Source organism: Mucilaginibacter sp. UYNi724 (genome assembly GCF_054057495.1).
On sequence record NZ_JBSRZI010000006.1, the window covers coordinates 1 to 55,048 of the forward strand.

Here is a 55,048-nt window from a genome sequence, read left to right on the forward strand (position 1 = left end):
CTATACTTTAAATGCGAGGCTTCACCTTTTACTTTAACTACCTTGTAACTCATTTTGTTGACCATTTATTAGTCAACTTTTTTCAGGACGAGACAAAATATAAAAGGCCCCGATTTATCGGGGCCTTTTGAATAATTAAATGATATATAGCTTAGTGCAATACCAAAGTCTGCTTTCTATCCGGGCCTACAGATAACCATTTGATAGGTACTTCTAATTCGGCTTCTAAAAAGTCGATGTATGATTGTAATTTCTCCGGGATCTCGTTCAGTTCGGTTATGCCGGTAATGTCTTCTTTCCAACCGTCAATTTCTTTCAACACAGGCACGGCATCAACCGAGCAAATATCGTACGGCATGTAATCGATCTGTTCGCCTAAATAATTGTAGTGGGTACAAGCGTATATCTTTTCGAAACCGCTTAGCACATCAGCCTTGGTCATCACCATTTGGGTAACGCCATTCAGCATAATGGCATATTTAAGGGCGGGCAGGTCTATCCAACCGCAACGGCGCGGCCTGCCTGTAGTAGCACCAAACTCGTGGCCTATGCGGCGCAGTTCTTCGCCCGTCTCGTCATTCAATTCGGTAGGGAAGGGGCCGCCACCAACACGGGTACAATAAGCTTTAAAAATACCTATCACATCACCAATTTGGCGCGGCGCTATACCTAAACCGGTACAAGCACCGGCCGCGGTAGTATTCGATGAAGTAACAAACGGGTAAGAACCGAAATCAATATCCAGCATAGCGCCTTGTGCGCCCTCAGCTAATACTTTTTTACCTTCTTTAATGTAGTTGTTCACCAAATGCTCACTATCAACCAGCGGGAATAGCTTAATCAGTTCAACGGCCTCAAAAAACGCTGCTTCGCGCTCGCTAAAGTCGGCAACCTCGCCATACATTGCCTGTAGCATCGAGGTATGTTTGTCAACCAGTTTTTGGTATTTTTCTTTAAAATCGGGCAGGGTGATATCGCCAATGCGCAAACCGTTACGGCCTGTTTTATCCATGTAAGTTGGGCCGATACCTTTTAGGGTAGAACCAATTTTACCGTCGCCCATTTTCTTTTCAGACGCGGCATCAAGCAACTGGTGGGTAGGTAGAATAAGGTGCGCCTTTTTGGCTATCATCAAATTCTTTTTGGCCAACAGGTCGTGGCCTGCATCTTTCAGCTTATCAAGTTCCTTTTTCAGGGTTATAGGGTCAATAACAACGCCGTTACCAATCAGGTTCATGGTGTTGTCAAAGAAAATACCCGAAGGGATGGTGTTCAGTACAAATTTTTTGCCTTCAAACTCTAAGGTGTGGCCGGCATTGGGGCCGCCCTGGAAACGCGCTATCAGGTCGTACCCTGCGCTTAGTACATCAACAATTTTACCTTTACCTTCGTCGCCCCACTGGAGGCCTAATAATACGTCAACAGCCATTAAATGATATCTTTATCTTGAAAATAAGTTTTGAATGAATATGTTTTTATTGCGCTTTCCTGTCGCAAAAGCCTGCGCGCAGTTTGGTGCAGTTACCGTAAAGGTTTAGCGAGTGGTGTTTAATTTCGAACTTTAAAATATCACCCATCATGCTCTGGATCTGCTGGATCCTCGGGTCGCAAAACTCAACTACCTTACCGCAATCTATGCAGATGATGTGATCGTGTTGTTTGTAGCCGTATGATTTTTCGAACTGGGCCATGTTTTTGCCAAACTGGTGTTTGGTTACCAGGTCGCACGATACCAGTAATTCGAGGGTATTATAAACCGTAGCGCGGCTTACTCGGTATTTCTTGTTCTTCATGTGGATGTATAACGATTCCACATCAAAATGGTCTGTCCTTGAATAGATCTCTTCAAGTATGGCGAAGCGTTCCGGGGTTTTCCGGAGGCTTTTATTTTCGAGATAGGCCTCAAAAATCTTTTTCACCAACGCAATGGTTTCCTGTACAGGCATAATGTTAAATTAACAGGGCAAAGGTATTAATAAAATATAATATAGAGCCAAGAAACAAGAGTCGAGAAATAAGAAATTGAATAATACCTTCTACTTACAGAAGATATTTTAAAGAACTTTATTTAAGTTAGGTTAAGGGTATTTATTCTCATAACAATAGCGTCAGGAATCAAGAAGTCAAGAGCCAAGAAATGTCCACGATCTTTGAAAATACTTTTTGTCCTGGCTCTTGGTTCTAATTTCTTGTCTCTCTGTTAAGATGCTTTTTCCACTACCGAATCAAACCTTATCACCGATGTAATACCCTTTACCTGGTTCAGTTTTTTGATCAGGTTATCCAGGTGTTCGGTATCGTTCACATAAACCATTATCGCGCCTTCAAAAATACCGTTATCGCTATCCACCGTAATAGAACGGATGTTTACTTTAAAGTCGGTTGATATAACAGTAGTAAGCTTGTTTATCAAACCAACATCATCAATACCCCTTATGCGCAGGCCGGTTAAAAATGCCAGTTCCAATTGTTTGGTCCACTTGGCTTTTACAATGCGGTAACCATAATTGGCCATCAGTTTGGCAGCATTAGGGCAGTTGGTGCGGTGGATCTTGATGCCATCGCTAACGGTAACAAAGCCAAACACATCATCGCCCGGGATGGGGTTACAACAATTGGCAAGTTTGTAATCTATTTTTTGCAGATCTTCACCAAACAGCAACACGTCGCTATCCTTAGTTTTTATATTGCGGACGATGCTCTGTAGTTGTTCGTGCTCAATTTTATCCTGCGGTTTGTTCTCAATTACCTTTTCTGATGCCTGGTACTCCTTCAGGTCCTTCATATCAATCTGGCCTTTGGCCACGTTGTAGAAAAGGTCCTGCGTGGACGGCAGCTTAAAGTAGTAGCTAAGTTTATGGATGTTCTCGGAGTTATAAGTGATCTTAAGCGATTTCATCTTCCGCTCCAAAATCTCCTTGCCATCATCGGCAACCTTACGTTTCTCTTCTTTAAGGGCCGATTTAATTTTGGCTTTTGCCTTAGCCGTAACCACAAAGCTAAGCCAGTCTTCTTTAGGTACCTGCTTGCCCGAGGTGATGATCTCTACCTGGTCGCCGTTTTGCAGTTTGTAGCTAAGGGGTACCAGTTTATGGTTCACCTTGGCGCCAATACAGCCCGCGCCCACATCTGTGTGGATCTCGAAGGCAAAATCAAGCGCGGTGGCGTTAAGCGGCAATTGGATCAGCGCGCCTTTAGGCGTAAAAATGAAGATCTCGTCGCTAAACAGGTTCATCTTAAAATCATCCAAAAAGTCGAGCGCGTTCGAGTCAGGGTTCTTTAGCATATCCCTAACTTTTTGTACCCAAAGGTCCAGGCCGCTATCGGTAGACGATTCCTTATATTTCCAATGCGCCGCGAAACCCTTCTCGGCAATCTCGTTCATCCGTTTGGTACGGATCTGTACCTCCACCCATTGCCCGCGGGGGCCCATTACGGTGGTATGCAGCGATTCGTAACCGTTTGCCTTTGGCGATGAGATCCAGTCGCGCAGCCTGTCGGGGTTTGGCCTGTACAGGTCGGTAACTATCGAGTATGCCTTCCAGCAATCAGCTTTTTCATTCTCGGGCGTGCTGTCTAATACGATGCGGATGGCGAACAAGTCATACACCTCCTCGAACGGGATGGCTTTTTTCTTCATCTTGTTCCAGATGGAGTGGATAGATTTTGGGCGGCCAAAAAGCTCGCCATGCACATCCTGGCTTTCCAGCACTTTATTTACAGGGTCAATAAAGTCGCGGATAAATTTCTCTCGCTCGGTTTTTTTCTCGTTTAGTTTATTTTTGATGAACTGGTAAGTTTCGCGCTCCATGTATTTCATGGAGAGGTCTTCCAGTTCGGATTTTATGGCGTATAATCCCAGGCGGTGGGCAAGGGGCGCGTACAGGTACACCGTTTCTGACGATAGCTTAAGCTGCTTATCGCGCGGCATAAACTCCATGGTACGCATGTTGTGCAACCTATCGGCCAGTTTAATCAGTATTACCCTCACATCATCAGCAAGGGTAAGCAGCATTTTACGGAAATTTTCGGCCTGTAACGAGCTGTTAGTATCAAACACGCCCGATATTTTGGTTAGGCCGTCAATAATCTTGGCGACTTTTTTACCAAACTCCAGCTCAATATCTTCCAGGGTAACATCGGTATCTTCCACAACATCGTGCAGCAGGGCACAAACGATAGATGTGGTACCCAAACCTATCTCTTCGGCAGCTATTTGGGCTACTGCGATGGGGTGGTATATATAAGGCTCGCCGCTTTTGCGGCGCATATCTTTATGGCTCTCCAAAGCCATCTCAAAGGCCTTGCGTATCATACGTTTATCTCCCTTTTGCAGGGTAGATTTACTTGCGCGCAGCAATGCCCGGTATCTCTTCAGGATCTCTTTTTTCTCAGCTTCCAGGTCAATCACTAAATCTTTCATGTATCGGTATGGGGTATTAGTACAATAAACCCGCAAACATTAAATTTTATTGCAGGTTTATATAAAATAACAAAATAAAATGCGTTAATTTTGTATCAAGTAAAAATATGAAATTTATTATTTCTCTTTTGTTGTTTTGTTGCGTGTTTGGGAGCTTAAAAGCCCAGGACGACAAACCTGCTAAACCGGTAGTACTTGGCAAAAATGATACCATTAAGGTGTATATGACCAAGCTGGATGGTGAGCTGGTACCCTGGATCGTAGAACCGGAGGTACGCATTGTAGATACACGCATTTTTGCCAGCGAACAGGACAGGCTTGATTACCTGCGTTTACGCTATAATGTTAAAAAAGTAATGCCTTATGCGCGCTATGCCGGCCAGCGTTACCGCCAGTTACAGCGCGACCTTGCCCTTACCGGCGATAAAAAGAAGCAAAAGGAATTGATGAAAGCCTGCGAGAACGAGATTAAAACCTTGTTTAATCACGATATCAAGAATCTGACAATTAGTCAGGGTGAGGTATTGATAAAATTGGTGAGCCGCGAAACAGGCAACACCAGCTTTGCTTTAGCTAAAGAACTTAAGGGTGGTTTTAACGCCTTCGTTTTCCAATCGGTAGCCCGTTTATTTGGGCATAACCTCAAAGAAACGTACGACCCTGCCGAACAGCGCGACATTGAACAGATACTGCGCGACGCCGGATACGTTTCGAGCTACAACTAAATGGATAACGACAGTATTTACCCGTTCACAGTTGAGAAACTGAATGGCGAGCATATAGGCCTTGCCGACTACCAGGATAAAGTTTTACTGATCGTGAATATCGCGTCGCAATGCGGTTTTACCCCACAACTGCAAGACCTGAGCGACCTTAAAAAAGAATTTGCAGATCAGGATTTTGAAATATTGGCTTTCCCATCAGATGATTTTGGCGGACAAGAACCACTTGAAGGTGACGCAATAGCCACCTTTTGCAGCAACTACGGCAATAATTTTCCCATTTTTGAAAAAAGCCGTGTGCGCGGCGAGTTTGCTATCCCGCTGTATAAATATCTGGCAGGCAGCTCAAAGCCGCGCTGGAATTTCCACAAGTACCTGGTTGACAGGAACGGCAAGGTTGTTGATTTCTTTTACCCGTTCACCAAACCTACATCATCTAAAATAAAGAAAAAGATACAGCGACTTTTGGCTGCTGTACCTAAATAATGTGCTGTTTATGAAATTAGATATTTTAGTTTTACCCGTACACCCGGACGATGCCGAACTGGGCTGTGCAGGCACCATATTAAAACATATAAAACTTGGCCACAAAGTTGGCGTTGTAGACCTTACCCGAGGCGAACTGGGTACCCGTGGCTCGGCCGAGATCCGCGATATGGAAGCCGCTAAGGCCGCCGAAATATTAGGTTTGACCATAAGAGAAAACCTGGCGATCCCTGATGGGTTTTTTACTAACACGCGAGAGTACCAGTTAAAGGTGATAGCGGCTATCCGTAAGTTTCAACCGGAGATCGTGATCACCAACGCCTATCAAGACCGCCACCCCGATCATGGGCGTGCTAATGAACTGGTAGAGGCATCCGCGTTTTTATCGGGCCTACGCCGGATAGAAACTTTTGAAGACGGGCAGTTACAGGAACCATGGCGCCCAACACAGGTGCTCCATTTTATACAGGACAGGTACATTAAACCGGATATTATTGTAGATGTTACCGAGTTTTGGGATACCAAAATAGAGAGTATTTATGCTTACGGTTCACAGTTCCACAACCCCGATTACAACGAGGACGAACCACAAACCTACATCTCGTCGCCGGATTTCATAGAGCAAATAAACGGCCGTGGCCGCGAGTTTGGAAAAAGCATCAACACCAAATACGGCGAAGGCTTTACATCAAGGAAGATACTTGGTGTAGATAATTTGTTTGATTTGAGGTAGGTGTTTTAAGCCTTTGTTGGTGTTGTCACCAACAAATATCGGATAACGCAAAAGGCCACTCTATTTGAGTGGCCTTTTGCGTTAGAGTGGCTTTACTTAAACGCCTACGTATTCGAAACGGTTGTTTTCGTTGCTGCGTTCGCGTTTAAGTTTGTTGTCTTTGGCAAGCTTTAGTAAGATGCCCGACAATTCGGAAGTTTTAAATTCCGAATCGAATTTTTCTTTGCAATATTCTGCAATAGATGATATAGAGTGCGGTGTTTTAAAATAATCGCTGCTTAGCAATTGGTTTAGCACCTTGGTAGCACCCGGTTTTTTACGGCCGTGTTCCTCGTTCACTTCATTTTCTCTTAATGGCCTGCGTCCTCTTTTATTGAAAATTTCAGATCCTTCCGTATCACCCCGCTCTGTTTCCATAATCTCGTCTAAAAGCCTGTCAACCACTCTCACTTGTACAGCTTCAGACTGGAAAGAATTAACAACCTCAGCGATCTCTGTAAGTTGTTTTTTTAATTTTTCAATTTGTCTGTTCATCCTATTTATTGTACTATATGTATTTCAATAATGCGTTATTTTACGTTACGTGTATGTGCCTCAATGTATAACAACCTAAAGCACAATTATTAATTAATATTATAATAACGCCGTTTGGCAATTATAGTATTTGATAAATAAAAAAAGCCCCTGTTTGTGTCAAAACAAGGGCCTGTAGCAATATTATTACAGTTTAGTTATAGGCGCGGCAATATCTTTTCAAGCATTTGCATGCCCTCGTCAATATGGGTGTTATCCATGATAAGCGCCGGCCTGAAGCGGATGCTGCGGTCGCCACAACCCAGGTACATAATATTATTCTCTAAACCAATATTAATAAAGGTGTTCCGGGTATTAGCATCCGGGAAATCGAATGCGGTTAGCAGGCCTTTGCCACGTACATTGGTTACGATATTATTTTTGGCCGCGATATTTTTAAGGCTGGTTTGCAGGTACTCGCCAGTTTTGGCGGCTTGCTCGCAAAGGTCATCTTCTTCGATGATCTCCATGATCTTGGACGAGCGCACCATATCCACCAAACTACCACCCCAGGTAGAGTTTATGCGCGATGAAACGTTGAATACATTGTTCTCCACCTCATCCACCTTTTTGCCGGCCAGTATGCCGCAAACCTGCATTTTTTTACCGAAGGCCAAAATATCCGGCCGTGCTTTTTCGCCAAAGTGCTGGTGCAGCCAAAACTTACCGCTTAGGCCAACGCCCGTTTGCACTTCGTCATATATTAGCATCGCGTCGTTCTCATCAACCAATACGCGCAGTTGTTCTAAAAACTCCTGTCGAACGTGTTTATCACCACCTTCGGATAATACAGGCTCTATAATAATAGCGCAGATATCATCCGGGTTATCAGCAAAGGCTTTTTTTATCTGGGCGATGGATTTTGCTTCGCGATTAAGCAGGTCCTGTTTGTTTGCATCTGTTAACGGGAAGTGGATCTCCGGTAACGAAACCCTCGGCCAATCGAATTTGGCAAACCACTTGGTTTTAACAGGCTGGGTATTTGTTAAGCTTAAGGTATAGCCCGAGCGGCCGTGAAAAGCATTTTCGAAATGGATCACTTTAAAACCTTTTTCGGTTGTGTGGCCTTTGGCGAAGTTCTTTTGAACTTTCCAATCCATGGCAACTTTTAGCGCGTTCTCGATGGCTAATGAACCGCCTGCAATAAAAAAGGCGTGGGGCAAATAATCGGGGATGCCAACTCGACTAAAGGTATCTACAAACTGGGCGTATTGCTCGGTATAAATATCGGAGTTGGAGGGGTTGGTTAATGCAGCCAACATCAGGCTTTTCTTGAAGCCTTCGTCGTTTAGCATTTTTGGGTGGTTGTAACCCAGCGGTACCGAAGCAAAACAAGTAAAAAAGTCTAACAACGTGCGGTTGTTTTTAGCATCGTAAATATGAACGCCCTGGCTTTTTTCCATATCAAAGGTAAGGTCGAAACCATCGGCCAAAATATGCTTGCTAAGGGTAGCCTGAACGTTTTGTGGTGTTACTTGCAATTGGTACATAAAAGTAGAATTATTGGTTAAACAAATCTAACAAAAAGCCCTAAATAACAATAATTTAAAGGTTTTTATACCAATTGCCAAAAAAGTAACTTTAAATGAACTAAACCTATTTTTTGGACTAAAGCGGTTATTGGTATGCCAATAATTGATGTGCAGATGTGCAAATTTCAGATGTGCAGATGCTGGAAATTGGCGCATCTACACCATTATAGCTTGGAAAATTAATCATCTGCACATTTGCATATTTACGCATTTGTACACTACATAAATTTATCCTTCATCCCCAGCAACCCCCAAATGCCACCACTATGGATGGCAAGGATCTTGCTGCCGGGAGCGAAGTGGTCTTTAGCGGCGAGGTCGTAAATGGCGTAGAGCATTTTGCCGGTGTAGATTGGTTCTATGAGGATGCCCGTTTCTGCAACGAATTGTTTGATGAATTGGATCAGGTCTGGCGTGGTTTTGCCGTAGCCGCCGAAATGGTAATCGAGGTGCAATGTGTAATTGGCAGCAGAGGTGAGGAATCGGTTGATCTCATCGCGCATAAACCCGCCATTTTTTAGTACGGGGATAGCGTTGAATTGGGTGGATAGTCTAGCAGCGGTTAAGCCGTTGATGATGCCCGCCGCTGTGGTCCCGGTTCCGCAGGCGCAAAAGATGTGGTCGTAAGTTTGAGGAAGTTCCTGCACCAGTTCGCTTACACCTTTGGCGCCTTCGGCAGATGCGCCGCCTTCGTCAATAAAAAAGGCTTGTTCATCATCGCCAAAAAGCTTATGAAAGAGGGCCTGTTTATCGCGGTAGCTTTCCCTATCAGTAAAAAGCAATTGCATGCCGTGCAGTTTGCAAAGAAAAAGAGTGTCGTTCTCCACTTCCTCGCCCCGTACAATACCGGTAGCTTTAAAACCAAATTTAGCCGCCGCCGCCGCTGTTGCCAGTAAGTGATTGGAGTATGCCCCGCCGAAAGTTACGAGGTGCGTTTTGTTTTGCGTCTGCGCTTTTTGCAATACATACTTTAGCTTACGCCATTTATTGCCCGAAATAATGGGGTGAATGAGGTCGTCGCGCTTGATAAAAACCTTTAGCCCTTTTTCTGCGAATAGCTTGTTTTCTATCTGCTGTACGGGGCTGTATATGTCAAGGTTGAGATCCACGGGGTAAATTTAGGAAAATAATATGCGGAGCAATCGAATATTTAACTCACCCCGCGGCACTACGTGCGCGACCCTCTCTGCTGCGCAAAGAGGGTATCGAAAAAAGGGATTAAAAATAGTTAATCCCCCTCTTTGCGCAGCAGAGAGGGGGCAGGGGGTGAGTAAATTTCGTAAACTTTGAGTGTTCGTTATTTAACTCACCCCGCGGCACTACGTGCGCGACCCTCTCTGCTGCGCAAAGAGGGTATGGAAAAGGGATTAAAAATAGTTATTCCCCTCTTTGCGCAGCAGAGAGGGGCAGGGGGTGAATAAATTTCGTAAACTTTGAGTGTTCGTTATTTTACTCACCCCGCGGCACTACGTGCGCGACCCTCTCTGCTGCGCAAAGCGGGTGTGGAAAGGGGGATTGGAAATAGTTAATTCCCCTCTTTGCGCAGCAGAGAGGGGCAGGGGGGTGAGTCAGCCTCTTAAATTTTGCTCTATTTTTTGCAGTACACTTTCCATATCTTTTTCGATTTGATCATTTGTAAAACGCAATATTTTTAACCCTAAACCTTCTAACACGATATCCCTGTTCTTGTCATATTCCTTTTTATAAAGGTGCACGGGGCCATCCGCTTCTATAACCAATTTAGCTTCGTCACAATAAAAATCGGGGATATAATATTCATTTTTACCCATTACAGATCTTACGCAAACGGGGTGCTGCCTCAAGAATTTCATTCCCATAAAATTCCTGTTTCTTAAAATTTGCCAAAGCAGACTTTCTGCAGGCGTTTGTTTTTGTCTAAGGTCGCGGCAAAATTCGATTATGGTTGGCATGAGGGGAAAATACGAAATCAATCGCATATTCAACTCACCCCGCGGCACTACGTGCGCGACCCTCTCTGCTGCGCAAAGAGGGTATGGGAAAATGTTGGAGTAGGTTTGTTTTTGCTGCATTGCAAATTCTGTAAAAAATGGGGTGTTTAAACCCTCTTTCCGCGCAGCGAAGGTGGTCCAGCGAAGCAATGACCGGGTGAGTAAAATCTCAAATTTGTTAAAAGAGTTATAAGATGTATTCGTAAACCCTCTTTCCGCGCAGCGAAGGGAGGGTGGTCCAGCGAAGCAATGACCGGGTGAGTAAAATCTCAAATTGCTAAAGATTTATAAGATGCATTCCTAAACCCTCTTTCCGCGCAGCGAAGAGAGGGTGGTCGAGCGAAGCAATGACCGGGTGAGTAAACTAAACGCCATGCAATGAAATATGCCTCTCTAAGCGTAAATGCTTTTTTCTTACTTTTGCCACATGATTGATGAAACGGCCATAATTGATAGCGACGAGCAGGATCTGTTTGAACACCTGCGCGTAGTTGTTGATAAGGGGCAGTCGCTGTTAAGGATTGATAAGTTTTTGATGCACCGGGTGGAGAATGCTTCGCGTAACCGCATCCAAAATGCTATCGATGCAGGCAATGTGCTGGTGAACGATAAGATTATTAAGGCCAGTTACCGGGTAAAACCGCAGGATGTGATCTCGGTAGTTTTACCGCACCCGCCGCGCGATACGGAAGTTTACCCCGAAGATCTGCCGATCGAAATTGTTTACGAGGATAACGACGTACTGATCGTAAATAAGGCCGCCGGTATGGTGGTGCACCCCGGTTTTAATAATTACGAAGGCACCTTGGTTAATGCCCTGGTTTACCACTTTAACCAGCTCCCAACCTTGCCGGGTAACGATGGCCGACCGGGACTGGTGCACAGGATAGATAAAGATACATCGGGCCTGCTGCTTATCAGTAAGAATGAGCGCAGCATGAGTTACCTGGCCAAGCAGTTTTTCGATCACACTATAAACCGCAAATACCTGGCACTTGCCTGGGGCGATATCGCTGAGGATGGCACGGTTACGGGCTACATAGGCCGCAGCGTTAACGACCGCAGGGTAATGTCGATATACGATGACCCGGAGAAGGGGAAATGGTCGGTAACGCATTACAAGGTATTGGAGCGGATGGGTTATGTTACGCTGATAGAATGTAAATTGGAAACAGGCAAAACCCACCAGATCCGTGCGCATATGAAGCACATCGGCCACCCGCTGTTTAGCGATGCCATGTATGGCGGCGATAAAATTTTAAAAGGCACTGTGTTTAGCAAATACCGCCAGTTTGTAGAGAATTGTTTCGAAATAATGCCCAGACAGGCCCTGCACGCGCAATCGCTTGGATTTGTGCACCCGTCGTTAAAAAAAGATATTTACTTTGAAGCCCCGCTACCTGCTGATTTTGAAGGTGTTTTAGATAAGTGGCGAAAGTATGTAAAAGCAGATGCTGTTGGTTAGATATGAGAGTTGAGAACAAATCTTCCTTACAACGGTTCATCCAAAATAAAACGCACGGCGAGTAAAATTTTTTAACTTAATAAATGTTTTAGAATGGGAGAAAAGGTATTGCCTAATTGCAAATTTATAAAGTCTAACATCTAACATCTCATATCTATCCATGCCGCCTGTTTATATCAATTTTAACGGAGAGATCATACCTGCAGATAGCACACTGCTTACCATTGCCAACAGGGCATTCAGGTATGGCGATGGCTTGTTTGAAAGTATGCGCGTGATGAAGGGCAAACTCAAGTTCCCCGAGCTGCATGCCGAGCGCCTGCAAAAGGGGATGAGGGCGTTAAAGATAGATGGCTATTCGCAGGCCGATAGCTGGTTCCTGAATGAGAAGGTAGAAGAACTGGCGCGTCGCAATAAGATTAAACATGGCCGTTTGCGCCTAACCGTTTTTCGCGATGCGGAGGGGTTGTATGCGCCTACTCAAAATAAAATGGCGTATTGTATGGAGATCCAGCCGATAGAAGAGCCCCGCTATTTCCTGAACGAGCGCGGCCTGATCATGGATGTGTACACCGAATTGCCCAAACCGCTCAACTGGTTATCTAATATCAAAACCTGTAACTCGCTCATATATGTAATGGCGGGCATCTACAAACAGCATAACAAACTTGATGATGTGTTTTTGATAAACCAGAACAGGTATTTATGCGAGGCCAACAGCTCTAATATATTTGTGTGGTATCAAAACCATTTGTACACCCCTGCATTAAGCGAAGGTTGTGTGGAAGGTGTGATGCGCAAGGTGGTGATCCAACTCGCAATGGATAATAACATCCCCGTTACCGAGGCCCAGATAAACCCCGAGATACTGAACCAAGCTGATGAAGTTTTTTTAACCAACGCCACCAAAGGCATCCAATGGGTTATGGGCTACGGCGTAAAACGCTACTTTAACCGCATCAGTAAAACGCTGATGGATGAGTTGAATAAGTTGTAACCGCTCGGAGAAGGGTAGCCCCTATGGGGCAAAACGCCTTCTGGGTTTTTTCTACAAAGCGGTTGTTCCTACGGAACATGGATGTAGGGTTTCGTAAGGATGCTATGCTTAATTAAATTGAATTAGCAATACACATCTCTCAATTCCTTACGTTGCATAACCCAAAGAGGCCTTCGCACTACAGGAAAAGGTACTTTGTTTTTGCCCCAGTGGGGCTACCGCTTTGTAGGAAAAACATATTGAAAGACTTTGCTCCGTAGGAGCTACCCTTAACCACAAAACTATTCCGCGTTTTTGAAAATGTAGCGCTCATCAAACTCAATATCAAAGCTGGTTAACAGTTGCCTATATTCATCCAGGAAATTGAACTTTTTATGGTGTTCTCGTTGGTTGGTAATATATTTTACAACCTTATCTATATGTGATTTGCTGTAGCTAAAAGCGCCATATCCTTCCTGCCATTGAAATTTAAATGGGGTTAAACGTTCTTTATTGATCCATTCAGATGAGTCACCCTTAACTAATCGCATCAAATCTGAAATAGATTGCGATGGATCTAAACCAATAAACATATGTAGGTGGTCGGGCATGTTATTTATTGCCAACATTTTATGCCCGTTGTTTTGTACGATTGCAATAATATATAGCCGAAACCGGTCATCCCAATCAGTATTAAGTAAAGCGTTCCGGTTTTTAACCGCAAATACAATATGGATATAAATCTGTGTATAAGTATTCGCCATGCCGATTTTATTACCCTTCCAAAACCCCAACCTTTATCTCCGCCAGGATCCCATCCCACAAAGCAACCCTTGCCTCTAAAGCCTGTATAACAGCGGTTGTTGCCGCGGCCCATTTGCTTTCGTTGTTGCCGCAAAGCTCGGTGGTCATTTGGTAAGCTAACTGAGAGTGGTGGTCGCCGTCGACTTCTATGTGGCGCTCCAGGTAGTACAGCAATATCTCTACTTTACCGGGCAGTTGTCCGTTTAGTTTTTTAACCATTTCTATGAACATGCCGGGGATCAGATCTTCGCGACCGAACGTAAAAACGGCTGCCTGCAAAAAACTTTGATTGGTGGATACCACTTCAAAAGTATGTTTGACAAACTCGCCGGCGGCTTGTGGCATCGCTGCACTTGCTAAAGCGATATTCACATCCTTTTGCGTACTTAACTGCTCAAATAAAGAAACAATGGCCGAACTATCGGCACCTGCCTGTTCCATGGCTTTCAGGTATAATTCAAAATGGCTGGTGCGGGTACCGGTATGGTCAACGTCGCTTTCCTCGCCGGTGACTATCTCGTTAATAAGGTAGCGGGTGTTAGCGTTGCCAACGGGCATCCAGGGCAGGGTGGTGCAGGTAAGATTTTGCTGCAAAGCTTTTAACAGCGACATAAAATCCCAAACGGCAAATATGTGGTGCTGCATAAAAGTATGCAGGCTATCAATGGTATTAATGTTGCGGTATAACTCGTGGCTAATCAGTTGTTCTCGTAGTGGCTCAATCTCTTGTTTTAGTTGGGCAATTCTATCAGTACTATTCATCGTTTACAATTTATTCCCTCTCAAAAATTCTTCAATACTCATCCGTTTTTTTCCTTCCAGCTGCACATCGGTTAGGCTGATGAAGCCATCTGTAGTGGCAAATTTTAGTCGGGTTTTATTATCGGTAACAAAGCCACCAGCAGCAATACCGGGTTCGCCGGGTTCTTGCGTGGCGCCGTAAATTTTTAGCACTTTATCATTTAACAATGTATATGCCGTTGGCGACGGACTCAACCCACGGATCAAGTTATAAACATCTTCTGCCGGTTTATTGAAATCTACGAGACAATCCGTTTTAAAGATCTTTGGCGCGTGTTTTAATTCCATGCCTTCGGCCAGCTCTTCTTGTGGGTGTTCGTGGTAGCGGCCGCTTTCAATTCCTTTCACGGTTTTTACCAGCAGGCCCGCGCCTTTGTTCATGAGGCGGTCGTGCAGGTCGCCGGCGGTTTCTGCGCCGTTTAGGGTCACTTTTTCGGTGAACAGGATGTCGCCGGTATCAATATCGTGCTTTAAAAAAAAGGTGGTAACACCGCTTTCCCTTTCACCATTTATGATAGCCCAGTTGATAGGCGCGGCCCCACGGTATTGTGGTAACAAGGATGCATGCAGGTTAATGGTGCCCTTTGGCGGCATATTCCAAACAACTTCGGGCAGCATACGGAAGGCTACAACCGCCTGCAGATCGGCTTTTAATGCCCTCAGTTCGTCCAAAAACTCCGGGTTCTTCAGTTTTTCGGGCTGCAAAACTTTTAGCCCGTTGGCATCGGCATATTGTTTAACTGCCGATTGATTTACCTTTTGGCCGCGGCCTGCGGGTTTATCTGGTGCGGTTACTACGGCAACAATATCGCTGCCGGCCTTTATCAAAGCATCAAGCGATGCAACAGCAAATTGGGGGGTGCCCATAAATATAATTCTCATTCGCGCGCTCGTTTTTATGTTTTGTAAACAATTGTGTTAGTTGTACAGCAGGTATTTAACCCGCATGGCCTTAAAATTAGTTAAGCCGGGTTCCCAGCTCCGGCGAATCTCGGCCTCGGTTTTACCGGCAATAATTTGCTTACGTAGCTCATCGGTACCGGCCAGGCGTTTAAAATAGGGTATAAAAAAATGCGCCTTATCCGGGTATATTTTATACATGTCAATTACCCAGGCTAAATTAAGTTTTCCGCTGTTGCGGATGGTTTGCATATTGTAATTTTTAAGGTCGAGGCCGTAGCAAACGGTATCCTGCAATGGTGGCTTATCGCTCATGCCAGGGATGCTTACCGGTTTAAAGTTAAAATCATATTTGTCTTTCAGTAACGGGCTGCCAACCACCTGGAACGGGAATAGCGTGCCGCGCCCAAGGCTAAGTTTTGTGCCTTCGAAAAAGCAGATGTGCGGGTACAATAATATCGATTGCGCGGTATTTAAATTGGGTGACGGGTTAACCGGCAGCACATAATCCATATCACGTGTGTAGTTGCCTACCTTCACTATTTTTAGTTTACATTTTACCTTGTTTTTTAACCAGCCCTGGCCGTTTATCATTTGGGCATATTCGGCAATGGTCATCCCGTGCAACACGGGGATAGGGTGCATCCCCACAAAAGAGCGGAAACCGACGGTATCCAGTATAGGGCCATCTACATAAACACCGTTGGGGTTTGGCCTGTCCAGTACCATCAGTTCAATATTGTTTTCGGCGCAGGCCTCCATTACGTAATGCAGGGTAGATATGTAGGTGTAAAACCGGGTGCCAACATCTTGCACGTCAAATATCATCAGGTCGATGCCTTTCAAATCCTCGGGCGTGGGCTTAAAATGTTTGCCGTAAAGGGAAATGGCGGGCAGGCCGGTAACGGCATCAACGGTGTTGCCAATGGTAGCCCCGTCGCTGGCGTTTCCCCTAAAGCCATGCTCGGGCCCGTAAATCTTTTTAATATCAACACCCAGTTTCAGCAGGCTATCTACCAATGGTTTTTTATTGGTGCCGATGATGGAAGTTTGGTTAATCAGCATCCCAATTTTGCGGCCTTTAAGGTATTGCAGGTAAATATCCAGCCTATCGGCAGCGGGCAGGATGGGGGCGGTTATTTTTTTTACGGCAACCGTTTTATTGGTTTTGACTGATGCCTTTGGGGCTTGTGCAAAATCGTCGCATTTTAAAAAAAGCAGGCTTAGCGCAATTATGGGGATGTATAATTTGATGCCGGTCATAAGTTTTGATGTTTAAGCAAATTTAAAAGCAGTATGTTTAAGTGTAAAAACGCATCTTTGCGAAGGTACAAAAAATCATTTCAGCATTGAATTTCGCCGGGTTTATATCAAGTCGTATTACGTTTAAGAGTAAGCGTACTTTCTCCAAGTTAATTGTCCGCATTGCCATTATTGGCATTATGCTGGGCCTTGGCGTAATGATATTGTCGCTGGCCGTTATCCGTGGATTTAAACAAGAGATCCGTGAAAAGGTTAGGGGCTTTGCCGGGGATATTCAAATTGTGCGTACAGATAACAACACCTCGTATGACCGCTCGGCATTTAACGATAGTGCCGCGGTAGTAAAAAGCATCAGGTCGGTAAAGCAGGTAGAAGCCGTATATCCGTATGCTACCAAGCCCGGCATCATCAAAGCCAATAATGAAATTGAAGGCGTAATATTAAAAGGGGTTGATAAAACCTACAATTGGGATTATCTTAAAAAAATGCTGGTCGCGGGCACGGTTATCCAATATTCTGATACTGCCGAGGTGCAAACCCAGATCATGATATCGCAAATTACCGCCAATCGCTTACGCCTAAAAACAGGTGATGATGTGATGATGTATTTTGTGCAGGAGCCACTGCGCAAGCGCAAGCTTAAAGTTGTGGGCATATTTAGCATTGGGGTTGATGAAGTTGATAAAACCTTTGTAATTGGCGACCTGGCCCTTATTAAACGACTTAACGACTGGAGCCACGGCGAAATTGGCGGCTACGAAGTACGCACAGCCGATTTTACGCAGATAAGTGCTACAGCAAATAATATCGACGATAAACTTCCCATCAAACTAAAATCATACACGATATTAGAGAACTACCCCACCATTTTTAGCTGGCTGGATATGCTTGATGTAAACATTATTGTAATGCTGGTGCTAATGATAGCCGTAGCTATCATCAACATGGTCTCGGCCTTGCTAATCATGATATTGGAGCGCACCGCTATGATAGGCATTTTTAAAGCCATGGGTGCCGGTAACTGGATGATCCAAAAGATCTTTTTGTACAACGCAACCTATTTGATAGGTATGGGCCTTGTATTAGGCAATGCCTTAGGGTTAGGCGTGGGCTACTTTCAAAAGCAAACCCACTTTTTTAAACTCGATCAGGCATCTTACTATATGACATTTGTACCCATTAAGTTTGTATGGACGGATGTTTTATGGGTAAATGCAGGTACGCTAATCGTATGCCTGCTGGTGCTTATCGTCCCATCTATGCTGGTTACCCGTATTTCGCCGGTAAAAGCAATCAGGTTTAAGTAAAAAAGCTGCTTATATTGAGCGGATAGCACTGGTGTATGCACTACTTGTATTAGCACTATTAATAGCTCAAAATGCTTCGGCAGAGTTACCGGAATAATGCATGTCACCAATCCTGATGCTGGTAAATACCTCTGTTTTTTGAGCGAACATTGGTGTGGCAGTTATAAAACTTCCAAACAATAACATTGCTTTTTTCATACAAGGTTTCGTCCAAAATTATATAACCTAAACATGGGAATATCACGTTTAACTAATTGTGTTAAATAGTTAAATTGCGCTATGTCTAATCATCTAAACGCAATTGTATGAAATTCCATTATTTTTATATTTTAGTTTTGATATTGTGTCCATGTTTTTCTTACGCCCAATTTAAACCACATTGCTTAGTACTTAATGACGCAACCATAATTGACGCCGGTCATCCGGTGCCAGCTACGCACCAAACCATTGTGATCCAGGAAGGGCGTATTACTAAAGTTTTTCCGACAGGAACAGTAGCCATCCCTGATTCGGCTGTAATTATCAACTTAAAGGGAAAGTATTTACTTCCGGGGCTGATCGATAGCCATGTGCATATGGCTACCGATCCAGGCGGTACTGATAACCGTTCGCATACGTTACAAGTATTGCAGCAAATGCTTTACAGTGGCATAACCACTGTAAGGGATATGGCAGGCGATGCAAGGGTGCTCGCCGAGCTCGCCCGTAGCGCTAACGAAGGCGAAATTACAGCGCCCGGAATCTATTATTCTGCATTAATGGCAGGTACCGTATTCTTTAGTGACCCGAGGACACAATCATCTACAAAAGGCGGCACAGCTGGCAACATGTCTTATATGAAAGCAGTATCGGACACAACAAATATTTCACTGGCGGTTGCTCAGGCCAAGGGAAGTGGTGCGTCTGGTATTAAACTATACGCGAATCTTTCTGCCGTGTTAGCCAATAAAATTGTGGACGAAGCAAAAAAGCAAAATATACCGGTTTGGTCGCATGCCTGGTTACAGGGAGCCAGACCATCCGATCTCGTTAAGGCAGGGTGCATTTCCATTTCACATGCGCCGTTACTGATCTATGAAAAAGTTGATAAAATACCTGCTAATTGGAAGAAAGGCCATTACGACGCTGCTTTTTGGGACAAAACGGTACCCGCACTTGATGATTTGTTCGGCCAGATGAAACAACATCACGCCATATTCGACGCCACGTTGCTTACGTATAAAAAGTGGGCTATGAGTGATACGTCAATGAAGTGGGACTACGAGATTGCCAAAAGAATCACCGCCCGCGCATACAGGGCAGGTGTAACTATTTGCGCCGGTACCGACGACGACCAGGAACAATTCGTACAGGATGAGATGCGTTTACTCGTTACCGATGCCGGATTTACTCCTTTCGGCGCAATAGTAGCTGCAACAAAAAACAGCGCCTCTTCATTACACCTGGAAGCTGTTAAAGGAAGTATCAGTCCGGGTATGGATGCTGATCTATTGATCCTTACCCGCAACCCATTGGATAATATAGATAATATAGAATCGGTAAACATGGTGATAAAAAAAGGTGGGATCTATCAAAAATAATACTTACCTAAGTTTCACTTAGATAAAATATCTTCCGTTGATAATTATGAGATGCATTTATTAGCCGGGGTATTTTCGAAATTATAAGGTTTAGATTTTGTTGCGAACGTTTATAGATAAACAAGTTTACTTTCTTCCCTTAAAACTGAATTTTAGGTTTACACCACCGGCACCAAAACGGATATCCTGCGCGCCCAGGCCGCTAAGGGGATATTTAACAAATGGTTCTATCACCAACCTGTTGCCACCCACCGGGTAACCTATACCAATCGATACATTAAGCGTTTTGGCAAAGTAAAAACTGTTAAAGCTGTTATGAGCGGTTTGCTTTTCGGGCGCGGCATTGGCAGCAAAGCCTGCGCCGCCGCTGTAACCATAACGGTAGGTGTAAGTTTCGTTTATAAATGTACCCGAACTTAAACCCGCCGAAATATAAGCGTCAGTTTTTTGCGGATTGATCTCGTATTTGATATTAATGGGAATATCCAGCCCCACTAAATTTGCATTATAATTTTTAAAGACCGGCAAAACAGCAGCTGTGGCAAAAAGTGTTGATTGCCTTGCAGCCGGTGCCGCACTTGCAAGCCTTTCTGCAGCGGGTGGCGCCTGTGTATTGTAACTTAATGAGTTTTGCGCAAGCGATACCCCGGTAGAAAGCTTAAAGTTTTTGCTCAGCCTAAAATCGGATGTTACACCAGCCCCGGCGTTTACCTGGTTGGTGCTGCCTTCGGCATAGTTAAAGTAAGTGGCTGCGTAGATACTAAAGTTTACCTTTTTGCCGGTTTGTTTTTCTGTTTTAGTGTTTTTAGCGGTCGTGTTTAGCTTGTCCGCCTCAAACATATCAGTTATCGATCTTTTGGCTGGCTGCTGTTTAGTCAAACTATTGGTTGAACCATCAGTGGCTTGCACAACTTTATCATCCGCAGGGGTATTAGTATTTGCCAATTGCGGCTGCTTTGCCAAATTATTAGCAACTTTTTGGCTGTCTATCAATGGTTTTGTCTCCGTCTTTACTGGATTTGTTTGCGCTATGGTATTTGATGGTGTTTGCCAAGGTTGCGGGTGCCCGATCCAGGAATTTGGTTTTATAGTTTGTGTTGTATTATCTGTATTGCCAGGCTTCGAAGTTGAAGTTGTACCGTCAACATATTTTGGGATAACAATCGTGTTATTAAAAGTAGGCGTTGGGTTAGTGTTCGCGATAACAGGCTGAATTTTATCCGCAGCGATAGGATTAATTTCTGCAGCGGTATCTTTTAAAGCAGGTTGCTGCTGTTGTTTTGCAGCAGGTTTAACCGCCATTTTATTTACGGCTGCATCCTGGTTGTTATACCAAAAGGCTACACCAAAAAACACCAGAATTACGGCCGCGGCACTGCACCACCAAAGCCAGGCAATTTTATTGCCCTTCTCTTCGGCCGGGAACTTTGTCCTCAGCTTTGCCCAGCCATCATCGGCGCCGGGGTGTTCGTAATTATCAAACACCTGCTTAATGTGGTTGCTTAGTTTTTTATCAAACTGCTCATCCATGGTGTCGTGTTTCGTTTGTTATCAGCTGCCTTAACTTGTCTTTGGCCCTGCTTAAATATACCCTCGATGAGCTTGCCGGTAAATTCAATATCTTACCTATCTCATCGTGATTATAGCCATCTATCTCGTACATGTTAAAAATGGTAAGCTGTATGTGGGGCAATTGCTTCATCAGCTTTAAAATATCCTGTGCATTTAAACTTTCTATAGCGGTAGCGTTGCTGCCAACATTGTACGCGTCTTCAATATCGGTATTGGCCTGGTGCTTCAATTCCTTGCGGCGCCTGTCAATAGCGCTGTTTACCACAATGGTACGTAGCCATGCCTTAAAAGGTTTGTTGGCATTGTAGGTACTTATATTATTAAAAACTTTTATAAAAGCATCGTTCACAACCTCTAAAGCGTCATCACTGTTAAGGCTGTAGCGCATACTTACACCCATAGCATAGCCATAAAACTGTTTATATAGTAATTCCTGGTGTTTTATGCTTCCTGATTTACATTTACCGACTATCTCATCCTCGGTAATGCGGTGAAGTACATGCATTAATTGTATTACTGCTTAGTTGGACAAATACAGCACGCCTCAAAACCCCGAAACGCAACAACTACAACTAAATATAAATGGCCGCCTGCTACTATCGTTATTTAAACAAAAGAGCGGTAACAATCAATTAGTTTGTCTTTTTAAGATCGTACTGGTAGCTTACCGTATCGCCGCTTGTGCGTACCAATTGTAAAATGGTGCCGTTGTAAACATACAGGTAATCGCCTTGAAGATAGCGTTTGGTGTATTTGTTGGCTTTAAAAGTGCTATCTACAAAGCGTGCACTATTCCCCGAAAATCCGTAATGCCCCCTGCTGCCGGCATGCAAAGTAGTGGTATCTCCCAAAACCTTAAAGCCAACACTGGGCGTTATAACCAATTGTATAGTAGCCTTCTGGGTGTCTATTTTCGTAATGTTAGGCAATTTTCTCAGTAATCTAAACTCACCTGTAAAAGTACCTTCGGGGGCAATAACCGGTGCTGGGTTATCATTGTTAAAACAACCGGCTGCAAGTAGCAGCAAAGCCGGCAAAAAATAAATTAATCTTTTCATTTTATTTGGGTTACAATACCATTACGTATTAAATTGGTAAACGCTACACGCAAGTAATAATTATTTAACCTTTTTGGCTTCGTTCCAAAATACATCCATTTCGGCAAGGTTCATATCTTTTAGTTGTTTGCCATGTTCTTCAGCTTTGGCCTCCAGGTACTGGAAACGTTTAATAAATTTACGGTTCGTTTTTTCCAATGCGTCCTCGGGGTTTATGCCGATGAAACGCGCGTAGTTGATGAGCGAGAACAGCAGGTCCCCAAATTCGCCTTCGGCTTTATCATGGTCAATGTCTTTTTCGTCGGCCACGTTATACTCGTCTTTAAATTCCTGTAACTCTTCTTCTACCTTGGCCCAAACCTGGTCCTTGCTATCCCAGTCGAAGCCAACGCCGCGGGCTTTCTCTTGTATGCGCGATGCTTTTACCAAAGCGGGCAAGGACGTGGGTACGCCGCCCAAAACAGAGTTGTTGCCTTCTTTCAGTTTGATCTGTTCCCAGTTACGTTTTACATCTTCCTCGTTGTTTACCTCGGTATCGCTGTAAATGTGCGGGTGGCGATTGATGAGTTTATCGCAAATGCCATTTAGTACGCCGGTGATGTTAAAGCTCTCTGTTTCTGACGCGATGCGCGAGTAAAATACAAGGTGCAGCATTATGTCACCAAGTTCTTTTTTTATCTCGTCCATATCGCCGCTCAATATAGCGTCAGATAGTTCGTAGGTTTCCTCAATGGTTAAATGGCGAAGGCTTTCCAGCGTTTGCTTTTTATCCCAGGGGCAGTTTATCCGCAGGTCGTCCATAATGGTAAGCAAACGGTCGAACGCTGCCGAGGGTGTATAAGCGGTAACAGGAGCAGTAATTGGCATGGTGTATAATTAGATAGATCAAAGATAAGTATTCAGTTGGCGGTTTGCAGTTTGAAGTTTTAATTCAGTTTGCGGTTTTAATTCAGTTTGCAGTTATTAGTTTGCAGTTTGCTGCTTTTTAAATTACAAGTAATTTTGCCCACTGCCCACTGCCCACTGCCCACTGCCCACTATAAACTGCTAATTGCTCTCAGCATTTCCCGTTTGCCGGGTGCACCGGGGGCTTTTTGCACTTTCAGCCCAAGGGCTTTAATGGCGCGTTTCAGGTTGCCGGTAATGGCATAGGTTACGAACACACCGCCGGGTTTTAAAAACTGCAGGGTATGGCCTATGGCTTCGTCGCTCCACATTTCGGGTTGGTAGGTGACCGCAAAGGCGTCAAAATAAATAACGTCAAATTTTTGTGCCGATGTAAAATCGTGAAGTTTTGACGCCGCTACATTTAAATCTACCTGGCCACTCATCTTAACAGGTGCCGTTAAAGAGTCCGGGTAATGCGCCAGAAAACTTTCCCAAATAGGAGCGGGCACATATTGGTCATAACCTGTCTGGCTGATCATTTGGTTGTTAAGCGGGTACGCCTCGATGCCGGTGTATTGCAGGTTTATTTGTTGCTGTATGCAAAAATCGGCGGTTAGCAAAAAGTTGAGCCCTGTGCCGAAGCCTACTTCGAGGACAGATACTTCGGTGTTGCCTTTGCCTGTATTCGCCAAAAAATATTCCAGGCCCGATTGTACAAACACATGCCTGCTCTCCTGCAGCGCCCCGTGGTGCGAATGATAGTTTTCGCCAACCAGCGCGTTGTAAATGGTATTTGAACCATCGGCAGTTGGTACAATTTGAAGATGGGACTGGTGGGTGTTTTCGGCCATAATGTTGACGGTAAATTTAGAGAAAATTAGGTTATTAGCCGCCCGGATAGTTTACTCACCCCCGTCCCGATAGCTATCGGGATAGCTTCGCTGGTCCACCCTCCTGCTTCGCAAAGAGGGGGGGAGGCTAAAAAGATTTTTTTATCCCTCTTTCCGCGCAGCGAAGAGTGGGTGGTCGAGCGAAGCGATGACCGGGTGGAGTAAAATCTGCTGGTAAAAAACCTGCGTAACAAAAAGCCCCTCGGTAAAAAGGGGCCTTTTATCACAAACTATTCTAACTATCCTATAAACATTAAAATTTTAAACACTAATATAAATCCTATTCCCGTTAGCCATCGGGACGAGCTACGCTGTCATCGCCAACAGCTGGTTTAGCTTATTGCAGTAATCGGGCAGGCTAATGTGGCCCTGGTCATATTCTTTCACCAGCTCGTCCAGTTGTTTTTCAACCATCCTGCGGTCAATTTTCTCGTCAGATAAGGCAATTTTTATATTATTTACCTTTTGCTGGGCGGCTTTGCGCATGTACATCGGTTGTACATCTTTGGCTTGCACTAATATTTTATTTCGTTTTTTACGGTTTTGCTTGTCAAATTTCAGTATCAAATACACCAATACAGATCCAATTACCAGGAAGTAAAAAAAGTTAGCTGTAGATGTAGTAAACAGTTCGTTCATATAAATTATTCGTCTTCGTAGTTGAACCCTCGTTTTTCAATTTATAGTCATATGTTTTGGTTTTAATTATTACGAATATGTAACTATATAGGTTGCGTGTTTTTTTAAAATGTTGATAAACAGCCCTGCCGCGAGGAAATAATATTTAATTATTTGGAAAATTTGGCAGCAGCTATTACCTGCCTGTTATGTTTTATATACCTTTGCGGCATGTTATCCAGGCACTTAAAAGTTTCTTTATATAGTTCTATTTTTTTTATGTTGATGCTGGGCACTTTGCCGGTATTGTCTCAAACCAAACGCAAGGCAAAAACAGCAACCGATGAGGCTCCGGTGCCTTCATTTAAGTTTAAAACCATAGTTATCGACCCCGGCCATGGCGGTAAAGACCCAGGCGCGCATGGTGCTTATTCCAAAGAAAAAACCATTGCGCTAAGCATCGGTAAAAAACTTAAAGTGGCCATTAACAATGCCATTAGCGGGGTAGATGTGATCATGACGCGCAGCACCGATAAATTTATCGAGCTACACAGGCGCGCCAACATCGCCAATGATGCCAACGCGAACTTGTTTATTTCTATTCATTGCAACTCCTCGCCCCAAAAGGTGAGCCCCAACCGCGGCGTGTTACTGTTGGTTTATGGTTTTCACCGCAAAGGCGAGCAACTGGAAGCCATCCGCGAAAATGCTTCCATATTTATTGAAAAGGATTACAAGAAAAAATATAATGGGTATGGCGAGGATGCGGCGGTTAATGCTATTGTGCTGGCCGCTTTTCAGCAACGCTACCGCAAACAAAGCGTACAATTTGGCAACCTGCTAAACCACCAGCTTAAAGCGGAAAACGGCCGTAAAAGCCTTGGCGTGCGCGAGCAGGGGGTATTGGTGTTGCAGCAAAGCGGCATGCCCGGCATGCTGTTAGAAACCGGTTTCATCAACAACCCGTCCGACGAAAAATACCTCAACTCCGAAGACGGGCAGAACGACATTGTACAGTCCATATTGGTAGCGATAAAAAAATATAAAGAGAGTTTTGAGTAGAACGACGTTGCAGGTATAAAATTTGTTGTTGTATATTACATCATCAAACCAACGCTTATGAAAACCACCACAGCATCCCGCAGAAACTTTATTCGTAACAGTGCTATCGGCGCGGGTACATTGTTGCTTAGTCCGGCTTTAGCTGCCCTTGCCGAAACGAGGGATAATAAACGCCTGGGTGTAGCCTTGGTTGGTTTGGGCGGTTATGCAGGCGGGCAATTGGCACCGGCCTTACAGCATACTAAAAACTGCTACCTGGCAGGCATCGTTACCGGCACCCCTAATAAGGCAAAGGAATGGGCTGCAAAGTATAACATCCCCTCAAAAAACATTTACAATTATCAAAACTTTGATGAGATAGCCAAAAACCCGGACATTGATATTATTTACGTGGTGCTGCCGGTATCGATGCATAAAGAGTACACCATTCGTGCTGCAAAAGCGGGCAAACACGTTATCTGCGAAAAGCCAATGGCACTTAACGCCGCCGAGTGTCGGGAAATGATAGCAGCCTGCAAAAAGGCAGACCGTTTACTTTCTATAGGCTACCGCTTACATTTCGAACCCCATACGCAAGAGGTGATGCGCCTTGGCCAGAAACAAGTTTTCGGCAAGGTTACAACAGTTGATACTGCCAACGGCTTTACCTATAACGGCGACCCAAACGCCTGGCGATTAAAAAAGGCGCTTGCAGGTGGCGGCGGCCTAATGGATATGGGTATTTACGCTATACAGGGCGCCCGCTATACCTTAGGGCAGGAGCCAATTGCTGTTAAAGCAACGCAAGAAAAAACACGGCCCCAACTATTTAAGGACGTAGATGAAACCGTTTTTTGGGAACTGAAATTCCCCGGCGGGCAAAAGGTAACCGGCAAAAGCAGCTATAACCATGATTGGGGTTACCTGCGCGCGCAAGCTCAAAAAGGCACGTTTGAACTGGAACCGGCTTATGGTTATGACGGGCTTGATGGCAAGATAAACGGCAAACCCATGCAGATCCCCAACATTATACAACAAGCCGCCCAAATGGATGATTTTGCCACCTGTGTTAAACTCAAAAAACAAAGCCGGGTACCCGGCGAAGAAGGCCTAAAAGACATGAAGGTGGTTGATGCACTTTACCGAAGTTTAGATAGTGGCAAGTGGGAAAAGATTGGATAAATGAGATATAAGGGAGCGTGTTTTTGGTGTATTTTTTTAAGCCAGCCGCGCTACATTAATGTCCAAGCCTAAAAGTAAAGCCAAGAAAGATGCCGCCCGAACTGTAATTTATAGGTGCGTAATAGGTTGACCTTAGCTTATTCATCCCACGGCCAAAATTTGAGCTGTCGTAACCAAAGCTAATATCATAGCTTACCTTATTGCCGGGTATGGTAACAATAATAGCCGGCGCTACGGCTGCCGAAAATCCCGCCTTTACAGATCGGTTTTCGATCTGCTTATCATCCGAGTTGATGTATGTTTGGGTGACTATGCCCAAGCCTATGTTTTGGCCGCCTTTAACTGCTGCCGATATAAATATCCTCACGTACTCGTCACTGGGGTTAAAGCAGTAACGCGGGGTTAACGCAAGGCCATAGTAAAATGTGGTGGCATCAAGTTGGCGCAAATCGGGCAGGTACTTCTTTATAAATTAAAAAGTCTGCGAAGGCGGTTAGGTCGATGCCAACCCGGCCTTTCAAAAGTTCTTTGCCGTAGCCCGCGTTAATACCTACCGAGCGGTACCGGGAGTCGAGAAAATTATTTGACGGGGTGAGGTTCCTGAGGCCAACCAAAAAACCGCTTTGCGCTTTTATAGATTGTATGAAAAATAAACTGACGATAATGGTTAGGATAAGAGGCCGCATGCAGATGTGTAATAGGTAAGCCTAATATAAATGCATATAATGAAAAGCAAATGAAAGCAGGCGGAATACTATATTTACATCATTAAAATAAAACCATGCACCTAAAACGTCTTATCTTAATGGCGCTGATACCCCAACTGATAGCCGCGTTCAGTTTCGCGCAAAAGGTGCCTTATGGCAAAAATGCTGCTGTAGGCAAATATTACGATGTGCGCGGCATAAAGCTTTATGTAGAAGAATACGGCAGCGGCCAGCCTTTGCTGATGATACACGGCAATGGTGGCGATATGAGCGCCTTTAGCGAAAACGTACCCTATTTTGCTAAAAAGTACAGGGTGATATTAGTGGATAGCCGCTCGCAAGGCAAATCTGTAGATACCCATTCGTATATCACCTTTGAGCAAATGGCCGATGATTTTGCCGAACTGTTGAATGTACTGCACATCCCCAAAGCTTATGTATTAGGTTGGAGCGACGGCGGCATCAACGCTATACTGATGGCTATGCGGCACCCGGATAAGGTGATCAGCTTTGCATCAACAGGAGCGAATATTACACCGGATGCAAGCAGCTTTGCCGACCCAAACGGCTGGCCATCGTCAAAAAAATACTACGAGCAAAACAAGAACAAGAAATGGCGCACCGCCGCCGAGCGCAATCGTTGGAAAATGTTTATGCTGGATTGGGAACAGCCCAATATTAAACTAACCGAGCTACACCAAATAAAATGCCCGGCCCTTATCATAGCCGGCGACCATGACGTAATAGCCGATAAACATACCCGCCTTATACAGGCTAATATTCCCGGCTCGCAGTTGTGGATCGTGAAAAATTCGGGACATGGTACACTGATCGAACACGCCGCCGCGTTCAACAAAAAAGTGGACGCTTTCTTTCAGCATAAATAGGGTATTTGTCATTCATTATTCAAAAAAGATGTTTAAACATCTTTTTTATTATACATGTCAAACCTTTATATATCTTTGGCAAACAATTAAATATCAAACTGAAAAATAAAACAAATGAAAAAGATCTTAACCTTAGCTGTAGCAGCATTATTTATGCAAACGGCATTTGCCCAAAGCACATGGAAAGCTGATAAAGCACATTCACATGTTAAATTTACCATCACCCACCTTGCGGTATCTGATGTTGACGGTACTTTTAAAGATTTTGACGCATCTATCATTGCAGCAAAACCGGATTTTAGCGACGCTAAATACACATTCTCTGCAAATACCGCGTCTGTAAGCACCGATAATGACAACCGCGACGGTCATTTGAAATCTCCCGACTTTTTTGATGTAGCTAAATTCCCAACGTTAACATTTGTTAGCACAAGTGTTGCCGCTGCCGGTACAAACAAATATAAAGTAACCGGTAACTTAACTTTACACGGTGTAACTAAAGCAGTTGTTTTAGATGTTGCTTACCGTGGCACCATTACCAACCCAATGACAAAAGGCCTTGACGCCGGTTTCAAAATTACAGGTACTATCAAACGTTCTGATTTTGGTTTCGGCAGCAAATATGGCTCACCAATGCTTAGCGACGAAGTTGAACTTAACGCGAGCGGCGAATTCCTGAAACAATAATAGTTTTTCAAATAAATAAAAAGGCGGCCTTCAATCACGAAGGCCGCCTTTTTTAGGGTTGGCGTTTTTTAGATCCGTTTAAAGGTTAGTGTTTTACCGATGAATTTGTAATGCCAGTAACCCTTTACTTTTAGGGTGCCCTCTTTATCGATGTATGCAGATGAATTCCAAAGGCGGCCGTGTTTAGAATCGTATATCATGCCATCTTCCCAACTGTTACTTTCCTGGTTATAGGTGAGTTTCTCCAGCACATTCATGCCTAAAAGCTTGCGGCTGCGCATTGCCGGGTTTGGGTTGTTCTCGTCTGTCCAGTAATCAAGTTCCTTGCTATCGTCGTGGTCATCAAACCAAACGATCTTGGCTTTAAATTCGTTACCTTCTTTGTAAACTTGCACTATCAGCCTGTCATCCTCAAGTTTCCATTTGCCGCAAACCTTTTCGGCTGCCGCTGCTGTAGTTTCAACAGCAGGTGTGTGGTGATTTACACTACCAACAAGCATTAAAGCCACAAAACTACACAAAAACTGATTTGCCATATTAGTGTCAATTTATAAACACAATATAGGCAATAGTAATGCCAGATACGCAAATTTTTTTTGAGAAATTTAAATGATTTTAGAGTATCCGCTTAAAGGTCATGGTTTTACCTATGAATTTCATTTTCCAGTAACCTTTTACCTTTAACAACCCAACTTTATCGATATAACCAGCGGCACTCCAGTATTTGCCACTCTGCACTTCGTAGATCCTGCCGCCTTCCCAGGTATTTGAGGATGCATTATATTGCAGGTTCTCTACCACGTCGAGCCCAAGCACTTTGCGGCTGCGCAATGCTGGGTCGGGGTTTTTAACATCGGTAATGGTTTCCATGGGTTTGGCTTTCGAGACGCCTCCGCTAAACCAAATTATTTTTGCCTTAAAAGTATTTTTGTATGGGTAGACCTCAACTGTAAGGTTTTTTTCGCTTGATTGCCATTTGCCGCAAATAAGATTGGCTTTGCCGGCCTCGTTGGGCCCGACAGTTTTAAAAGAACAAAGCACTGTTAACAATAAAATACAAACGTAGCGCATAAAGGGAAATTGGCCGCTATCAAAATAGCTTATACAATAACGCATAAAATAGCTATTGTTTGGTGAAGCTAAAAATAATAATCGGGAAGAAATATAAAATGTTATTTTAGTAGTTTTAAACCTCAATATGAATAGAATCTCCCTTGCATTACTTATGCTGTTATCTGTTATTTCATTTCAATCTTGCAAAAAGGATTCGCCTGTAGTAGATAGTCCTCTTATTATAGAACCACCACTAAATGTGGAGCAACCCGACCCTAATAAACTTTATCTGGTTAGTAAAATAACTTTTCATTATGCAAGCCAAAGCAACAGGGTAGAAGAGTATAAATATGACGCGTTGAACCGTATCATTCAATCTCGTACAGAAAACTATCGAACGGCTCCCGTAGGCTCATGGGAAACTTTTAACTATGAGTATGATAATACCAATAAATTAATTAAAGCAGAAATGGTAAACTTTGAAAATAAAGTTTTAGTTACCAATTTGTTCACTTATAATACTAACATAACCTCTGGCGATGAAGTATACTTTCAAACAACTAATGGTGTAACGGCGTATGTATACCCCATATCGTTAGACGCCAATGGCAAGGTTAAATTTATTGCTCGACGATATGCGGTAAAATACGATGTTAAAGGGCATTTTTCATACTATGGTGCACCCGAATGGATAGATGATTTTGATGCGACTTTTCAATTTGATACTAAAAAGAACCCATTTAATAACGTAGTGGGTTTAAATCCTAATATCAATTATTTGGTTGAGCTTTATCCTGTCAACAGCTTAAATAACTTACTTACAATCAATAATTCCGGAAGTAAATTGATTACCTATAATGTAAATGATTATCCATTACAATCTGTGTATACCGACGCTAATGGAGGTGTAGAGACCGTCGATTATGAATACATCATAAAATAACCCTCAACGAAAACGTTATAGTGAATTGATTGCCTCCGATATGCCTCGAGGGCTTTTCACTTTTATATATTTGAGATGTAAACCAATACACATCTATCTGTATGAAAAAATTGCCACTGCTGCTTCCGTTGCTTGGGCTTGCCTTGTCTGCATCGGCACAACAAAAAAATATATACCACAAGAGCTGGGTGGATTTTAATAAGAATGGCCGCATGGATGTGTTCGAGGACCCCTCGCAAAATATAGAGAAGCGCATCAACGACCTGCTTAGCCAGATGACAGTAGAAGAGAAAACCTGCCAAATGGCTACCCTATACGGCTACAAGCGCGTGCTAAAAGATGAAATGCCCACCGCAAATTGGAAGAATGAGATCTGGAAAGATGGCATTGCCAATATAGACGAAGAACTCAACAACCTTACTTCGCATACCGATGATGCGCCCACCCAATACTCGTACCCGTTTAGCAAACACGCTACGGCTATAAACACGGTGCAAAAATGGTTTGTAGAAGAGACCCGCATGGGCATCCCCGTCGATTTTACAAACGAGGGCATCCACGGCCTAAACCACGACCGTGCAACTCCCTTACCGGCACCGATAGGGATTGGCAGTACCTGGGATAAGGCATTGGTTAGGCAAGCAGGCCAAACCGTTGGCCGCGAGGCAAAGGCACTTGGCTACACCAATGTTTACGCCCCGATACTTGACCCCGCCCGCGACCAGCGTTGGGGCCGTGTTGTAGAGTGCTATGGCGAAAACCCATTCCTTATCGCAGAAATGGGCAAGCAAATGGTGCTGGGCATCCAGGAGGAAGGTGTTGCATCAACCTTAAAACATTACGCTGTTTACAGTGTGCCTAAAGGCGGCCGCGATGGTAGCGCCCGTACCGACCCGCATGTTGCCCCGCGCGAGATGCACCAGATTTACCTGTACCCGTTCCGCAGGGTGATCCAGGAAGCCCACCCTATGGGGGTAATGAGCAGCTATAACGATTGGGATGGCGTGCCCGTTACCGGCAGCTACTATTTCCTGACGGAACTGTTGCGCCAGAAATTTGGTTTCCAGGGATACGTAGTAAGCGATAGCGAGGCGGTGGAGTTTCTGTTCTCGAAACACAAGGTAGCTATCGATTATAAAGAAGCGGTAAGGCAGGCGGTAGAGGCCGGGCTTAACGTGCGTACCAACTTTACCCCGCCACAAACTTTTATTATGCCGTTAAGGGAACTTATCAAAGAGAACAAGATCTCGATGAAGGTAATTGACTCCCGCGTAGCGGATGTGTTGCGGGTAAAATTCCGTTTAGGTTTATTTGATTCGCCGTACGTAAAAGACCCTAAAGCAGCCGACAAAATAGTACATACCGCCGCCGATGCGGCCATGAGTTTAAAAATGAACCGCGAAAGCATGGTGCTTTTAAAGAACGAAAACAACCTGCTGCCTTTAGATAAAAGCAAGTACAAAAATATCCTGGTTACCGGCCCGCTGGCTGTAGAAAGTAATTACACCATAAGCAGATATGGGCCGTCGCACAATAAGATCATCAGCGTGTTGGATGGCATTAAAACCTATATGGGCAACGCCGGAAAAGTAAGTTATACCAAAGGCTGCGATATGGTAGATGCTACCTGGCCCGAGAGCGAGATCATCGAAACTCCGCTGACCGCTCAAGAGCAGGCGGGTATTGATTCGGCAGTGGCGCAGGCTAAATTATCTGATGTAGTGATTGCCGTGGTAGGCGAAGATATCGATAGGGTGGGCGAAAGCCTATCCCGTACCGGCTTAAATTTGCCTGGTCGCCAGTTAAAGCTGATCCAGGCGTTGCAGGCTACTGGCAAACCCGTTGTTATGGTGATGATAAACGGCCAGCCGCTTACCATCAACTGGGAAAATAAATACGTGCCTGCAATTTTAGAGGCTTGGTTCCCGAGCGTACAAAGCGGGCAGGTAATTGCCGAAACCCTTTTTGGCGATAACAACCCAGGGGGTAAACTGCCGATCACCTTCCCGAAAACAACGGGTCAGCTGGAGTTTAACTTTCCGTTCAAACCAAACTCGCAGGCAGGGCAAGGCGGCCAAAATAGCTGGGGGCATACCAGCGTAAATGGCGCACTTTACCCATTTGGTTACGGCTTAAGTTATACCAAATTCCAGTACAGCAACCTTACAGTATCGCCGGAGAAAGGGCATACCCAGGGTGATGTTATCGTAACGGTTGACGTTACCAACACCGGCCAGCGCAAAGGCGATGATGCGGTGCAGCTTTACCTGAAGGACGACATCAGCACCGTAACCACCTACGAGTACGACCTGCGCGGCTTTGAGCGTGTAGCCCTTAACCCCGGCGAAAAGAAAACCGTTACCTTTACCCTGCACCCCGACGACCTGGCCCTATTAGACAAAAACATGAACTGGACTGTTGAGCCCGGCACCTTCCAGGTTTGGATAGGTGCATCATCGCAGGATATTAAGCTGAAGAAGAGTTTTGCGGTGGAGTAAAGTTTTTATCAAATCGCCCCCCGCCCGTTCAACCCCCGCCCATTCAAGCGTCACGCTTGAATGTTGCATAGTGTAAGCGTCTACGCTTACGTGTTTTTCAAGCGTGGACGCTTGAAACGGCGGATTATGCGTTGTATCTTTACCTTATGCCAAAACGTTTCGACTGGACACCCTCTGCTTATTCAACTATGGAAAACATCACCACCCGCCCGGCTACCATGGCCGATATGGATACTTTGCTGCAGTTTGAGCAGGGCGTTATCAGCGCCGAACGCCCGTTTGACCCAACGCTTAAGGATGGGCACATCAACTATTACGACTTAAACGAGTTTATTACCGCCCCGCATATCCACCTTTTAGTTGCTGAAATTAACGGCGAGGTGATAGGCAGCGGCTACTCGCGTATAGAAACTGCCAAGATCTATCTTCAACATCCGCAGCATGCCTACCTGGGCTTTATGTATGTGCTGCCGCAGCATAGGGGCAAGGGCGTTAACAAGATTATCCTCGAAGCGCTGAAGGAGTGGTCGGTGCAGCAGGGTGTAACCGAATTTAGGTTGCAGGTATATTTCGGGAATGCGCCCGCCATAAAAGCTTACGAAAAAGTGGGCTTCAACAGCCATATGATAGAGATGCGCATGGGCTTATAAAACATCTGCCTGCCATAAAAATTAAAATTTTAAAAAGTTTTTCAACTTATTGTAGTTTTGCGCTTTATTTATAAATTTATAGCAGGAAACAAACCTCAACTATTTAAAGGCAAGCAGATACGTTATGGAAATTAAGAGCAATGGCGTTAAAAGCGGCTGGTTAAAAAATATGATCATTAAGCGGTTGTATTTTGATAAAGCAATGTCGTGTGCCGCGTTGAGCCAGCTTTTTGATAAAAGCATCCCATCAATCGCGAAAGCGATAAACGAGCTTATAAAAGAGGGTTTTGTAGTAGAGCAGGGGTTTGCGCCATCAAGCGGTGGCCGCAGGCCGTTGATGTACGCCATAAATACCAACGCCATGTTTATACTGGCCGTGGCTATGGATCAGCTTTCGGCGCGCATCCAATTAATTGATCTTAACAACAACCCCGTTGCCGAAATGGCTACGGTGGAGTTAAAACTCCATAATAACGAAAACGCCCTTCCTGAACTGATCAGTCACCTGAATAATTATGTGGAGGAGAGCGGCATCGCCAAAAAGAAAATTGCCGGTATTGGCATTGGTATGCCTGGTTTTATTAATGCCGTAGAAGGTATAAACTATACCTACCTTGATGCCGGCGGCGAAAGCCTGAGCAAATACATCGAAAAAGAAACAGGCATCACCACTTATATCGATAACGATAGCAGCCTGATAGCACTTGCCGAGCAAAAGTTTGGTATTGCCCGCTCGCAGCAGGAAGTGATGGTGATAAACCTGGGCTGGGGTATCGGCCTTGGTATGATCATCGACGGTAAAATTTTCCGCGGTTACAATGGCTTCGCGGGCGAGTTGAGCCACATCCCGTTATCAGACAACGGCGCGCTTTGTGTATGTGGTAAACGCGGCTGTTTAGAGGCCGAAGCATCTATGCTGGTAGTTGCCGAAAAGGCCGAAGAAGGTATTAAAAAAGGCCGCGTAACCAGCCTAAAAGCCCATAACGGCCAGTCGAAATTAATGGGCGAGGACCTGATGGACGCCGCCAACCAGGGCGATCAGTTCGCTATTGAACTATTGACCGATGCCGGTTATAAAATTGGCAAAGCACTGGCGATCCTTATCCACATCATGAATCCCGCTAATATTGTGTTGAGCGGCCGTGGTGCCAAGGTGGGGCGTATACTAATGGCACCGATCCAGCAGGCCTTGCATAAATATTGTATTCCACGCCTTTCATCAGGTACGGAATTATTGATCTCATCCCTTGGTTTCGATGCCGAACTCATCGGCGCTGCCGTTTTGGTGATGGAAAACTTCGATAAAGAAGAACAGGCGAGGTAGTTTGTTGGTGAGTGTTATTTATGGCGTTCCCTTCGGGCAGGCTATCCGCTCATACTGCACTGGCCTTAGCCGCATGGCCGGTATCCGCTTCTATCCTTAACGCAAATTTCTCAATTACGTCATTTCGGGAAACCCAACTCGCGAAATTTGGCATTGCATAACTTGTGTGAAATCTCGCGCAAGCGTATGCCAAATTGCTCATCCAAAATATTTTCAAATAAAATTTGCGTAGTTAAATAGCTACGCATATATTTGTAGTCAAATAACTACATGATGAATTTACGACGAGATGTGTTCCAGGCCCTGGCCGACCCCACCCGCAGGGCGATACTGCTATTGGTAGCGTCGCAAGCTATGGCGGCGGGGGCGATAGCCGCTAATTTTGACACCGCCAGGCCAACCGTTTCTAAACACCTGCAAATACTTACCGAGTGTGAATTGCTTAAGCAAGAGCAAAACGGCCGGGAGATTTTTTACCATATCAACGCAAAAAAAATGAAAGAGGTGGCCGATTTTATCGAACCCTTCCGCCAAATGTGGGATGAGCGGTTTAACAAGTTGGAAAACATTATGCAACAATATAAAGGCAAATAATATGGAGTTGAAAACAAAAATAACCGCCGAAGACGGCCAGCAAGACTTGGTCATCACCCGTGAATTTGATCTGCCTGTGGCGCTTCTTTTTAAGGCCCATATCGAGCCCCAAATTATTGAGCAATGGATGGGAACCAAAGTGATAAAGTTTGATGCCAAACAACATGGCGGCTGGCAATATGAAACTTCTGATGCGAAAGGCAACGTAGTGTTTGAGGCCCATGGCACTATTCACGATCTTGTAGATAACCAAAAGATAGTGCGCACCTTCGAGATGGTGAACGCGCCTTTTGGCCCGCAACTGGAGTTTTTGGAGTTCGAAAAACTGACGGATGACACCAGTAAACTGAGCATACAGATCATTTACCGCTCAAACGCTCTGCGCAACCAAATGCTGAAGCTGCCATTTGCACAGGGACTAAACATGGCGCATAACCGCCTGCAGGATATAGCAACCAAACTAAAACAATAGAAACCATGAAAAAGGGAAACTTAATTATTTATTGGCTGGCAACGGCCCTGCTGTGCTTCGGTATGTTGGGCAGCGGTGTATCACAGGTGATGCGTGTGAAAGACATGGTAGCCCTGCTTACCCCGCTGGGCTACCCCGTTTATTTTATGACCATTATTGGCGTATGGAAGATATTGGCCGTGATAGCTATCTTAATGCCGGGTTTTAAGCTAATAAAGGAATGGGCATACGCGGGGTTATTTTTTGTGATGACGGGCGCACTTTTATCACATATCGCTGTTGGCGATGTTGGCTTTAAGGCGCTGGTAGGCCCGGTTATGCAAATCGTATTTATTATATTGTCGTGGTATTTTAGGCCTGCAAGCAGGGAAATAATTTTGACTGATCAATAATATACACCATGAACCCAAAAGTTGATTTTTATTTTAATAAAGACAAAAAATGGCAGCCAGAAGTAAGGCAGTTGAGGTCTTTTATGCTGGATTGCGGCCTTACTGAAGAGCTAAAATGGGGTTGCCCCTGTTATACCTACCAGGATAATAAGATTGTACTGATCCACGATTTTAAAGAATATTGCGCGTTGCTGTTTTTTAAAGGTGTTTTGCTGAACGATGCCTACAGCATCCTGATCCAACAAACCGAAAATGTGCAGGCTGCCCGGCAGATCAGGTTCACTAATCTTGATGAAATTGTTGAACAGGAAGCTATTATAAAGGCGTATGTGTTCGAAGCCATAGAGGTGGAGAAGGCAGGCCTGCAAGTACAAATGAAAAAGACTACCGAATTTGCTGTTGCCGAAGAATTTAAAATCAGGCTTGACGGTAGCGAGGAACTAAAAACAGCATTTGAAGCCCTAACACCCGGCAGGCAAAAGGCATACCTGCTGCATTTTGCAGCGGCTAAGCAAGTTAAAACCCGCGAAGCAAGGGTACACAAATGCATCCCCCAAATTATGAATGGAAAAGGATTGGACGATTAACCATATGGATAACTATGGCATTAAAAATATTAACATCATCGCAAAGCGAGGAATTATTAGGGATATTAAAGATACGGTTTGAAACGCATCAGGATCGCCACAGGGGCATCCATTGGGCAGAAGTTTACGCTCGCTTGCAAGATCGGCCGGAAAGACTATGGTCGTTAAATGAAATGGAACAAACCGGCGGCGAACCCGACGTTGTTGGATTTGAGAAAGCTACCGGTGAATATATATTTTTCGATTGCGCACCCGAAAGCCCCAAAGGCCGCCGCAGTATATGTTATGACCATGCAGCACTGGAAGCCCGTAAAGAACACAAACCGTTAGATAGCGCTATAAATATGGCCGCCGAAATGGATATAGAAATTTTGAATGAAACTGAATACAGGCAATTGCAACAATTGGGGGCGTTTGACACCAAAACCTCCGGTTGGTTAGCAACCCCTGCAGGCATCCGTAAACTGGGTGGCGCTATTTTCGGCGACCGCCGGTACAATACAGTTTTTATATACCACAACGGTGCCGAATCTTACTATAATGCAAGAGGCTTTCGTGGCTCTTTAAGAGTTTAAGCTGCGCTTATCCCGATACGATTTTGCCGTACTTATCAAGGTTTGTTTGACATTTTGGTCAGGTTGTGCCACCCCATAATATTTGATCGCGGCCTTTGGGTACGCGCATAATGGGTTGTTGGGTTTGGCATACCGGGCAGTTTACACGGTTTAAGTTAATACCCCATTTTGATTGATTCCGGCCGGCCCTTCTAAACCAAATAACAAGGCCAACTATTATTGCCGCGTAAATAAGAAGTTTGATCATTATTCAGTGTTGTTTTTATACTTGTATAAAGATATAGATTCTTTATACGTATTTAAAAAAAATCCCATAGCCATACCCCGGCCTATGGGAAACGCATCCCAAGTTTAAATGGTTACGCTATCTCCTAATTTGTTTAGATAGTTAAAAATAATGCCTTGTTTCTCAAAGTGCTTACTGTAAGTATTATATCGCTGTTCAATAAAAAAGTCTTTAGCGTAACCATCATGTACAGGCAAAATTTGTTTAGGCTTAATGGCGTCGGCAAAGCCGGCAATGCGCAATTCGTTGGCGAAAGGCGCCATAGCAACTAATATCAATAGTTCAATGCCTTTGTATTGGAGCAGTTTATCCTCCATCGAATCTACCGGGTGTAATACCTTGTCGTTAATTATAAAACCCGTCATCTGCGGTATTGGGCTATCCAGCAGTGGCTCGTGCTGTACGGAGATAGCCTCTAATTTAAAAGGGCCAATGTTATAAATACCTTCTTCTAACAGGCTGGAGTAAATGCCTTCTTTTTGGATAGCGGCACCAACCTCCATGTTGGCATATACGATAGCTTTACTCAGGGAAATAATCTTTTTAAGGTTGGGGGTATCCAGATGGTCCGGGTGGGTGTGGGTGATGATGATGCTGTTCACATCTGCGAACATCCCGGGCGTAACATCGCCCTCGGCAAAGCTGAATTTTCCCGGGTCGAACAATAGTTTATGGCCGTCCAGTTCAAAAACAAGGCAGGAGTGGAGGTATTTGGTGATTCTCATATGCTGATAATGATATACACTTAACCTATCCGGCCTTAAAAAGGTTTGGCCTAAAGCAGTTGTTTTAACTCCTCGAAGTTGTTTATAGTAGCCACCTGGCCGGTTTCAACTTCGCCAAAACCGTACGATGCAAAAATGAAGGGAACATCGGCCTTGGTAGCAGCTTCGCAATCGCCCATGGTATCGCCTACGTAAACAGGGTTTTTAAGGTTGTGGTCGTTAACAATATCGCGGATATTATTGGCCTTGGGGTTGCCCTTGGTGCCATAGCATTGGTGCGCCAAAAAGTAGGGGTGCATTTGGTGCAGATCTAAAAATAGTTCGATATATCCGCTTTGGCAGTTGCTTACAATGTAGAGTTTGTATTTTTCGCCGAGATAGGTAAGCGTGTCGGCAAGGCGTGGGTACAGCGTACCGCCTTGTTTGTGCAATATCTCCAGCTCGCTAACCGAGCATAGTTGCTTTACTTCTTCGCGCTGTTCGTTGCTTAAAAACGGGAACAGTTTTTCGAAGATCTTATCATACGTCATTCCTGTAATAGAGCGTACCCGCTCGCGGGTCATCACCTCGTTGGCCATATAAGGTGCCTGATTAAGGGCGGCCTGCCACGCGCCTGTAATGGTATCGGTACTATCCCAAAGGGTGCCGTCAAGGTCGAAAATTATGCTGTCGTATGTGTTTTTTAAGCTATCCATTGCTGCGTATTGTGCCGCAAAAGTAGCAGTTTATTTTTAGCGGACAGTCGCCCAAACGTAATTAGTATATTGGGAATTGGCCTGCGCCGAATATTACCGACAGTAACGGAATCGCCAACAAAAAAAATACCCTTGCTTGTTCTACTTTGTCAGAATCGCCTTTTACAAATACGTGGTTAATGTCGGCTAATATGGTGTTGATCGCGTTTTTCATAGTAAACAGTGTTATTGTGATTGCTGTTTTTTTGACGCTGCGAGGGTGGGGAAGGTTTAATGGGAAGTTAAAATTAGAAAGTTAAAAAGTTAAAAGTAAAAGGAATCAGGTTGGATTTTCTCGCTATTTTCTGAGTACAGTGAGAATGCAGCGAGAATATTTACTCGCCCGGTCATTGCTTCGCTCGACCACCCTCTCTTCGCTGCGCGGAAAGGGGGTAAGGAGACATTTTTATTTTTCACCCTTTTTGCACAGCAGAGAGGGTCGCGCACGAAGTGCCGCGGGGTGAGTAAACTACACACGAGCACATAAAGTAAATTACTCCTTCTCGTACAAAACCGTATTGTGAATGTTCCAGTCCTCAATATCAATAAGGCCGGGCCGGGTGTGGTAATGGTTATCGTCCGTGGGGCATTTAACTACATATTCGCCTTCGCTAACAAGGGAAATAATAGGGCGCTCGCCGCACCGTTTACAGGGTTTGCAATAAATAGACCCGGGTATTGTCACATAGCCTTTCATAAAGTGATATACGTAGGTTTTATTCCTTCAGGTTGTGAAAACAGAAAAAAAATATTCCGGCGAATATTATTTCGCGTCGTTTATTTCTATCCAGTAACCATCGGGGTCCTGAATGTAAACCTGCGATACACCATCAACGCGGTGCTCCACCTGGCCGGCAACACCTTTCCAATTACTGTAGGTGATCTTTTTGTCGGTAAGTGTTGCTATAAATTTAGTGATAGATGGCACACTGAAGCAAATATGATCGCCAATGAGTTTTGGCGCGGTAGAGCAACTGCCCTGTATAACGTGCATGGCAACGTTGGGTGCAATGTTATACCAGGTGTGTACGGTATCTTTAAATGGATTGGGGATTATTTTTAAGCCTAAAACAGAGGTATAAAAGGCATTGCTTTTTTTAAGATCGGCAGAGCAAAGGGCGGCGTGGTTAAATACTGCCTGCGCGTTGCTTGCCAACGGAGTACTTAACAATAGTACAGCGGCTATTTTAAGAGCGCGGGTTTTAATTGATTTATAGACTAACATAGGTGCGGGATTAGAATGGGTTTAAATATACAGTTTATGTAAATGCAAAATAATTTTCCCTTGCATTTTTTTTCGTACAGCAAGCTGGCGCCATCAAATCATTGTTTGCGTGCTTTAAACGCGCTTTGTAACAACTTGGTGATACTGCCTGCTGTGGATTAAACTTCGCAATGCCGCTGTAGTTTAACTTATAACAAACAGGAATTAGAATATAAAAAACATAAAGATCATGAAAAAGGAAATTGTAAGATTGTTAGCGTTATTAGTATTTGGCGCAGCAGCATTAACCGGATGTTCAATTGAAAACCAGGGCCGCCACGGTAAATATAATAATAACCGTAACCACCGCGACCACCATGATTACCATAATAACGACCATCATTATAACAACGGTTATTAATAAACATATCAACATCAATAATTACATCTAAATATAAACATCATGAAATATCTAAAAGTATTAGCCGTAGCAGTAGTAACCATGTTTGCCTTTGAAGGGGCAAAAGCACAAGTAGTTGTTAGCGCCCATATTGGCACACCAGCCCCGCGCCGTACCGTAGTAGTGCAAAGGCCCGTAGAACGCCGTGTGGTAGTAGTAAACAGTCATCACCGCAGGTATTACCGCCGCCCGGTAGTGGTTGAAAGGCGTGCATACTATCATCGCCCGGCACATCGCCGTGTGGTGGTAAGGCACTATTAATATATACGATAATAAATTTGAAGCCCTCCTGAACTTTCAGGGGGCTTTTTATTTTACACCAGTGCGGGTAGCAATTTATTGGCTGTCAGTATTTTTACATCCCAATTACCTTCACTTTTTTATATTGCGGGCTTAATTTCAAATTACAGATGCACAGAAGCGGTTTTCTTAAGTTTTTCCTGGCTATATCGGCCTTTACGTTACTTATGGACTGGTACGTTTTTAACGGCTTGCGTACCCTTACTACCCATTGGCAAAACCGCCCTGCAAGGCTGATGCTTATCTGGGGTTTCCTGATTATATCGGTTGCTGTAACGGTAGTGTTCCTGGTAGGGCTTAATACTTTAAGTACCGCTAAAGGGATGACGCCTTTCCACGAGTGGATGCTGAGTTTATTTCTCACCTTTTTTGTTACTAAACTCGTATTTGTAATAGTGCTTTCGCTGGGCGATCTGGGCCGTTTTATAACGGGTATTATACACGCGGTGACAAAAGACGGCAAAACGGGCGAATGGATATTCCCGTCCCGACGTAAATTTATCAGCGAGATTGCCATACTGCTGGCCGCTATACCTTTTACCGCTTTTTTTTATGCGATGCTGCGCGGCAAGTACGATTATAAGGTACATCGCCAAACACTTTATTATGATGAACTGCCCGAAGCTTTCGACGGCTTTACTATTACCCAGCTATCTGATATCCACTCGGGGAGTTTCGACAATGTGAAGGCCATGCAACATGGTATCGACCTCGCCAAAGCCCAAAAATCCGACCTTTTTGTTTTCACCGGCGACCTTGTGAATAATGCCGCATGGGAAATTGAACAGTATATTGATAATTTTGGGGCGATAAAAGCACCTTTCGGTCAATTCTCTATTTTGGGTAACCACGATTATGGCGACTATATTGCCTGGGAAAGTGAGCAGGCAAAGCATGATAACCTTGCCAAGCTAAAACAACACCACGCCGAACTGGGCTACCGTTTATTGCTGGATGAAAACGTAGTGATCGAAAAAGGCGGGCAAAAAATAGCTTTAGTAGGTGTAGAGAACTGGGGCGAAGGTTTCGTACAAAAAGGTGACCTTGACCGCGCCCTTAAAGGCGCTGATCTAAACGCTTTCAAGATCCTGTTATCGCATGACCCTACCCATTGGGAAAAGAAGGTGCGCTACCACCCGGTTGATGTGCATTTAACCCTATCAGGCCATACCCACGGCGCGCAGTTCGGTATCGAAGCCGCCGGCCTAAAGTGGAGCCCGGTCAAGTACCGTTACCTGGATTGGGCAGGCCTGGTGAACAATAAAAACCGCTACCTGTACGTAAACCGCGGCTTCGGCTTCCTGGCATTCTCAGGCCGCCTCGGCATATGGCCGGAGATAACGGTAATAACATTGAAGAAGCGCAGCGTATAGTTAAACGCCGCAATGATGCGTAGCCTTCAACTCAACCATTTTCCAAACTCATAAAACTTTTTAATGCTGATGCTTATTTTGCTGCCAACAGTGTACTTGCGGCGGGCGTAATTGATCACACGCAACGTCACCTCCTCACGTTCGATGATGAGTTCTTCAAAAAAGCCTTTAAAAAGCACTTGTTTAACCACCCATTTCGGGCCCATGCCCAAGGCAGTAATGCTGATGTGCTCGGCGTAAATTACTACCGTACCACGTTTCGACTTTATGCCGCAAACCTTAGCTTGCGCCGTGGTAAGTTCGCTGCAATTGATTAAAATTTTGGCGGTATAAAGTAATTTAGGGCCGTTATAAAGCGTTTCCGGAGAGCCATATTCCACAATTTCACCTTCCTTTATTACAATCAGTTCATCGGCCATGGAAAGGAGCTCGGCAGGGTCGTGCGATACCAGTATGACGGTAACGCCCCATTCTTTTACGATCTGGCGGATATCGTGCTGCAGGCTTTCGCGGTAGGCGGCATCAACCTGGTTAAAGGGCTCGTCGAGCATCAACACTTCCGGGCGATTAATGAGGGCTTTGGCAATAGTTACCCGTTGCTTTTCGCCACCGCTAAGCTTGCTAAAGGGTTGTTCGCGTAATTCATAGATCCCCAGTAAGTTTAGCGCCTGGGTAGTTTTCTGGATCTTGTAATTGGCATCTTCGGTAGGCAGGCCGCGGCCTACATTATCCCATACGTTAGCGCTCATGTCCATACCCGTATTATCCTGGCTTACCATGGTAATGGCAACCTGCGCCGCTGTAAAATTAGCCGTACGAACGGGGAGGGGTTGCCCATGAAAAAATACGTCGCCCGAGTCGGGTTTCATAGCGCCCGACAATAGTTTTAACAGCGTTGTTTTACCGCTGCCGCTTTCGCCCACAATGGCGGTAATTTTGCCCTTGGGTATAAAAATGGTAATATTATTAACGCCCGAAGATTTATCTCCAAAAAAGTTTTTGGTAACCGATGTGGTTTCGAGTATCAGGTCGTTGTTCATTTATGGGATAAGGCATGGGTGTAACTCGTTTCAAACCTAACCTATAAAAAGGGATCAGCCAAAAAAAAGTGGAAATCAAAGCCAACGTCATCCTGAACCGGTTTCAGGATCTTTCAGGACAATTTTAGACTGTGCAAGCGGGTTGCCGAAACAAGTGCGGCATAACGGGCTTTAAGTATGTAATTTTCTCGGTCGCAAACAATTAGGCCTAAATATTTATTCACCTATTAAATCTATCATCATGAACAGAACCATCGGAATAGTACTTATCGTTATTGGCGCGGCCATGCTCATCTGGACCGGCTTCACATACACCAAAAAAGAAAAAATAGTAGATGCAGGGCCGATACAGATCTCTGCCGACAGACAAAAATCTGTAAACTGGCCACCATATTTGGGCGGCATATTATTAGTGGGCGGGATTGTTATTGTCGCCACATCAAAAAAAGCCTAACGCTTCCGTATATTAGCGGTAATGGAACCAACTTTTTTTGACGCCCCTGCCGATTTTCGCGACTGGCTGCAAAAGCACGCCCATGAAGAAACCGAACTGCTGGTTGGTTATTATAAAGTGGGTAGCGGCAAACCAAGCATTACCTGGCCGCAATCGGTCGACGAAGCCCTGTGCTTTGGCTGGATAGACGGCGTGCGAAGGTCTGTAGATGCAGAAGCCTATTGCATCCGCTTTACCCCACGCAAACCTACCAGTATCTGGAGCGCCGTAAATATCAAAAAAGTTGCCGACCTTACCGAGAAAGGCCTGATGCAACCCGCCGGAATTGCCGCTTTTGCTAAACGGAAAGCAGAAAAGTCGGCTATCTATAGCTTTGAAGTTGCACCAATGGTGCTGAAGCCTGAATACCAAAAACAATTTAAGTCCAACAAAAAAGCCTGGGCTTTTTTTGAGGCACAGGCACCATGGTATAAACGCTTAACCATCCACCGCGTTATGTCGGCCAAGCAAGAGAAAACACAGCTAAGCCGTTTGGTAAATATTATCGCGGCGAGCGAAAGGGGAGAGATAATAAGATAAGGCGTAACCACCATCACAAAATGCAAAATACTGTCATCCCGGTTTGTTAGCTACCAAACCAGGCCCCACACTGTAAATAGCAGACCTGTCAAAGCCGTATTTAGTGTGAGATGCTGCCCTCCGGCCGGTGCGCAGCACGACAGTTATCTTTAATATTATATTAGTTTGCCGTTCTCAATAGCATCTTGCAAAACAGCAATCCTAAACTTGGGCTTATAACAGTAACCTGCTAATTTTTTTACCCACGGGCGGTGGTAACCAAATACCGTTTTTAGCATTCGCACCCTTGCAGACCCCTTTGGATAGCCATATTTATACCAGCTAAATTTGGAGTTGTCGATGGCGAAATGTTCGGCAAATTCGGCCAGGAAAAGGTCTATCTCTATATCGTAAATATCCAGATCAAGATCGATACTGGTGTTGGGGTGTAGCTGCGAGGTGTCAACCCGGCTTACCTTGTACCGGTTACAGTAGTTGATGATAAAATCTTTTAACTGTGGTTGAATTTGGTCCATGCGATCCCGTTAGTTATCCATAGGACACCGCTTTTTGGCCGGCGTTGCAGTCTAAAAGTATGAAAAAGGATGTTAAGTTCATTTTATTTAACTTTTATTAACGGGTGCTTGTAACGCTAAGTGGTAATTTTTCCTTTAGATAGATGGCTGGTTTTCTTCATTGCCGTCCCATTTATAGGGCGGAATAACAAAGAAGTATTGAGGCTTCAGCCTAAACTCAATATTGTGGCTAAAGCCAAATAGTTTTTATATCAGTCCGTTGACTTTAGTCAACGGCAATGAATATTATAAGGGAACATACTGATTATACACTCTTTTCCAACTTGTACATTTTTACCGGCTGCTTCAATATGCCGTTACGCTCGGGTATGTTCAGCGGGATAATTTCGCCGGTTTTGGCGTAGCCGCGGCGTTCATACCACTCCAGTAACTCGGTGCGGGTGGTGATAACCGTCATGGCTATGATATGGAAATTGATGCTGCGGGCGTAGTCTTCGGCGGCTTGTAGAAGCTTGCGGCCAAGTCCGCCGGCCTGTAGGGTGGGCGATACGGTAAGCATGCCCAGGTAAAGTTTGTCGCCGCGTTTTTGCAGGTAAACACAACCGGTTATGTGGCCATCGCCATTAGTGTTTTTAAGGATAATGGAATTCTTGTCGTCCATTTGCCCGGTCAGGTCCTCAGCGTCGATACGTTGCCCGCCGATAAGGTTGGCCTCGGTAGTCCAGCCTTTTTTGGAACTTTCGCCCCGGTAGGCAGAGTTGATAAGGGTAACCAGTTCAGGAACATCAGTAAGGGTAGCGGGTATTATAGCCATTCGGCAAATTTATTAAATCGAAACAAAAAAATGATTAGTAATGCGTACTACTTAACGCATGCTGTTTTACTCACCCGGTCATCGCTTCGCTTGACCACCCTCTCTTCGCTGCGCGGAAAGAGGGTGTTGTTTATTTTGTTTTTACCTTCTTTTCGAAGCAGAGACGGTCGACCAGCATTGCGATCCCGATAGCTCGGACAGGGCGAGTAATTGAACAAGCGACAAAATCATTGCAAATCCCGGTAATCTTCCCGCACCGGGCTAAACACATCTATCAGCCTGCAATCTGTAATGGCTAACCCGCTGTGACGAACATTGGACGGGATTACCGCGAACTTATTGCTATCTAAAACCTGCACCTCGTTAGCAACCGTTAGCTGAAACTGCCCCTCCAGCACAAAAGACATTTGTTCGTGAACGTGCTGATGATCTGGCACGCTATTGCCGGCCTTCACCTCTATAAAATTGATGGTGTTATTCGTGGTATGGATAAGCCTGGAGAAAAAGCCGGGTGCAATTTCTTTGGCGTCGATGTCTGAGAATTGGCGGAAGATGTTTGTGCTCATGGTTGCAAGATAGTAAAGAAACAATTTTTTTCACGCCCTTCCTTCAGAGAGGGCCGGGGTGAGGCTTTTATCCCACTATGTACTTACTCCCCGGCAAGTAGGATAAGATCTTGATGCCGATATACGTCACTACAAATGTACATATTGCCAGCACAGGTATCACCAGCGCTACATTGTGCAGCCAGTTGTTTATGATGGGGAATAACTGCACAAGCACTAAAATATGCGCCAGGTAGATACCATAGGTAAGGCCTGATACTTTAGCCATAAAAGTTTCCATACCGGCACTTTTAAAGCTAATAACGCGGAACATAAGGAATAATCCCGTTGCCATCATGGCTACATTAATGGTTGGGAATGCCCAGGAAAGTTCCAGTTCGGGCAGGTCTTTAGCAAATGGCAATTGGTGATCGAACACCATGTGGGTAATAAGGTAACCGGCGATTACTAAAACGGATCCCACAACAAAGCCGGCCCTTTTAGAAATGGTAACATGCTCTTTAATGTAATTGCCCAGCAATAGGTAGCCTATATAGCCCGAGAAATAGTAACCGCTGTGGTATTTGTTCCAAAAGCACTCGCCCCAAACTTCGGGAATAACGGTTTTGATGTAGGGGAAGCACAATGTAATCACCCAAATAAGCAAAAAGAACTGCTTGAATTGCTTAGATGCCGTTTGCACCCACGGCGAAAATATGGGAATAAACAAGTACACGCCGATAAACATATATACAAACCACAAATGCCCCGCACTTGGCGCAAAGTTGATGGGAATCATGTACAGATCATGCCACATTTGGCCTGCGTTGCTGCTGCCCAGCAGGTAAGGCACAATGGCGTACATGTTGCTCCAAAACAGGAACGGGATAAGCAGGCGGCTAAACCTGCGCTTATAAAACTGGCTTCCGGTCTCTTTAATGGGTAGCAATAAATAGCCCGAGATCATGACGAATAAGGGTACGCATGCCCGCATAAAACTGCCGTAATTATTTACCCAGGTATGGTCCTGCCTTATGATCTGGCCCTTATCGCCGATGTAGAAAAATTCGCCCGAGTGCACGATAAGAACCATAAGGCAGGCGACGATCCTTAACACGTTAAGATAGGCGGTTGGGCTGCTTTTAAAGGCGGTTGGGGCTTGCATTGCGCGCATAGTTTATTAATTGGTGCCCTAATTTATATAAAACGGCGGTATTTATACACATAAGTTAAAACTTAGCCCCAACTTAGGCGTTTTAAAAATACATCGTATTTAGCTATGGCATTTATTGATTATTACAAGATACTGGGCATCAGCAAAACCGCTACTGATAAAGATATCAAAAGCGCGTACCGCAAAATGGCCCGCAAGCATCACCCCGATCTTAACCCCAACAACGCCGAGGCCGAAAAGCAATTTAAGGAGGTGAATGAAGCCAACGAAGTTTTAAGCGACCCCGAGAAGCGTAAAAAATATGATAAATACGGCGAGAACTGGCAGCACGGCGAGGCCTACGAACAACAGTCCAGGCAGCAAAGCCGGCAACGCAACCCCGGCGGTGGTGGCGGTTTTGACTTTGGCGGCGGTAGCGGCGGCGATTTCTCAGACTTTTTTAACTCCATGTTTGGCGGAGGCCCCCCGGGCGGTGGTGGCGGCAGAACGCAACAACGTTACCGCGGGCAGGATATGAATGCAAGCCTTAGCCTCGACCTCCGGGATATCCTGGAAAGTAAAAAACAAACCATAACCGTAAATGGTAAAAATATAAGGCTTACCATCCCCGCAGGAATAGCTGACGGCCAAAGCATAAAAATTGCAGGCCATGGTGGCGCAGGCAGCAACGGCGCACCCGCGGGCGACTTATATCTTAAATTCAACATCCCTGAGGATGCTGAATTTAAACGGGTGGGCAGCGACCTGTACCGAAACATCAACCTGGACTTGTACACTGCCGTTTTAGGTGGCGAAATTACTGCCGATACCTTGACGGGCAAGGTGAAGCTGAAAGTTACGCCCGGTACGCAGATTGGCACTAAGGTAAAGTTAAAAGGTAAGGGCGTACCTGTTTATAAAAAGGAAGGCCAGTTTGGCGACCTGTATCTCACTTACAATGTGCAACTGCCAACCACGCTTACCGACAAGCAAAAAGAGTTATTTGAAGAACTGGCTAAATCATAAACCGATATGAGGACCGAAAATTTAATAACCGTAAACGATTTTTGTGTGTACCACAATGTGGAATACACCTTTGTTGATTACCTGGCCGATGCGGGGCTAATTAAAGTAACAACCGTTAACAAAACCAACTGCATCCCGCTGGACGAGATCCAACATTTAGAGCAGCTGGTACGCCTGCATAACGAGTTGGAGATTAACGAACCGGGTATAGCAACCATAAATAATTTGCTGCAAAAAATGGAGGATATGGAAGAGGAAATGAATGTTTTACGCAGCAAATTGCGCCTTTACGAAGAGTAAAATACAAAAAACAGTCGATTTTTATTAAACCATGGTACGGTTATGGTGTCATACTTACAAATGAAACAATAATTGTAAATAAAATTCGCTACCATGAAGACTCTTAAAATTTCAATAATCGCATTAGCACTTACCCTTGGCGCGCACATTGCAAACGCACAAGTTAGGGTAGGGATAGGTATAAATTTAGGCACACCGGTACGTTATGTAGAACGCCCTGTTGTTTATGATGAACCCGTAGTTTATGAACGCCCGGTTGTTTATCACAGATACAGCCGGCCGGTATATTACCGCACCCGTTATTACAATCGCCCGGTTTACCGTAACGTAGAATATCGCGATCACGGTAGGGGTTGGGGCCGCGGACATGGCGGTGGCAGAGGCCACGGCAGGCACTAATCCACTATAAATAATAAGAAAGCCCTTCAGCAATGAGGGGCTTTTTTTGTGCCATGGGTCTCGGATCGATACGGATAGGGTGAGTTACTTCTTCAAAAATCCATTCAACGCCGCTTGTGTAAACTCAGACAATACCAACTCGCCGCTAATGGCGGCGCGGTCTATAAGGAGTTTCTCCCAGTCCTCGGTGCCTTCCCATAAAATCTGTTTGAGGCCGATAAGTGCCTCCGTATGGTAAGATGCAAGGCGCTGGGTTAACAGCGACAGGGCTTCATCTAAAGCTTTAGTATCGGCATAAACCTCGTTGTAAAGGCCTTTTTCCATAGCCCATTGCGCGGTTTGGAAATCTACCGCACGGATGGTTAACTGAGAAAATGCAGGTAAGCCTATTTTGCGGATCACGGCGGGCGAGATCACAAACGGACCTATCCCTATAGCCAGTTCACTTAGCTTGATGGATGCGGCTTCGGTAGCCAGGCAGTAATCGGCAGCGGCTGCAAGGCCTACACCACCACCAACTGCTTTACCCTGCACACGTGCTATAACTATTTTTGGCGATTTGCGGCAGGCGTTGATCACGTTGGCAAAGCCTGAAAAGAATATGGCGCCTGCTTCCTTATCTTTTATCTGAAGCAACTCGTCAAAACTGGCGCCCGCGCAAAAGGTGCGTTCACCGGCGCTTTGCAGTACAATGATTTTGGTTTGAGGGTCGGCGCCAGCGGTATTTATTTTATCGGTGAGTTCCTGCAACAATAGGGCAGGCAACGAATTTTGGGCGGGGTGGTAAAAACCTATAGTAGTTACGCCATCGGCTGTTGTGTTAGATATAACGTTTCCGTTTGTGCTGTCGTTTATCATCGGGCTGATATAAATGCGCGGCAATATCCGCAATTTAAACGGACCTGCAAATTATTGCCGGTAAACAAAACCTAAGAGCTTAAGCCAGTGGCAGCTCAAAATAAAATGTAGAGCCCTTGCCCGGCGCGCTATTAACCCCAATGGTGCCATGGTGATTATCAATGATCTGTTGCGAGATGTAAAGGCCCATACCCAAGCCGCTGGTCATGTTCTTTTTATCTTCTACACGGTAAAAACGCTCAAAAATGCGATTGCGCTGATCGTTAGACAGGCCAATGCCATTATCGGTAACAGAAACACGCACATTGTCGCCACGCTTTTCGGTATTGATGATAACCGTTTTATTAACCTGCGAGTATTTTACAGCATTACTGATAAAGTTCATGAAAACCTGTTCTAAACGCTCGGCGTTACCTTTTACAATAAGTGATTCGTCAGCATTATTTATAAAAATATATGATGGATAAACGTGTAAAGAGGTATCAGTACTTTGGTTTATCAGTTCGGTAAGGTTTACTTCTTCAAATGCATACTCTAAACGGCCGGCCTTTATCTTACTTACGTCAAGCAAGTCGTTTATTAAACTTTGCAATTTATTGATAGATACGCCCGCTTTGCCTATGTATTGTTTAATAATAGGGGGCAACTCTTCTCGTTTATAACTTTCTATCAGCTGTAGGTATCCCTTTAAACTGGTTAATGGAGTTTTAAGTTCGTGGCTGGCAATGCCGATAAACTCGTCTTTGCGATCCATTTCGCGTTTTTGATCCTCGATATCGGTAGCGGTACCAACCCAAAATATGATCTCGCTCTCGTCATTTCTCAATGGTTGGGAACGGTTTAGGTGCCAGCGATAGACCCCGTCATGCCTGCGGTAACGGTTTTCTACTTCAAACATTTCGCCGGTTTTTAACGAATTCGCGTACTTGTCGGCTGTTTCCTGCAAATCGTCGGGGTGTACCAGTTCTTGCCAGCCAAAACGACCGGTGGTATCAAAATCCAACCCTGTATAGTCGTACCAGCGTTGATTGTATGAGGTTACGTTACCATCCGGCAGGTTGGTCCAGGTCATCTGTACAATATTGTTGGTAAGCAATTTAAAGTGCTCGCGGCTTATCAGCAAGTCGCCGGTGCGTTCTTTAACGGTTGCCTCCAGGCTGTCATTCAGCTTTTCTGTATATGCACGCGATTCCTCTAACTGGTTGTTACGTTGCTGTAGTTGCCTTTCGGTTTCTTTTAGCACGCTTAGGTCAGTAATTATGATACTAAGTGCGGTACCTGTGTCCAACTCAATCGTGTTGCACGAGAACAGGCAGTGCATATCCTTGCCACCGCCATCTTTCAGGATGATCTCCTGTCGGCAATCCTGGTCCCAGCTATTATGGATCACTTTTTTTAAAGTCTCTTTTGATGAATCGGGCACGAAAGACTTAAGCGGCATCCCTAAAACTTTTTCGAGCGGGGTGGCGGCCATTACAGCGAAGCGTGTGTTGCAATATAAAACGATGCCATCGCGGTTTATGGTAACGGCGCCTTCGCTCATGCGTTCAATAAATACACGGTAGGTTTGATCGGCAGTTTTTAGGGTATACAGCTGATGACCGTCGGTGTCTTTTACCACAAGGGCATCCACCTGGCCGGTACGTATTGCATTAATGGTTTCCTGCGCTTCTTCCAGTTGAAAGCGCAGTTCCTGAATTTCTTCTAAGGTGTTGTTCTGCTGCTTCATAAATTAACTGTTAGCAATACCCAACCCTTTTAAAACACGTGGAACATTGCTCATGTCGCCTATCATCCTCCGTTCGGGGTAAGGCGATTTTTTGATCATTAAAGGTACCGCAATTACATCCTCGCCTTCGGCAAGTTTGGGTTGCTGATGAATGTCGATGATCTCCAGCTCGTAGTTGCCTGCAAGGTATTGCTCACAAATGGCTTTAGTATTCTCTACCGCTCGGATTGAATTGGGGGATGCCCCGGTAATAAATAAGCGTAATACGAAAGGCTCGGCCTTCGCATCATCGTCGTATCGGTCTAAACTCTCGTTCTTAGCGGCCATAACTATAAGGTAATACAATTAAGCAGGGCGAATGTTTAAGCCCACCAGTACCTTTTCTTCGTTAGAGAGGTCGCCTATGATCTTGCGGATAGGCTCCGGTACTTTACGCACCAAAGTAGGAATAGCCAGTATCTGGTCGCCCTCAGCAAGTTGCGGTTTCTCCAACAGGTCAATAACTTCTATGCGGTACTGGCCTTGCAAATATTCTTCGCAGTATTTTTTTAGGTTAGTTAATGCTGTAACACTTTTGGGCGTTTTGCCTGCCACGTACAGCCTTAGTTCCCATTTTTTATCTATTTGCTTTGCCATTACTTTTTACGGGTTTTATTAACGGTTTCCGTTTGCTCGCCTCTTCTCATCCTGATCACTTCATCGCGGTTGGTTGATAAGATCTGTTTTTTTAATTCTTCTTCCAGGTACACCTTGTTCAGTTCTTCCTCTATCGATTCAAACTCGCTGTTAAGGCTGGCAATTTTAGCTTCCAATACCTGGCGTTTGCGTAGTATCTCGCGGTCTTTACGGCTAACGGCATTTGTACGGATAGCTTCGCCGGTTTGCTCAAGCAGCACTTGTTCTTTACGTGCCGAGCCGGTAAGTACACCACCAGGGCCCAGATAAACGTCAACAAGGCTAAGCCCCTGGTCACTAATAATAAATTCGCGTACCTGGTTAGAGTGCTTCATCCCGCGCGATTTCATTACATACAAGCCACGGTTGCGCTCGCCATTAAATTCAATATCGCGCACCAGGATCCAGGCATCTACCAATGATGATACGCCCTCGTCGGTTTGCTCGTTTACGATGGTGTTTAATGATAGGGCGGTAAACATTACCGAAATCTGCTCTTCCTGCAAAAAATCTATCATGCGCACAAGCATGTTTTTAACATCGCTTACCGAACCAATATTAATGAAGTTGGTTATCGGGTCGATGATAACTACGCTTGGTTTATGCTTTTTAATAAGCTTGTGCATAGCCACCAGGTGCATTTCCAACCCATAAAGGTTTGGCCTCGACGCGTTAAATATCAGCAGGCCTTGATTTACGTAATCTTGTAGATCGACACCTATTGAACGGATGTTACGAATAATTTGCTGGGGAGATTCTTCCATTGCAAAGTACACGCATTTTTCGCCGCGGCGGCAGGTTTCGTTAGCGAAGGATGCCGCTAAACTTGTTTTACCTGTGCCTGCGGTGCCTGATACAAGCACGCTGCCACCACGATACAGGCCTTTGCCACCAAGCATATCATCCAGCCCTTTTACCCCTGTAAATAAGCGCTCGCTGGATACATTGTTTGACATTTTTAGCGATGTAACCGGCAAAACTGATATTCCGTCTTCATCTATCAGGAACGGATATTCGTTTGTGCCATGCACCGTGCCCCGGTATTTTATGATACGCAGGCGGCGGGTGGTTATCTGGTTAACCACGCGGTTATCAAGCAGTATCACGCAGTCGGATACATATTCCTCCAGCCCCTGGCGGGTTAACGAACCTTCGCCTCGTTCGCCCGTAATAATGGCTGTAACGCCTTTTTCCTTTAACCAGCTAAAAAGCCTGCGCAGTTCGGTACGTAAAACAGCAAGGTTATCCAGGCCGCTAAAAAGGTTTTCGAGCGTATCTAACACCACGCGTTTGGCGCCAATGCTGTCAATAGCGTAACCAAGTCGTATAAATAACCCTTCCAGGTCGTACTCGCCGGTTTCTTCTATCTCGCTGCGGTCAATATGTACGTGATCTATCTTTATTTTTTTCTCTTCCTGTAGTTTCTTCAGGTCAAACCCTAACGATGCCACGTTCATAGCCAAATCGTCGGTCTTTTCTTCAAATGCTACAAAAACTCCGGGCTCGTTGTATAGTACGGCGCCGCGCACAATAAACTCAATAGACATGAGGGTTTTACCGCAGCCGGCCTCGCCGCATATCAATGATGGCCTGCCAAGGGGCAAACCACCACCGGTAATTTCATCGAGCCCTACAATACCTGTTAATGCTTTGGGTAATGAGCCATACATTACAGGTTCTTTCTTTTTTTGAGATTTACTCATGGGTAATTGTTTTCAATAGTTCA

The 55,048-nt window shown here is 44.8% G+C and carries 63 protein-coding genes; 28 read left to right on the plus strand and 35 right to left on the minus strand.

Features of this window, described 5'->3' with window-relative positions; all coding sequences use genetic code 11:
- Positions 1-151: 151 nt before the first annotated feature.
- From ACVW0P_RS10205 to ACVW0P_RS10215, 3 genes are all read right to left on the minus strand, one after another.
- Positions 152-1,429 carry an adenylosuccinate synthase gene (locus tag ACVW0P_RS10205; RefSeq protein ID WP_457131999.1) on the minus strand — a complete coding sequence of 426 codons (1,278 nt, stop codon included), beginning with the start codon at positions 1,427-1,429 and terminating at the stop codon, positions 152-154.
- A gap of 46 nt (positions 1,430-1,475) precedes the next feature.
- Positions 1,476-1,946, minus strand: a complete 471-nt coding sequence (locus ACVW0P_RS10210) for a Fur family transcriptional regulator (protein WP_354431349.1) — start codon at positions 1,944-1,946, stop codon at positions 1,476-1,478.
- Positions 1,947-2,200: 254 nt separating this feature from the next.
- Positions 2,201-4,423: a RelA/SpoT family protein gene (locus tag ACVW0P_RS10215; protein WP_457132000.1), complete on the minus strand. Its 2,223-nt coding sequence runs from the start codon at positions 4,421-4,423 to the stop codon at positions 2,201-2,203.
- Positions 4,424-4,530: 107 nt separating this feature from the next.
- On the opposite strand from ACVW0P_RS10215, the gene ACVW0P_RS10220 reads away from it, so the two are divergent.
- From ACVW0P_RS10220 to bshB1, 3 genes are read left to right on the plus strand one after another with little or no spacing between them, the layout of a single operon-like run.
- On the plus strand, positions 4,531-5,148 hold the full coding sequence (locus ACVW0P_RS10220) for a DUF4294 domain-containing protein (protein ID WP_354431346.1): 618 nt from the start codon (positions 4,531-4,533) through the stop codon (positions 5,146-5,148).
- Positions 5,149-5,631, plus strand: coding sequence for a glutathione peroxidase (locus ACVW0P_RS10225; RefSeq protein WP_457132001.1), 483 nt, complete (start codon positions 5,149-5,151; stop codon positions 5,629-5,631).
- A 10-nt stretch (positions 5,632-5,641) separates the two neighbouring features.
- Complete coding sequence (gene bshB1, locus ACVW0P_RS10230) at positions 5,642-6,364, plus strand: bacillithiol biosynthesis deacetylase BshB1 (RefSeq protein ID WP_457132002.1); 723 nt, start codon at positions 5,642-5,644, stop codon at positions 6,362-6,364.
- A 96-nt stretch (positions 6,365-6,460) separates the two neighbouring features.
- On the opposite strand, the gene ACVW0P_RS10235 is transcribed toward bshB1, so the two are convergent.
- From ACVW0P_RS10235 to ACVW0P_RS10250, 4 genes are all read right to left on the minus strand, one after another.
- The gene (locus ACVW0P_RS10235; RefSeq protein WP_457132003.1) at positions 6,461-6,898 is read right to left on the minus strand and encodes a hypothetical protein; all 438 of its coding nucleotides are present in this window, start codon (positions 6,896-6,898) and stop codon (positions 6,461-6,463) included.
- 197 nt (positions 6,899-7,095) lie between these two features.
- Positions 7,096-8,427, minus strand: coding sequence for an L-lysine 6-transaminase (lat, locus tag ACVW0P_RS10240; RefSeq protein ID WP_457132004.1), 1,332 nt, complete (start codon positions 8,425-8,427; stop codon positions 7,096-7,098).
- 260 nt (positions 8,428-8,687) lie between these two features.
- Complete coding sequence (locus ACVW0P_RS10245) at positions 8,688-9,578, minus strand: 1-aminocyclopropane-1-carboxylate deaminase/D-cysteine desulfhydrase (protein ID WP_457132005.1); 891 nt, start codon at positions 9,576-9,578, stop codon at positions 8,688-8,690.
- A gap of 459 nt (positions 9,579-10,037) precedes the next feature.
- On the minus strand, positions 10,038-10,400 hold the full coding sequence (locus ACVW0P_RS10250; RefSeq protein ID WP_457132006.1) for an endonuclease domain-containing protein: 363 nt from the start codon (positions 10,398-10,400) through the stop codon (positions 10,038-10,040).
- Between the two features lie 466 nt (positions 10,401-10,866).
- Between ACVW0P_RS10250 and ACVW0P_RS10255 the strand changes: the two genes are divergently transcribed.
- Together ACVW0P_RS10255 and ACVW0P_RS10260 are read left to right on the plus strand one after the other, a co-directional pair.
- Positions 10,867-11,904: an RluA family pseudouridine synthase gene (locus ACVW0P_RS10255; protein WP_457132007.1), complete on the plus strand. Its 1,038-nt coding sequence runs from the start codon at positions 10,867-10,869 to the stop codon at positions 11,902-11,904.
- Between the two features lie 160 nt (positions 11,905-12,064).
- A complete protein-coding gene (locus ACVW0P_RS10260; protein ID WP_457132008.1) occupies positions 12,065-12,901 on the plus strand; it encodes an aminotransferase class IV in 837 nt (278 codons plus the stop codon).
- 281 nt (positions 12,902-13,182) lie between these two features.
- Here ACVW0P_RS10260 and tnpA read toward each other — a convergent pair whose 3' ends face one another.
- Genes tnpA through ACVW0P_RS10280 form a run of 4 tightly spaced genes read right to left on the minus strand, consistent with a single transcriptional unit; the run spans position 13,183 to position 16,648 of the window.
- A complete protein-coding gene (tnpA, locus tag ACVW0P_RS10265) occupies positions 13,183-13,644 on the minus strand; it encodes an IS200/IS605 family transposase (RefSeq protein ID WP_457132009.1) in 462 nt (153 codons plus the stop codon).
- Positions 13,645-13,654: 10 nt separating this feature from the next.
- Positions 13,655-14,446, minus strand: coding sequence for a DUF3050 domain-containing protein (locus ACVW0P_RS10270; RefSeq protein ID WP_457132010.1), 792 nt, complete (start codon positions 14,444-14,446; stop codon positions 13,655-13,657).
- Positions 14,447-14,449: 3 nt separating this feature from the next.
- Positions 14,450-15,367 carry a methionyl-tRNA formyltransferase gene (gene fmt / locus ACVW0P_RS10275; protein WP_457132011.1) on the minus strand — a complete coding sequence of 306 codons (918 nt, stop codon included), beginning with the start codon at positions 15,365-15,367 and terminating at the stop codon, positions 14,450-14,452.
- A 36-nt stretch (positions 15,368-15,403) separates the two neighbouring features.
- Positions 15,404-16,648, minus strand: coding sequence for an exo-beta-N-acetylmuramidase NamZ family protein (locus ACVW0P_RS10280; protein WP_457132012.1), 1,245 nt, complete (start codon positions 16,646-16,648; stop codon positions 15,404-15,406).
- 86 nt (positions 16,649-16,734) lie between these two features.
- On the opposite strand from ACVW0P_RS10280, the gene ACVW0P_RS10285 reads away from it, so the two are divergent.
- Positions 16,735-17,955, plus strand: coding sequence for an ABC transporter permease (locus ACVW0P_RS10285; RefSeq protein ID WP_457132013.1), 1,221 nt, complete (start codon positions 16,735-16,737; stop codon positions 17,953-17,955).
- Between the two features lie 425 nt (positions 17,956-18,380).
- Positions 18,381-19,535 carry an amidohydrolase family protein gene (locus tag ACVW0P_RS10290; RefSeq protein ID WP_457132014.1) on the plus strand — a complete coding sequence of 385 codons (1,155 nt, stop codon included), beginning with the start codon at positions 18,381-18,383 and terminating at the stop codon, positions 19,533-19,535.
- 126 nt (positions 19,536-19,661) lie between these two features.
- Here ACVW0P_RS10290 and ACVW0P_RS10295 read toward each other — a convergent pair whose 3' ends face one another.
- The 6 genes from ACVW0P_RS10295 to ACVW0P_RS10320 all read right to left on the minus strand — a co-directional run bounded on the left by ACVW0P_RS10295 (position 19,662) and on the right by ACVW0P_RS10320 (position 24,582).
- Positions 19,662-21,065, minus strand: coding sequence for a hypothetical protein (locus tag ACVW0P_RS10295; protein WP_457132015.1), 1,404 nt, complete (start codon positions 21,063-21,065; stop codon positions 19,662-19,664).
- The gene (locus tag ACVW0P_RS10300) at positions 21,058-21,612 is read right to left on the minus strand and encodes an RNA polymerase sigma factor (RefSeq protein ID WP_457132016.1); all 555 of its coding nucleotides are present in this window, start codon (positions 21,610-21,612) and stop codon (positions 21,058-21,060) included. Before ACVW0P_RS10300 ends, ACVW0P_RS10295 begins: the two co-directional genes overlap by 8 nt.
- Positions 21,613-21,739: 127 nt before the next feature.
- Positions 21,740-22,165: a hypothetical protein gene (locus ACVW0P_RS10305; RefSeq protein WP_457132017.1), complete on the minus strand. Its 426-nt coding sequence runs from the start codon at positions 22,163-22,165 to the stop codon at positions 21,740-21,742.
- A gap of 60 nt (positions 22,166-22,225) precedes the next feature.
- Positions 22,226-23,032 (minus strand): nucleoside triphosphate pyrophosphohydrolase, encoded by an 807-nt coding sequence (mazG, locus tag ACVW0P_RS10310; RefSeq protein ID WP_457132018.1) that lies wholly within the window; start codon positions 23,030-23,032, stop codon positions 22,226-22,228.
- 170 nt (positions 23,033-23,202) lie between these two features.
- On the minus strand, positions 23,203-23,904 hold the full coding sequence (mnmD, locus tag ACVW0P_RS10315; RefSeq protein WP_457132019.1) for a tRNA (5-methylaminomethyl-2-thiouridine)(34)-methyltransferase MnmD: 702 nt from the start codon (positions 23,902-23,904) through the stop codon (positions 23,203-23,205).
- A gap of 345 nt (positions 23,905-24,249) precedes the next feature.
- Entirely contained in the window at positions 24,250-24,582 is a 333-nt protein-coding gene (locus ACVW0P_RS10320; RefSeq protein WP_457132020.1) for a hypothetical protein, read from the minus strand.
- 210 nt (positions 24,583-24,792) lie between these two features.
- On the opposite strand from ACVW0P_RS10320, the gene ACVW0P_RS10325 reads away from it, so the two are divergent.
- Positions 24,793-25,623, plus strand: a complete 831-nt coding sequence (locus tag ACVW0P_RS10325; protein ID WP_457132021.1) for an N-acetylmuramoyl-L-alanine amidase family protein — start codon at positions 24,793-24,795, stop codon at positions 25,621-25,623.
- A gap of 57 nt (positions 25,624-25,680) precedes the next feature.
- The gene (locus ACVW0P_RS10330; RefSeq protein WP_457132022.1) at positions 25,681-26,784 is read left to right on the plus strand and encodes a Gfo/Idh/MocA family protein; all 1,104 of its coding nucleotides are present in this window, start codon (positions 25,681-25,683) and stop codon (positions 26,782-26,784) included.
- Between the two features lie 55 nt (positions 26,785-26,839).
- On the opposite strand, the gene ACVW0P_RS10335 is transcribed toward ACVW0P_RS10330, so the two are convergent.
- Both ACVW0P_RS10335 and ACVW0P_RS10340 read right to left on the minus strand, forming a co-directional pair.
- Entirely contained in the window at positions 26,840-27,232 is a 393-nt protein-coding gene (locus ACVW0P_RS10335) for a hypothetical protein (RefSeq protein WP_457132023.1), read from the minus strand.
- Complete coding sequence (locus ACVW0P_RS10340) at positions 27,219-27,470, minus strand: hypothetical protein (protein WP_457132024.1); 252 nt, start codon at positions 27,468-27,470, stop codon at positions 27,219-27,221. The genes ACVW0P_RS10335 and ACVW0P_RS10340 overlap by 14 nt, the downstream gene beginning before the upstream one ends.
- 95 nt (positions 27,471-27,565) lie before the next feature.
- Here ACVW0P_RS10340 and ACVW0P_RS10345 point away from each other — a divergent pair, with 95 nt between their 5' ends.
- The gene (locus tag ACVW0P_RS10345) at positions 27,566-28,378 is read left to right on the plus strand and encodes an alpha/beta fold hydrolase (protein ID WP_457132025.1); all 813 of its coding nucleotides are present in this window, start codon (positions 27,566-27,568) and stop codon (positions 28,376-28,378) included.
- Positions 28,379-28,492: 114 nt separating this feature from the next.
- Positions 28,493-29,065, plus strand: coding sequence for a YceI family protein (locus tag ACVW0P_RS10350; protein WP_457132026.1), 573 nt, complete (start codon positions 28,493-28,495; stop codon positions 29,063-29,065).
- A 68-nt stretch (positions 29,066-29,133) separates the two neighbouring features.
- Here the strand turns inward: ACVW0P_RS10350 and ACVW0P_RS10355 are convergent, their stop codons facing one another.
- Positions 29,134-29,601, minus strand: coding sequence for a DUF2147 domain-containing protein (locus ACVW0P_RS10355; protein WP_354431319.1), 468 nt, complete (start codon positions 29,599-29,601; stop codon positions 29,134-29,136).
- Between the two features lie 79 nt (positions 29,602-29,680).
- Positions 29,681-30,181, minus strand: a complete 501-nt coding sequence (locus tag ACVW0P_RS10360) for a DUF2147 domain-containing protein (protein ID WP_457132027.1) — start codon at positions 30,179-30,181, stop codon at positions 29,681-29,683.
- Positions 30,182-30,263: 82 nt separating this feature from the next.
- Between ACVW0P_RS10360 and ACVW0P_RS10365 the strand changes: the two genes are divergently transcribed.
- The 9 genes from ACVW0P_RS10365 (at position 30,264) to ACVW0P_RS10405 (ending at position 38,153) form a co-directional block, all read left to right on the plus strand.
- Complete coding sequence (locus ACVW0P_RS10365; protein WP_457132028.1) at positions 30,264-31,061, plus strand: hypothetical protein; 798 nt, start codon at positions 30,264-30,266, stop codon at positions 31,059-31,061.
- 101 nt (positions 31,062-31,162) lie between these two features.
- Positions 31,163-33,559 (plus strand): glycoside hydrolase family 3 N-terminal domain-containing protein, encoded by a 2,397-nt coding sequence (locus ACVW0P_RS10370; RefSeq protein WP_457132029.1) that lies wholly within the window; start codon positions 31,163-31,165, stop codon positions 33,557-33,559.
- Between the two features lie 146 nt (positions 33,560-33,705).
- A complete protein-coding gene (locus tag ACVW0P_RS10375) occupies positions 33,706-34,209 on the plus strand; it encodes a GNAT family N-acetyltransferase (RefSeq protein ID WP_457132030.1) in 504 nt (167 codons plus the stop codon).
- Positions 34,210-34,333: 124 nt separating this feature from the next.
- On the plus strand, positions 34,334-35,533 hold the full coding sequence (locus tag ACVW0P_RS10380; protein WP_354431313.1) for an ROK family protein: 1,200 nt from the start codon (positions 34,334-34,336) through the stop codon (positions 35,531-35,533).
- Positions 35,534-35,806: 273 nt separating this feature from the next.
- A complete protein-coding gene (locus tag ACVW0P_RS10385) occupies positions 35,807-36,127 on the plus strand; it encodes an ArsR/SmtB family transcription factor (protein ID WP_354431472.1) in 321 nt (106 codons plus the stop codon).
- 1 nt (position 36,128) lies between these two features.
- The gene (locus ACVW0P_RS10390; protein ID WP_457132031.1) at positions 36,129-36,599 is read left to right on the plus strand and encodes an SRPBCC family protein; all 471 of its coding nucleotides are present in this window, start codon (positions 36,129-36,131) and stop codon (positions 36,597-36,599) included.
- Positions 36,600-36,604: 5 nt separating this feature from the next.
- A complete protein-coding gene (locus ACVW0P_RS10395; RefSeq protein ID WP_457132032.1) occupies positions 36,605-36,991 on the plus strand; it encodes a DoxX family protein in 387 nt (128 codons plus the stop codon).
- 8 nt (positions 36,992-36,999) lie between these two features.
- Positions 37,000-37,578 (plus strand): YdeI/OmpD-associated family protein, encoded by a 579-nt coding sequence (locus ACVW0P_RS10400; RefSeq protein ID WP_457132033.1) that lies wholly within the window; start codon positions 37,000-37,002, stop codon positions 37,576-37,578.
- 14 nt (positions 37,579-37,592) lie between these two features.
- Entirely contained in the window at positions 37,593-38,153 is a 561-nt protein-coding gene (locus ACVW0P_RS10405) for a DUF4256 domain-containing protein (RefSeq protein ID WP_457132034.1), read from the plus strand.
- 351 nt (positions 38,154-38,504) lie between these two features.
- Here the strand turns inward: ACVW0P_RS10405 and ACVW0P_RS10410 are convergent, their stop codons facing one another.
- The 4 genes from ACVW0P_RS10410 to ACVW0P_RS10425 all read right to left on the minus strand — a co-directional run bounded on the left by ACVW0P_RS10410 (position 38,505) and on the right by ACVW0P_RS10425 (position 41,123).
- Entirely contained in the window at positions 38,505-39,164 is a 660-nt protein-coding gene (locus ACVW0P_RS10410) for an MBL fold metallo-hydrolase (protein WP_457132035.1), read from the minus strand.
- Between the two features lie 50 nt (positions 39,165-39,214).
- Positions 39,215-39,859 (minus strand): HAD family hydrolase, encoded by a 645-nt coding sequence (locus tag ACVW0P_RS10415; RefSeq protein ID WP_457132036.1) that lies wholly within the window; start codon positions 39,857-39,859, stop codon positions 39,215-39,217.
- Between the two features lie 61 nt (positions 39,860-39,920).
- Complete coding sequence (locus ACVW0P_RS10420) at positions 39,921-40,073, minus strand: hypothetical protein (RefSeq protein WP_457132037.1); 153 nt, start codon at positions 40,071-40,073, stop codon at positions 39,921-39,923.
- A 588-nt stretch (positions 40,074-40,661) separates the two neighbouring features.
- Entirely contained in the window at positions 40,662-41,123 is a 462-nt protein-coding gene (locus tag ACVW0P_RS10425; RefSeq protein ID WP_457132038.1) for a VOC family protein, read from the minus strand.
- Positions 41,124-41,352: 229 nt separating this feature from the next.
- On the opposite strand from ACVW0P_RS10425, the gene ACVW0P_RS10430 reads away from it, so the two are divergent.
- The 3 genes from ACVW0P_RS10430 (at position 41,353) to ACVW0P_RS10440 (ending at position 43,235) form a co-directional block, all read left to right on the plus strand.
- Positions 41,353-41,523 (plus strand): hypothetical protein, encoded by a 171-nt coding sequence (locus tag ACVW0P_RS10430; RefSeq protein ID WP_354431304.1) that lies wholly within the window; start codon positions 41,353-41,355, stop codon positions 41,521-41,523.
- Between the two features lie 42 nt (positions 41,524-41,565).
- Positions 41,566-41,823: a hypothetical protein gene (locus tag ACVW0P_RS10435; RefSeq protein ID WP_457132039.1), complete on the plus strand. Its 258-nt coding sequence runs from the start codon at positions 41,566-41,568 to the stop codon at positions 41,821-41,823.
- A gap of 149 nt (positions 41,824-41,972) precedes the next feature.
- Positions 41,973-43,235, plus strand: coding sequence for a metallophosphoesterase (locus ACVW0P_RS10440; RefSeq protein ID WP_457132040.1), 1,263 nt, complete (start codon positions 41,973-41,975; stop codon positions 43,233-43,235).
- Positions 43,236-43,261: 26 nt separating this feature from the next.
- Here ACVW0P_RS10440 and ACVW0P_RS10445 read toward each other — a convergent pair whose 3' ends face one another.
- Entirely contained in the window at positions 43,262-44,275 is a 1,014-nt protein-coding gene (locus tag ACVW0P_RS10445; RefSeq protein WP_457132041.1) for an ABC transporter ATP-binding protein, read from the minus strand.
- Between the two features lie 241 nt (positions 44,276-44,516).
- Here ACVW0P_RS10445 and ACVW0P_RS10450 point away from each other — a divergent pair, with 241 nt between their 5' ends.
- Both ACVW0P_RS10450 and ACVW0P_RS10455 read left to right on the plus strand, forming a co-directional pair.
- Positions 44,517-44,729: a hypothetical protein gene (locus ACVW0P_RS10450; RefSeq protein WP_354431299.1), complete on the plus strand. Its 213-nt coding sequence runs from the start codon at positions 44,517-44,519 to the stop codon at positions 44,727-44,729.
- Between the two features lie 21 nt (positions 44,730-44,750).
- On the plus strand, positions 44,751-45,308 hold the full coding sequence (locus ACVW0P_RS10455; RefSeq protein ID WP_457132042.1) for a YdeI/OmpD-associated family protein: 558 nt from the start codon (positions 44,751-44,753) through the stop codon (positions 45,306-45,308).
- A 155-nt stretch (positions 45,309-45,463) separates the two neighbouring features.
- On the opposite strand, the gene ACVW0P_RS10460 is transcribed toward ACVW0P_RS10455, so the two are convergent.
- The 4 genes from ACVW0P_RS10460 to ACVW0P_RS10475 all read right to left on the minus strand — a co-directional run bounded on the left by ACVW0P_RS10460 (position 45,464) and on the right by ACVW0P_RS10475 (position 48,347).
- Positions 45,464-45,823: a DUF1493 family protein gene (locus ACVW0P_RS10460; protein ID WP_457132043.1), complete on the minus strand. Its 360-nt coding sequence runs from the start codon at positions 45,821-45,823 to the stop codon at positions 45,464-45,466.
- Between the two features lie 304 nt (positions 45,824-46,127).
- Positions 46,128-46,637 carry a GNAT family N-acetyltransferase gene (locus ACVW0P_RS10465; RefSeq protein WP_457132044.1) on the minus strand — a complete coding sequence of 170 codons (510 nt, stop codon included), beginning with the start codon at positions 46,635-46,637 and terminating at the stop codon, positions 46,128-46,130.
- A 227-nt stretch (positions 46,638-46,864) separates the two neighbouring features.
- On the minus strand, positions 46,865-47,203 hold the full coding sequence (locus ACVW0P_RS10470) for a cupin domain-containing protein (protein WP_457132045.1): 339 nt from the start codon (positions 47,201-47,203) through the stop codon (positions 46,865-46,867).
- A gap of 67 nt (positions 47,204-47,270) precedes the next feature.
- Positions 47,271-48,347, minus strand: coding sequence for an acyltransferase (locus ACVW0P_RS10475; RefSeq protein ID WP_457132046.1), 1,077 nt, complete (start codon positions 48,345-48,347; stop codon positions 47,271-47,273).
- 114 nt (positions 48,348-48,461) lie between these two features.
- Here ACVW0P_RS10475 and ACVW0P_RS10480 point away from each other — a divergent pair, with 114 nt between their 5' ends.
- From ACVW0P_RS10480 to ACVW0P_RS10490, 3 genes are all read left to right on the plus strand, one after another.
- A complete protein-coding gene (locus ACVW0P_RS10480) occupies positions 48,462-49,361 on the plus strand; it encodes a DnaJ C-terminal domain-containing protein (RefSeq protein WP_457132047.1) in 900 nt (299 codons plus the stop codon).
- 6 nt (positions 49,362-49,367) lie between these two features.
- Positions 49,368-49,661, plus strand: coding sequence for a chaperone modulator CbpM (locus ACVW0P_RS10485; RefSeq protein WP_457132048.1), 294 nt, complete (start codon positions 49,368-49,370; stop codon positions 49,659-49,661).
- Positions 49,662-49,754: 93 nt separating this feature from the next.
- Complete coding sequence (locus ACVW0P_RS10490; protein ID WP_354431291.1) at positions 49,755-50,060, plus strand: hypothetical protein; 306 nt, start codon at positions 49,755-49,757, stop codon at positions 50,058-50,060.
- An 84-nt stretch (positions 50,061-50,144) separates the two neighbouring features.
- Here the strand turns inward: ACVW0P_RS10490 and ACVW0P_RS10495 are convergent, their stop codons facing one another.
- From ACVW0P_RS10495 to kaiC, 5 genes are all read right to left on the minus strand, one after another.
- Positions 50,145-50,918: an enoyl-CoA hydratase/isomerase family protein gene (locus ACVW0P_RS10495; RefSeq protein ID WP_457132049.1), complete on the minus strand. Its 774-nt coding sequence runs from the start codon at positions 50,916-50,918 to the stop codon at positions 50,145-50,147.
- Positions 50,919-50,997: 79 nt separating this feature from the next.
- Positions 50,998-52,647: a PAS domain-containing sensor histidine kinase gene (locus ACVW0P_RS10500; protein WP_457132050.1), complete on the minus strand. Its 1,650-nt coding sequence runs from the start codon at positions 52,645-52,647 to the stop codon at positions 50,998-51,000.
- A 3-nt stretch (positions 52,648-52,650) separates the two neighbouring features.
- Positions 52,651-52,974: a circadian clock KaiB family protein gene (locus tag ACVW0P_RS10505; RefSeq protein WP_457132051.1), complete on the minus strand. Its 324-nt coding sequence runs from the start codon at positions 52,972-52,974 to the stop codon at positions 52,651-52,653.
- A gap of 18 nt (positions 52,975-52,992) precedes the next feature.
- A complete protein-coding gene (locus tag ACVW0P_RS10510; protein ID WP_354431287.1) occupies positions 52,993-53,283 on the minus strand; it encodes a circadian clock KaiB family protein in 291 nt (96 codons plus the stop codon).
- Positions 53,283-55,025, minus strand: coding sequence for a circadian clock protein KaiC (kaiC, locus tag ACVW0P_RS10515; RefSeq protein WP_457132052.1), 1,743 nt, complete (start codon positions 55,023-55,025; stop codon positions 53,283-53,285). Before kaiC ends, ACVW0P_RS10510 begins: the two co-directional genes overlap by 1 nt.
- Positions 55,026-55,048: the final 23 nt, after the last annotated feature.

What these genes read in the sequence shown, in the direction of transcription:
- ACVW0P_RS10205 (WP_457131999.1), bottom strand. Translation starts at nt 1,429, where the DNA reads ATGGCTGTTGACGTATTATTAGGCCTCCAGTGGGGCGACGAAGGTAAA.
- ACVW0P_RS10210 (WP_354431349.1), bottom strand. Translation starts at nt 1,946, where the DNA reads ATGCCTGTACAGGAAACCATTGCGTTGGTGAAAAAGATTTTTGAGGCC.
- ACVW0P_RS10215 (WP_457132000.1), bottom strand. Translation starts at nt 4,423, where the DNA reads ATGAAAGATTTAGTGATTGACCTGGAAGCTGAGAAAAAAGAGATCCTG.
- ACVW0P_RS10220 (WP_354431346.1), top strand. Translation starts at nt 4,531, where the DNA reads ATGAAATTTATTATTTCTCTTTTGTTGTTTTGTTGCGTGTTTGGGAGC.
- ACVW0P_RS10225 (WP_457132001.1), top strand. Translation starts at nt 5,149, where the DNA reads ATGGATAACGACAGTATTTACCCGTTCACAGTTGAGAAACTGAATGGC.
- bshB1 (WP_457132002.1), top strand. Translation starts at nt 5,642, where the DNA reads ATGAAATTAGATATTTTAGTTTTACCCGTACACCCGGACGATGCCGAA.
- ACVW0P_RS10235 (WP_457132003.1), bottom strand. Translation starts at nt 6,898, where the DNA reads ATGAACAGACAAATTGAAAAATTAAAAAAACAACTTACAGAGATCGCT.
- lat (WP_457132004.1), bottom strand. Translation starts at nt 8,427, where the DNA reads ATGTACCAATTGCAAGTAACACCACAAAACGTTCAGGCTACCCTTAGC.
- ACVW0P_RS10250 (WP_457132006.1), bottom strand. Translation starts at nt 10,400, where the DNA reads ATGCCAACCATAATCGAATTTTGCCGCGACCTTAGACAAAAACAAACG.
- ACVW0P_RS10255 (WP_457132007.1), top strand. Translation starts at nt 10,867, where the DNA reads ATGATTGATGAAACGGCCATAATTGATAGCGACGAGCAGGATCTGTTT.
- ACVW0P_RS10260 (WP_457132008.1), top strand. Translation starts at nt 12,065, where the DNA reads ATGCCGCCTGTTTATATCAATTTTAACGGAGAGATCATACCTGCAGAT.
- tnpA (WP_457132009.1), bottom strand. Translation starts at nt 13,644, where the DNA reads ATGGCGAATACTTATACACAGATTTATATCCATATTGTATTTGCGGTT.
- ACVW0P_RS10270 (WP_457132010.1), bottom strand. Translation starts at nt 14,446, where the DNA reads ATGAATAGTACTGATAGAATTGCCCAACTAAAACAAGAGATTGAGCCA.
- fmt (WP_457132011.1), bottom strand. Translation starts at nt 15,367, where the DNA reads ATGAGAATTATATTTATGGGCACCCCCCAATTTGCTGTTGCATCGCTT.
- ACVW0P_RS10280 (WP_457132012.1), bottom strand. Translation starts at nt 16,648, where the DNA reads ATGACCGGCATCAAATTATACATCCCCATAATTGCGCTAAGCCTGCTT.
- ACVW0P_RS10295 (WP_457132015.1), bottom strand. Translation starts at nt 21,065, where the DNA reads ATGGATGAGCAGTTTGATAAAAAACTAAGCAACCACATTAAGCAGGTG.
- ACVW0P_RS10300 (WP_457132016.1), bottom strand. Translation starts at nt 21,612, where the DNA reads ATGCATGTACTTCACCGCATTACCGAGGATGAGATAGTCGGTAAATGT.
- ACVW0P_RS10305 (WP_457132017.1), bottom strand. Translation starts at nt 22,165, where the DNA reads ATGAAAAGATTAATTTATTTTTTGCCGGCTTTGCTGCTACTTGCAGCC.
- mazG (WP_457132018.1), bottom strand. Translation starts at nt 23,032, where the DNA reads ATGCCAATTACTGCTCCTGTTACCGCTTATACACCCTCGGCAGCGTTC.
- mnmD (WP_457132019.1), bottom strand. Translation starts at nt 23,904, where the DNA reads ATGGCCGAAAACACCCACCAGTCCCATCTTCAAATTGTACCAACTGCC.
- ACVW0P_RS10320 (WP_457132020.1), bottom strand. Translation starts at nt 24,582, where the DNA reads ATGAACGAACTGTTTACTACATCTACAGCTAACTTTTTTTACTTCCTG.
- ACVW0P_RS10325 (WP_457132021.1), top strand. Translation starts at nt 24,793, where the DNA reads ATGTTATCCAGGCACTTAAAAGTTTCTTTATATAGTTCTATTTTTTTT.
- ACVW0P_RS10330 (WP_457132022.1), top strand. Translation starts at nt 25,681, where the DNA reads ATGAAAACCACCACAGCATCCCGCAGAAACTTTATTCGTAACAGTGCT.
- ACVW0P_RS10340 (WP_457132024.1), bottom strand. Translation starts at nt 27,470, where the DNA reads ATGCGGCCTCTTATCCTAACCATTATCGTCAGTTTATTTTTCATACAA.
- ACVW0P_RS10345 (WP_457132025.1), top strand. Translation starts at nt 27,566, where the DNA reads ATGCACCTAAAACGTCTTATCTTAATGGCGCTGATACCCCAACTGATA.
- ACVW0P_RS10350 (WP_457132026.1), top strand. Translation starts at nt 28,493, where the DNA reads ATGAAAAAGATCTTAACCTTAGCTGTAGCAGCATTATTTATGCAAACG.
- ACVW0P_RS10355 (WP_354431319.1), bottom strand. Translation starts at nt 29,601, where the DNA reads ATGGCAAATCAGTTTTTGTGTAGTTTTGTGGCTTTAATGCTTGTTGGT.
- ACVW0P_RS10360 (WP_457132027.1), bottom strand. Translation starts at nt 30,181, where the DNA reads ATGCGTTATTGTATAAGCTATTTTGATAGCGGCCAATTTCCCTTTATG.
- ACVW0P_RS10365 (WP_457132028.1), top strand. Translation starts at nt 30,264, where the DNA reads ATGAATAGAATCTCCCTTGCATTACTTATGCTGTTATCTGTTATTTCA.
- ACVW0P_RS10370 (WP_457132029.1), top strand. Translation starts at nt 31,163, where the DNA reads ATGAAAAAATTGCCACTGCTGCTTCCGTTGCTTGGGCTTGCCTTGTCT.
- ACVW0P_RS10375 (WP_457132030.1), top strand. Translation starts at nt 33,706, where the DNA reads ATGCCAAAACGTTTCGACTGGACACCCTCTGCTTATTCAACTATGGAA.
- ACVW0P_RS10380 (WP_354431313.1), top strand. Translation starts at nt 34,334, where the DNA reads ATGGAAATTAAGAGCAATGGCGTTAAAAGCGGCTGGTTAAAAAATATG.
- ACVW0P_RS10385 (WP_354431472.1), top strand. Translation starts at nt 35,807, where the DNA reads ATGAATTTACGACGAGATGTGTTCCAGGCCCTGGCCGACCCCACCCGC.
- ACVW0P_RS10390 (WP_457132031.1), top strand. Translation starts at nt 36,129, where the DNA reads ATGGAGTTGAAAACAAAAATAACCGCCGAAGACGGCCAGCAAGACTTG.
- ACVW0P_RS10395 (WP_457132032.1), top strand. Translation starts at nt 36,605, where the DNA reads ATGAAAAAGGGAAACTTAATTATTTATTGGCTGGCAACGGCCCTGCTG.
- ACVW0P_RS10400 (WP_457132033.1), top strand. Translation starts at nt 37,000, where the DNA reads ATGAACCCAAAAGTTGATTTTTATTTTAATAAAGACAAAAAATGGCAG.
- ACVW0P_RS10405 (WP_457132034.1), top strand. Translation starts at nt 37,593, where the DNA reads ATGGCATTAAAAATATTAACATCATCGCAAAGCGAGGAATTATTAGGG.
- ACVW0P_RS10410 (WP_457132035.1), bottom strand. Translation starts at nt 39,164, where the DNA reads ATGAGAATCACCAAATACCTCCACTCCTGCCTTGTTTTTGAACTGGAC.
- ACVW0P_RS10415 (WP_457132036.1), bottom strand. Translation starts at nt 39,859, where the DNA reads ATGGATAGCTTAAAAAACACATACGACAGCATAATTTTCGACCTTGAC.
- ACVW0P_RS10420 (WP_457132037.1), bottom strand. Translation starts at nt 40,073, where the DNA reads ATGAAAAACGCGATCAACACCATATTAGCCGACATTAACCACGTATTT.
- ACVW0P_RS10425 (WP_457132038.1), bottom strand. Translation starts at nt 41,123, where the DNA reads ATGTTAGTCTATAAATCAATTAAAACCCGCGCTCTTAAAATAGCCGCT.
- ACVW0P_RS10430 (WP_354431304.1), top strand. Translation starts at nt 41,353, where the DNA reads ATGAAAAAGGAAATTGTAAGATTGTTAGCGTTATTAGTATTTGGCGCA.
- ACVW0P_RS10435 (WP_457132039.1), top strand. Translation starts at nt 41,566, where the DNA reads ATGAAATATCTAAAAGTATTAGCCGTAGCAGTAGTAACCATGTTTGCC.
- ACVW0P_RS10440 (WP_457132040.1), top strand. Translation starts at nt 41,973, where the DNA reads ATGCACAGAAGCGGTTTTCTTAAGTTTTTCCTGGCTATATCGGCCTTT.
- ACVW0P_RS10445 (WP_457132041.1), bottom strand. Translation starts at nt 44,275, where the DNA reads ATGAACAACGACCTGATACTCGAAACCACATCGGTTACCAAAAACTTT.
- ACVW0P_RS10450 (WP_354431299.1), top strand. Translation starts at nt 44,517, where the DNA reads ATGAACAGAACCATCGGAATAGTACTTATCGTTATTGGCGCGGCCATG.
- ACVW0P_RS10455 (WP_457132042.1), top strand. Translation starts at nt 44,751, where the DNA reads ATGGAACCAACTTTTTTTGACGCCCCTGCCGATTTTCGCGACTGGCTG.
- ACVW0P_RS10460 (WP_457132043.1), bottom strand. Translation starts at nt 45,823, where the DNA reads ATGGACCAAATTCAACCACAGTTAAAAGATTTTATCATCAACTACTGT.
- ACVW0P_RS10465 (WP_457132044.1), bottom strand. Translation starts at nt 46,637, where the DNA reads ATGGCTATAATACCCGCTACCCTTACTGATGTTCCTGAACTGGTTACC.
- ACVW0P_RS10470 (WP_457132045.1), bottom strand. Translation starts at nt 47,203, where the DNA reads ATGAGCACAAACATCTTCCGCCAATTCTCAGACATCGACGCCAAAGAA.
- ACVW0P_RS10475 (WP_457132046.1), bottom strand. Translation starts at nt 48,347, where the DNA reads ATGCAAGCCCCAACCGCCTTTAAAAGCAGCCCAACCGCCTATCTTAAC.
- ACVW0P_RS10480 (WP_457132047.1), top strand. Translation starts at nt 48,462, where the DNA reads ATGGCATTTATTGATTATTACAAGATACTGGGCATCAGCAAAACCGCT.
- ACVW0P_RS10485 (WP_457132048.1), top strand. Translation starts at nt 49,368, where the DNA reads ATGAGGACCGAAAATTTAATAACCGTAAACGATTTTTGTGTGTACCAC.
- ACVW0P_RS10490 (WP_354431291.1), top strand. Translation starts at nt 49,755, where the DNA reads ATGAAGACTCTTAAAATTTCAATAATCGCATTAGCACTTACCCTTGGC.
- ACVW0P_RS10495 (WP_457132049.1), bottom strand. Translation starts at nt 50,918, where the DNA reads ATGATAAACGACAGCACAAACGGAAACGTTATATCTAACACAACAGCC.
- ACVW0P_RS10500 (WP_457132050.1), bottom strand. Translation starts at nt 52,647, where the DNA reads ATGAAGCAGCAGAACAACACCTTAGAAGAAATTCAGGAACTGCGCTTT.
- ACVW0P_RS10505 (WP_457132051.1), bottom strand. Translation starts at nt 52,974, where the DNA reads ATGGCCGCTAAGAACGAGAGTTTAGACCGATACGACGATGATGCGAAG.
- ACVW0P_RS10510 (WP_354431287.1), bottom strand. Translation starts at nt 53,283, where the DNA reads ATGGCAAAGCAAATAGATAAAAAATGGGAACTAAGGCTGTACGTGGCA.
- kaiC (WP_457132052.1), bottom strand. Translation starts at nt 55,025, where the DNA reads ATGAGTAAATCTCAAAAAAAGAAAGAACCTGTAATGTATGGCTCATTA.